Origin of the sequence: Ureibacillus sp. 179-F W5.1 NHS (assembly GCF_045369345.1) — a bacterium.
GTDB lineage: Bacteria > Bacillota > Bacilli > Bacillales_A > Planococcaceae > Ureibacillus > Ureibacillus halotolerans.
The window spans coordinates 1-57,671 of record NZ_JBIQFG010000011.1 but is presented as its reverse complement, the minus strand read 5'-3'; the positions used below and the strand labels follow the sequence as shown (position 1 = coordinate 57,671).

Below are 57,671 nucleotides of genomic sequence, written 5' to 3'. Positions count from 1 at the left end.
GATTCCAGAAATATTTGAAAAATATGGTGAGGCGCATTTTCGAGCGTTGGAAACCGAGTTCCTTCGTAATTTTCGAGATGAAGCATGTATTATATCGACAGGTGGAGGAGTTGCCATAAACGAGGAAAATCGGAAAATCATGCGCCATACAGGGCTCGTCTTTTTTTTAGATGCCACGTTTGAAGATATTTATATTCGAATTAAAAATGATAAAAATCGTCCAATTGTACAACGTTCCACAAAACAAGAGCTGGAACAGTTGTATCAGACGAGAAGAAAGTTTTATCGGGCGGCAGGTCATATTCGAGTCTTGACGGAAGGTCGTACCCTACGTCAAATTGTAGAGTATATTGCTTTTCAAGTGAATCGATTAAAAGGTGAACAATAAATTAGAATGTTTGTTGAATGTTCGTTTTTACATTAAATTTAAAAAAAGATTGCCATTCTATAGCGTTCAATGTTAGGATATAGCCAAGAGTTGTCATATTTGTACATTGAATAATGAAATATGGGCGGATGATTGTGCGGGGAGAGAACGTGAATAGCGTCGCCGAAGGAGCAAGTAGTCACGGACTATGAATCTCTCAGGCAAAAAGACTCGTACAGGACGCATCTCTGGAGAGCGCTGTATATGTTCATTTTTGTTACAGCCACCAAAGGGGAAAGCCAAAGGAGAGTAGACTTGTCTATTACTGAATTTGGTGTAACTTTCAGGTGCAAGGACAGGGGATTCCTCAAATTGATGAGGGATTCGTCTGTCTTTTTTTGTTCAAAAACGTTGAAACTCTAAGGAGGATATGCAATGGGGAATGAATTAAAACGAACACCGTTATTCCATGAATATGCCAAATACGGTGGGAAAACAATTGATTTTGGCGGTTGGGAATTACCTGTACAATTTTCTTCTATAAAGGAAGAGCATGATGCAGTCAGAAATCGCGCGGGCCTTTTCGATGTATCCCATATGGGTGAGATTTTAGTAGAAGGAAAAGATGCGCTCAAGTTTTTACAAAATCTATTAACAAATGATATTTCAAAAATTGCCATTGGTGGCGCCCAGTACAATGCGATGTGTTATGAAACTGGTGGAGTCGTTGACGATCTGCTTGTTTATCGATTGGAAGAAAACCGTTATTTATTATGTGTCAATGCAGCCAATATTGAAAAAGATTTTGAATGGATGCAACAACATGTCCTTGGGGATGTAACGGTCATCAATCAATCTGATGACTACGCTCAAATTGCATTACAAGGTCCACTTGCCGAAGAAGTTCTTCAAACATTAACAGAAGTAGACTTAAAAGAGATTAAATATTTCAAATTCCAACAAGATGTCAATATTTCTGGAAATTTAGTATTAGTTTCTCGTACTGGTTACACAGGAGAGGACGGCTTTGAGATTTACGGTGAACCGACGGCGGTTATTAACCTTTGGAATGCAATTTTAGAAGCTGGAAAAGAAAAGGGTGTTGTTCCCGCTGGTTTAGGTGCCCGAGATACGTTACGTTTTGAGGCGTGCCTACCTTTATATGGTCAAGAACTTTCGAAAGACATTTCTCCTTTAGAAGCGGGAATTGGATTTGCAGTGAAACTTCAAAAGGAATCGGACTTTATCGGCAAAGAAGCGTTAGTTGCTCAAAAAGAAAACGGCTTATCACGAAAAATCATTGGCATTGAAATGATGGACAAAGGAATTCCTCGCCACGGTTATAAAGTGTTTAAAGATGGTGAAGAAATTGGCGAAGTCACAACAGGAACCCAGTCTCCTTTAACGAAACGAAATATCGGTTTAGTATTAATTGACTCAAAATTTGCTCAATTAGATACAGAATTGGAAATTGAAATTCGTAATAAACGATTACAAGCAAAAACGGTAGCAACACCTTTTTATAAACGTTCAAAATAAATCGAAAAGAGGGTTACTAATAAAATGAAACATCGTTATCTTCCTATGACGGAACAAGACAAAAAAGAAATGCTGGAGACGATTGGTGTCGAGAGTGTTGATGAATTATTTTCAGATATCCCTGAAAGCGTTCGTTTTAAAGGGTACTACAATATTAAAGAAGCGAAATCAGAATCTTCCTTATTAAAAGAATTAAAACAACTTGCTGCGAAAAATGAAGATACAGAGTCTAATGTCTCCTTTTTAGGGGCAGGGATTTACAATCACTACAAACCGGTGATTGTTGACCATGTTATTTCTCGTTCAGAGTTTTATACAGCTTATACACCTTATCAACCGGAAATTTCGCAAGGGGAGCTTCAAGCAATCTTTGAATTTCAAACGATGATTGCGGAGTTAACGGGAATGGATTTAGCCAATTCATCGATGTATGACGGGGGAACTTCTTTAGCGGAAGCAGGGATGCTGGCAGCTGGTCATACTCGACGAAAAAAATTACTTGTTTCCGATGCGATTCATCCTGAATACCGAGATGTTGTAGCAACTTATGCCTACGGTCAATCGATTGAAATTGTCACAGTTCCTACAAAAGACGGTGTGACGGATATGGATGCTTTAAAAACATTAATTGACGAAAATACTGCTGCTGTGATGGTTCAATATCCAAATTTCTTTGGTCAAATTGAAGATCTGAAAACAATGGGTGAATTAGTCCATGAAGCAAAAGGATTATTTATCGTTTCCAGTAACCCGCTTGCTTTAGGCGTTTTAACTCCTCCAGGTAAACTTGGTGCAGATATTACGGTAGGAGATGCACAAGTATTCGGTATTCCTGAAAGTTTTGGCGGTCCGTATTGTGGTTACTTTGCAACGACAACGAAGCTGATGCGTAAAGTTCCAGGTCGTCTAGTAGGAGAAACGGTGGATCAGGACGGACGCCGTGGTTATGTATTAACATTACAAGCCCGTGAACAACATATTCGTCGCGAAAAAGCAACGTCTAATATTTGTTCTAACCAAGCGTTACTTGCCCTTGCAGCTTCTGTAGCGATGACTGCCCTTGGTAAAAAGGGTGTGAAAGAAATGGCAAAACAAAATATTGTCAAAACTCGCTATGCGAAAAATGCCTTTGAAGCAGCTGGATTTACGATTCCATTCCAAGGTGCTCATTTTAACGAAATCGTAGTGAAAACAAAGAAACCGGTTTCGGAAATCAATCAATACCTTTTAGAAAAAGGGATTATTGGTGGTTTTGATTTAGGTCGTGTTTATCCAGAGTTGGAAAACCATGTTTTACTTGCTGTCACAGAATTACGTACAAAAGAAGAAATTGACGCATTAGTTGCAGAAATGGGGGCTTACAATGCATAACGAAAATCAATCACTCATTTTTGAATTATCGAAGGAAGGCCGAGTTGGCTATAGTTTACCAGAGTTAGATGTTCCTGAAGTGGATTTAGAAGAATTATTACCAGAAGGCTATGTTCGTGATGAAGCTCCTGAATTACCAGAAGTTTCAGAGCTTGATATAATGCGTCACTATACAGCATTATCTCGCCGTAACCACGGGGTTGATTCCGGATTTTATCCATTAGGTTCTTGTACGATGAAATATAATCCGAAAATAAACGAAAATGTTGCGAGACTTTCAGGTTTTGCGAACATTCACCCACTACAAGACGAATCAACAGTTCAAGGGGCAATGGAATTACTTTATGATCTTCAAACTTCATTAGTAGAAATTACAGGTATGGACGAAGTTACGTTACAACCTGCTGCCGGTGCCCATGGTGAATGGACGGCGCTTATGATGATTCGTGCTTTCCATGAAGCAAACGGAGAAGGACATCGTAATAAAGTCATTGTTCCTGACTCTGCCCACGGTACGAACCCTGCATCTGCAACAGTAGCTGGATTCGAAACGATTACGGTTAAGTCCAATGAAGATGGTTTAGTAGATTTAGAGGATTTACGTCGTGTCGTTGGGGAAGATACAGCAGCTTTAATGTTAACAAACCCAAATACATTAGGGTTGTTTGAAGAAAACATTATTGAAATGGCGGAAATTATCCATGGTGTTGGTGGGAAAGTGTACTATGATGGTGCTAACTTAAACGCTGTTATGAGTAAAGCTCGCCCAGGGGATATGGGCTTTGACTGTGTCCATTTAAACCTTCATAAAACATTTACAGGTCCCCATGGCGGCGGTGGACCAGGATCTGGTCCTGTCGGCGTAAAAGCGGACTTAATTCCGTTCTTACCAAAACCTGTGCTAGTGAAAAAAGAAGATGGAACATTCCATTTCGATTATAATCGACCACAATCTATTGGTCGTGTGAAACCGTATTACGGTAACTTTGGTATAAATGTTCGTGCTTATACGTATATTCGTACAATGGGTCCAGACGGCTTAAAGGCTGTGACTGAATATGCCGTATTAAATGCGAATTATATGATGCGTCGTTTAGAACCATATTTCGATCTACCGTACAACCGTCATTGTAAACATGAATTCGTCTTATCTGGACGTCGCCAAAAGAAACTAGGTGTTCGCACATTAGATATAGCGAAACGTCTCCTTGACTTTGGATACCATCCACCAACAATCTACTTCCCATTAAATGTGGAAGAGGGAATGATGATTGAACCGACGGAAACAGAATCGAAGGAAACGTTAGATGCATTTTGCGATGCGATGATTCAAATTGCGAAGGAAACGGAAGAAAATCCTTCCCTAGTACAAGAAGCACCTCATACAACGGTAATTAGCCGTTTAGATGAAACGCGTGCGGCACGTACTCCAATTCTTCGTTATACAAAAGTAGAAGCTTAAAATCTAATTAGTGTAGATCGAGTCATTTTAATGGCTCTCTACACTTTTTGTCGTGGTGTGCAAGTGACATTCTATAACGTTTGAAAGGGGACAGCTCAATGGCTTGAGCATGTCCCCTTTCATTATTGGTTAAGCTTTTGTTTTAATTTTACCAGTCCAAGTTTTGAAACCGCCTTGAAGCTGATAAAGTTGGTTATATCCTTTTTTCTTTAAAAATAAAGCAGCACGGGCGCTACGTCCGGAGTTTTGGCAGTATAAATATACTGGTAAATCAGGTCGGATTTCTTTATAACGTTGACGTAATTGTGTTGATGGAATATTACGAGCACCTAAAATATGACCTGCTTCAAATTCTTTTGCTTCCCGTACATCGATTAGTTGAGCTTTTCGATAGCCTTGGATAAATTGATCTTGATTTAAGTTTGACACTGCTTTCTTTAAACGCAGTGTATTGACTAGAACATATACGATGATAAGGCCTAGTATGATAGCAATTGTATAAAGTACAGTCACTGCTTTCTTTCTCCTTTCTTTCTACATATTCCATTATAAAAGAGAAAGTAGCGATAGTCCAATGAGTTTGTTAAAATGATAGTTATGTGTGAGGAGATGATAGGTTTGAAATCAAAATGGTATTTTATTAATTCAGGTCCATGCAGTCCTTCTTATAATATGGCATTGGATGAAGCTTTACTAGATTTCCATAGTGAAGGAGAAATTCCTCCTGTCATTAGATTTTATGAATGGAATCCAGCAACTCTATCAATCGGTTATTTCCAAAGTGCGAAGAAGGATGTTGATTTTGATGCTGTAAAGGCGCAAAATCTTGGCTTTGTTCGACGTCCTACTGGTGGACGAGCCGTTTTACATGAAAGTGAACTGACTTATAGTATTATCGTTACTGAACAATACCCCGAAATGCCTGCAGGGGTAACAGAAGCTTACCGGGTACTTAGTGAAGGCTTATTACTAGGCTTCCAAAACTTAGGGTTAGATGCTTACTTTAGTGTTCCTGATACAGAAGAAAAACTGGCTGATTTAAAAAAACCAAAAAGTGCTGTATGCTTTGATGCACCAAGCTGGTATGAACTTGTCGTAGAAGGGAAAAAGGTAGCAGGTAGTGCCCAAACACGTCAAAAAGGTGTCATTTTACAACACGGGGCTATATTATTAGATCTTGATGAAGAAAAATTGTTATCCCTCTTTAAATTTTCTTCACCAGAAATGAAAGAAAAAATGCGTGAAAAACTCCCTCAAAAGGCCGTAGCCATTAATCAATTAACAGATAAACAAATTACGATTCCACAATGTGTAGAAGCGTTTAAAAAAGGTTTTGAGCAAGCACTAGACATTGAATTAGTACCTTACGAATTATCGGACAAACAAAAGCAATATGTGAAAGAACTTGAACAAAAAAAATATTTAAATGATGAGTGGAACTTCAAAAAATAAAAGAGGAACGTATGTTTCTCTTTTCGGAAAAATTTTTTTATAGAGTTTAAACTATTGAATTTAAAGGGTTCAGGCAACTTTTAAAAAAATCAACCCCTTGCAACAATATTTGTTATGAGGTAATCTTTTCTAGTAAATAAATATTAACTACATCTAGTGTTGTTTATATTATTCGCATACAATATGTTGTATGTCTCTATCAATGTAAACAACACTAGATTTTATTAAGGGAGGCTGGCAGATGGTAATGTTAAGTGAAACGCATGCAACCATCCTCGTAGAACAACTAAATGAAGACATCAAGAATTTCCCACAAGTACATCCAATCACACCGGACATGCATATTACGCATAAGGGAGTATCAAGATTGGTTATGATTGACCGTTATTCCTTTAAGGATACGGAAAAGAAAACGTTAAAGCCTGGAGATTTTGTTGTATTAACTATTAAAGAAGATCCAAAGTTTCCTGCGCGCGGATTAGGGTTCATTCGTTCAATCGATGTGGAAGCAAAAAAAGCTGAAATATTAATTGAAGAAGAATACCGCCATGTATTAGACAATCCAATTGAACAAGAAACAGGCATCATTGTGCGTTCCTTAGACGTAATTGAAAAGCCTCTTGAAATTTATTACGAACAAATTGCAAAACGCAATGCGACTGGATTAGCTGCTGTTGAAGAAACAGAAGAAAATAAACAAAAATGGTTTGAAAAGTTTTATGAACAGCTTGCTTCATTAAAATTTATTCCTGCTGGTCGTGTATTGTATGGAGCAGGTTCTCAAACAGATGTTACATTCTTTAACTGTTACGTAATGCCTTTCGTACCAGATAGTCGTGAAGGTATTAGTGATCATCGAAAACAAGTAATGGAAATTATGAGCCGTGGTGGTGGCGTTGGTACAAATGGTTCAACATTACGTCCACGTAACACATTAGCCCGAGGTGTAAACGGTAAATCAAGCGGATCCGTATCGTGGCTTGATGATATTGCTAAGCTTACGCATCTTGTAGAGCAAGGTGGTAGCCGTCGTGGGGCGCAAATGATTATGTTAGCCGATTGGCATCCAGATATTGTGGAATTCATTATTTCAAAAATGCAAAACCCACGTATTCTTCGTTACTTAATTGAAAATACAGAAGATGAGTTAATTGCTTCATTAGCAAAGGAAAAGTTGAAATTCAAACCTTTAACACAACAAGAGGAAGCGATGTACCAAGGTATTGTAAACTATAAAGCAATTCCTGGTCTTGGCGGTTTCAACGAAGCGATTATAAAAGAAGCAGAAAGTAAATTACGTGATGGTGGAACTTATAGCGTTCATAATCCGGAATTTTTAACAGGTGCTAATATTTCGGTTACTTTAACAAAAGAATTCATGGAAGCAGTTGAACATGACGCTGATTATGAATTACGATTCCCAGATGTTGCGAACTACACTCCAGAAGAAATGGCTATTTACAACGAAAAATGGCATGAAGTAGGGGACGTACGTGAATGGGAAGCAATGGGTTACGGAGTTCGTACTTATCGAACAATTAAAGCTCGAGAACTGTGGAACTTAATTAATATTTGTGCTACATATGCTGCGGAACCGGGTATTTTCTTTATCGATAATGCGAACGACATGACGAACGCTCGTGCCTATGGTCAAAAAGTGGTTGCAACAAACCCATGTGGAGAACAACCCCTTGCACCATACTCAGTATGTAATTTAGCTGCTGTCAATTTAGCTCAATTTGCCAATATAGAAACAAAAACAGTTAATTACGATGCACTACGGGAAACCGTTCGTATCGGAGTACGTATGCAAGATAACGTCATTAATGCGACACCTTACTTCTTAGAACCAAACCGTAAACAAGCGTTAGGTGAACGTCGAGTAGGTCTTGGAGTAATGGGTCTTGCCGATTTATTAATTTATTGTGAAAAAGAGTATGGCTCTCCTGAAGGCAATGAATTAGTAGATAAAATCTTTGAAACGATTGCTGTAACAGCTTATGAAACATCTATCGAACTTGGTAAAGAACGTGGTAGCTTCCCATTCTTACAAGGTGAAACAGAAGAAGAAACGAAACGTTTAAGAGAAGCCTTCATTAACACTGGTTATATGAAGAAAATGCCTGAACATGTTCGACAAGGAGTGCTTGAAAATGGTATTCGTAATTCCCACTTATTAACGGTTGCTCCAACAGGATCTACTGGTACGATGGTTGGGGTTGCAACGGGATTAGAACCATACTTCTCCTTCACTTACTACCGTTCTGGTCGTCTTGGTAAGTTCATTGAAGTAAAAGCTGAAATTGTGCAAGATTATTTAAATAATCATCCAGAAGCAGATGAAAACAATTTACCACATTGGTTTATTTCATCGATGGAGTTAACGCCTGAAGCCCATGCGGATGTACAATGTGTTATCCAACGTTGGGTAGATTCATCGATTTCTAAAACAGTAAACGCACCAAAAGGCTACACAGTAGAGCAAGTACAAAAAGTGTACGAACGTCTATACAAAGGTGGAGCAAAAGGTGGAACGGTTTACGTAGATGGTAGCCGTGATTCACAAGTACTTACATTAAAAGCAGAATCATCCCATGATGAGCAATTAGCCTTTGATGAAGTATTGGAAGAGAAAGTCGTTGAAAAACAACCCGTTGTATTAGTGGATACAATTGCCCCTCTTACTACTACAAACGTTACAATCGGTTCCGAAGTAGGGAATACTTGTCCTGTTTGTCGTCAAGGAACAGTAGAAGAATTAGGTGGTTGTAACACATGTACAAGCTGTGGTGCCCAGTTGAAATGTGGACTATAAAAAATAGCGTAAAATAAAATAACCGGAAGCAAAACGTCAAGAGTTTTGTTTCCGGTTTTTTATATCAACAATTATGCTTGAAAATAATCATAAATATTTTTCATTATTAAAACAATCGTCATGACAATGAATAACATTCGAACAAAACTTGTCCCTTTCTTTAAAGCGAATTTCGTTCCGAAGAAGGCGCCGACGATCATCGATAACCCCATGATGATTCCATACGTAAAAACAACCTCTCCTAAAATTAAAAACATAATGAGTGCGGCTATATTACTCATAAAATTTAATACTTTTGCATTTCCAGCCGCTTCTAAAAAATCAAACCCCATAATCAAAAAGACAAAAATAATGAAAGAACCTGTCCCAGGGCCAAAAAATCCATCATAAAATGCTAATAGTACAAGGCTAGAAAAAAAGAGAATACCCCGTTTCCACTTTAACGGTTTTCTTTCTGCTAATTGTCCCCAATTTTTCTTTGCTAACGTGTAAATTAATACGACAATGAGCATAACGATAATTAAAGGTCTTAATAGTTCGGAATCCATTAAATGGACAGTCCAAGCTCCAATCATAGAAAAAATGAAGATGAGGGGTAAAATGGGGCCGATTAGCTTCATATCAATTTTACCAGCTTTAAAAAATGTTAAAGAGCTAGTTAAATTGCCCATCGAGGCAGCTAATTTGTTCGTTGCAATCGCAGCGGATGGGGGAAGACCAACAGATAGAAGGGCAGGTAAAGTAATTAAACCACCACCGCCTACAGTGGCATTAATAAATGCGCCGACAAAACCAAAGAAGGAGAGAACGAATACTTTCACGATATCTAATTCCATTTTACAAAACTCCTCATTATGTATTATGAAAATGGTATCGGATTTGTCGAAAAATGTAAATAGGTCCTTGATTGTTTCACGTTAACTTCTTTCATCATAAAAACCTTGCAAAAGATAACTTTTGCAAGGTTAATTAACAGATGTCTATATTCGATTAATCGTGATGCAATTCCATAGCCAATTCCGGGTTTTTCTCGACTTCATGTAATTTTTTAAATGAAGCAATAGCAACCTCGACCATTTCATCCTTTGGCTCCTTTGTAGTTAATAATTGAAGCCATAATCCAGGGTAACCGAGGTATTTTAATACTGGAATACCTCTTACTGCATTCGTTGCTTGAAGCACTTCAAAGGATATCCCGAGTACAACTGGAATTAATAAAATACGAACTACGACCCGTAACCATAATGGATCGGTAGGGAAGAAAAAGTACACGAACATTCCGATAATGACGGTAAATAAAATAAAACTTGATCCGCACCGGTAATGGAGTCGTGATTGCTTTTGAACATTTTCTACTGTCAACTCTAAACCTGATTCATAACAGTTGATCACTTTATGTTCCGCACCGTGATATTGAAAAACCCGCTTAATGATCGGAGTCATCGATACTATGTATAAATAGCCTAAAAGTAAAATTAGTTTAAAAAGGGTTTCCAAAAAAATTTGAGGAAACTTACCCGATATCCAAGGTGAAAATAATTCTGCAATAAAGACTGGAACTAATGTAAAAACAAATTTACCAAATAAAAAGGAAATGACACCAACAACAGCAACACCTAATATCATTTGCAATTTCGATGTTTCTGGTTCGTTTTCTTCTTCTTCTCCCGGATTAATGTCATATCGATCACTTGAAAATTGTAGATGCTTTGCACCTAAACCGGATGATTCAATAAGAGCAATTACACCTCGAACAAAGGGGATTTTTTTTAACTTTTGGAACAAAGGTTTCTTTGGTTTTTTAGCATAATAATATTCAATACTATCGTCATTACGACGGATTGCTGTTACAGTATGTTCTTTCCCGCCGAACATGACGCCTTCTAAAAGGGCTTGCCCACCATAAACCGGTGCTTCATTACTCAAACTTCTACACCACTCTCTCAATTTTTAAAACTAGTATCATTTATTGTACTAAATTTTTCCCAAAAGCACTATGTTTTACGCATACGAATTTTGTGAATGGGGGAAACTAAGGAGAAAAAAAGAGGTGTTCATATGGTTTATTTGGCAATTTTCACAAGTCTATTTGCTTCATTATTACTTGCTCTAACATTGAAATTATTATCCCTTTTTCATTTCATCAAATGGAGTCCAGTTGGCTATACAACAAGGTTAGATATATTAACGGAAAGTCATTGGACCGTTCAATGGCTTATTTTAATCATTGTCATCTTTTGTATTATTTTAATTTTTTATTTCATCATGCAATTCGTTCAAATGGTTCCACCTTTTTTCTCTTCTCTGATCATTGGTGCAATTTTTGCCCTTATTTGTGAGTGGATTATTTTTGATTTACCTGCAGAACTTTCATCCTTTAAAAAATTATCAATTCCATTTATGGTGACACTTATCATTACGGCCCGATTTGTTTTTGAAACGGCTATGTTTCATTATAAAGCTGAAAATGAACGAAATAAGTTGCCGTATAAAGACACTATGATAAAATAAAAGTGGTAATTTCCGTTAAAAGAGGAGAATGTCGATGAAGGTATTAATCTTAAATGGACCGAATTTAAATCGATTAGGGAAGCGTGAACCGGAGATTTATGGCAGTGAAACATTGGATGATGTTAAGCTGAAATGTCAAAATCTTGCGACGCAATTCAATGCTACAATTGATTTTCGGCAATCGAACCATGAAGGGGAATTAATTGATTGGATTCATGAAGCGGAGGACGGAAATGTGGATGGCATTGTGTTTAATCCGGGAGCTTATACCCATACAAGTATCGCTCTTCGAGATGCAATTGCAGCCGTAAATGTGCCTGTCATTGAAGTGCACATTTCGAATATACATAAACGGGAATCGTTTCGTCATGAGTCAAAACTTGCTGCAGAATGTGTTGGTCAAATTTGTGGTCTAGGAACTTTTGGTTATCAATTAGCACTTAGAAAGTTTCTAGAACAATAAAGGGAGGAAAATGGGATGATAAAATTAGAGAAATTACGTAAAGCATTAGTAGAAAATAATGTGGATGGTTTATTAATTACAAACGACTACAATCGTCGTTATATGACAGGTTTTACCGGCACTTCTGGAGTAGCCATTGTGACAAAAGATGATGCAGTTTTTATAACAGACTTCCGTTATACAGAACAAGCAAAAAATCAAGTCCAGCATTTCCGAATCGTACAACATGAAAGTGTTCTTTATAAAGAAGTAGCTACACAAGTAGAAAAAATGGGTATTAAAACGTTAGGTTTTGAGAAAGATACGATGACTTACGGGATGTTTGAAACTTATAAATCCCTAATAAACGCTGAATTAATACCGCTTTCTGGGTTAATTGAAAAAATTCGCTTGATTAAGACTGAACAAGAGATTAATATTATTAAGGTTGCATGTGAAATTGCTGACAATGCTTTTTCCCATATATTAGAATTCATTAAGCCAGGTGTAACTGAGCTTGAAGTATCGAATGAATTAGAATTTTTCATGCGAAAACAAGGCGCAACTGCATCATCTTTTGACACAATTGTTGCTAGTGGTGTGCGCAGCGCATTACCCCATGGTGTAGCAACAGAGAAGGTCATTGAAAAGGGTGATTTCGTCACACTTGATTTCGGTGCGATTTACAATGGATACGTTTCAGATATCACGCGTACAATTTCAGTTGGTCAACCGTCAGATAAACTAAAGGAAATGTATCAAACGGTTTTAGAATCACAGCTTCTAGCATTAGAAAAAGTTGGACCAGGTATGACTGGTATTCAAGCTGACGCAGTTGCTCGTGACTATTTAACTTCAAAAGGTTATGGCGAGGCGTTTGGTCATTCTACTGGCCACGGAATCGGACTTGAAGTACATGAAGGCCCAGGCCTTTCATCTCGTTCCGAAACCGTTCTAGAGCCAAATATGGTGGTGACAATTGAACCAGGTATTTATTTACCGGGAATTGGCGGCGTTCGTATTGAAGACGATATTTTAATCACAGAAACAGGTAATGAAAAATTAACCCATTCAACCAAAGATTTAATTATTTTATAATGGAGGAATACAACTCATGATTTCAGTTAACGATTTCCGTACTGGTCTTACAATTATGATTGATGGCCAATTATACCGTGTAATGGATTTCCAACACGTTAAACCAGGGAAAGGTGCTGCTTTCGTACGTTCGAAATTACGTAACCTACGTAACGGTAACGTAACAGAAAAAACTTTCCGCGCAGGTGAGAAAGTTGAAAAGGCACAAATCGATAACCGTAAAATGCAATATTTATATGCACAAGGTGATTCCCACGTATTCATGGATATGGAATCATATGAACAAACAGAATTAGCAAGTGTACAAATCGAAGAAGAATTAAAATATCTTCTTGAAAATATGGAAGTTTACATCCAATCATACCAAGGTGAAATGCTAGGTGTTGAATTACCAAACACAGTTGTATTAGAAGTGAAAGAAACTGAACCAGGTATTAAAGGAGACACTGCTTCTGGTGGTTCAAAACCTGCTACCCTTGAAACTGGTTTAGTTGTTCAAGTTCCATTCTTCGTAAATGAAGGGGACAAATTAGTGATTAATACTACTGACGGATCTTACGTATCTCGTGCATAGTAGAAAAGAATAGAAATGAAAGTTAAAAGCCATTCCTTTATGGAAGGCTTTTTCTTTCATTATTGAACATTTTTTAAGTCATCTCTTTCGAAGAGATGACTTTTTTTCATGATAAAAAGGTCTATTTTTTTGAACAAGCTCATATATTGCCTTACACAAGGAGGCGTCGTGATGGAATTACAGGACGTTTTGCGGGTAGCTGGGGTAGGGCTCATTATTGCTTTACTTCATGTTTTCTTTGAGCAAATCGGCAAAAAGGAATTTTCATTCTTTATATTTTTTATCGCATATTTGTATATTACGGCAGAACTAATTCGATTTTTACGGCTTTTCTTTGACGACATACTTACATTCTTCCAATGGCTAAATTTAAATTAGGGTAACATATGAAATTTTTAATTTATGCTGTCATTTTAATTTTACTTTTAATACTAATTAAAGAAACGTTCGAAAAACTACACGCGATAACCGTCATTGTTTTCTTTTTCATCTTACTTTATTTCTTACTGTCGATGCTCGCTATTCCTTTTACAGAGCAGCTCCTTACTTATGTGCAATCAGTGCCATATGTACCTCAGCTTGTGTACTCTGCACTTTTTTACCAGATAGGTTTGTTCTTTCAATCTTTATTTGATGAAAAGGAATATGAAACATTTGGAGAACTTGTCATGTTTTCCATTCGCATCGTATTACTATTTTATTGGACTAGCGAATTTGCAAAAGTATTGTCAGATTTCTCGTCAATTTTAGAAAAGCTTCAGTAAGGGGCTTTAATAATGAATGAAATACTAAATGTTTTTACAGATCCATTGAAACTCGCTGGACAATCCATCATCTTAGTTTTAATTTATACCGTGTTATTTCTTTTGATAGAGGCCTTTGTGCCGAAATTTAAAAAATGGGGCGATACGTTATTCATCATTGTACTCGTATTAACCCTTGGACAAACTGTAATGGATGCTTTTTCTACGATGGGGCAAATCGTCAACGTAGCCTCGGATTTCTTTTTAGCCATTACACCGATATTAACTTCCATTTTAGTTGTATTAAATGCGGTATTTTCATTTATCGCCTGGAGCCCAGTCGTTCTCTTTATTTTTGAAATGCTTATGCTACTTTGTAAAAAAATTTTAATTCCTGCCATAACGGTAGCGCTAATTCTTGATTTTTGTTCTAGATTTATTCAAGATATTTCATTTTCAAAGGCATCAGATTTAATTCGTGGAACCGTCATGACACTCATTACAGCATCGCTTTTAGGAATGGTAACGGTACTTTCCTTTACTGGTGTAGCCTTCTTTACAATTGACCAAGCTATAGCAAGTCCAGTAAAAAAAGTAATCGAACAAACGATACCCATCGTCGGCTCTCTCATTGTAGAAGGGTTTTCGATATTCCATAAATATCAATCAACTGCTACTACAGTGGTAGGATTAGGAGCGATGACGGCTTTTTGGATTGCTGCTTTTTATCCAGCTGGTAAACTACTAATCCATGCTATGACCTTTAAGTTATTAGCTGCTGTTATAGAACCCTTTACCGGAAGTACGATTAGCGGACTGTTAGATGACGTTGGGAAATCTTTATTATTACTTTGTGCTGTAGCAATATTACTTGGAATTGCCTTTGTATTTATTTGGCTCATCTTAATAGTGATTATGCAGCTAGGGGTGGGGAAAAGCTTTTGATCAAACTCATCATCATTATTTTAATAGGGAAATGTTTATTACTTTTAGCTGATGAGAAAGACGTCATTGTCTATGTAAAACTAGCAACATTATTAATTTTTTTAACAACAGTGTTAGATTTTCTTAAACTATAAAGCATACAGTTAGGACTAGCTTCATACAATGTGATGAAACGTTAAACTTTGTTCAGTAAAGTGCCTTCATCTAGAGTAAAGGGAATATGAAGATTATGAATTCATTTTGAACGATGCTGAACAAAGGGAAAGCCTCCGGCAATACGCCGAGGCGTATTTGATAGAAAGGAGGCGCTAAAGAACGTGAGGTGGAAAAGAAATGGTCAAAACAAAAATTAATCTTTATTCCGATTGCAGTTCTAGTGTTCATTGCGTACATTTCTGTAACGTTGAATGATCCAAAGGAGGAGCAATATAACTCATCTGAAGAGGAAAGTAAACTTGAGCAAACCCTAAGTCAGATTAAAGGTGTTGGACAAGTAAAGGTCTACTTTCATTACGATGTCCCTTCATCAAAGGATTCAAACGCTGACAGTCTATTAAATGGGTATCTCAGTTCAAGTGAAAATCAACAGCATGTATCAGGATTGCTCGTTGTATCGGAAGGGGCGTCTAACCCAGCTATTCAAAAGCAACTTTTGGAAACTATTAGTCGAGTAATGCAAATGCCTACTCACAGAATTATGATTGTACCGATGGAGAGTAAAGGAGATGAACAATGAAAGTAAAAAGAAGAACAGTATGGTTATTAACGCTACTAAGTTTAGCGGCCGTCATTTCAGTTTACTATGTATTTGAACCAAATCGTGATGTGGATCTGGCGACAATTTTTTCAGATGACGCATTACAAGAAACTACTCTAACAGGTGTAGATGAAGAAGAAATGACTACAACAACATCTGAAAGTTACTTATTTGAAGAAATGAGAATGGAAAAAAGTAATGAACGAGATCAATTAAGAGAGCAACTAACACAAAAAATTGCATCTGATGAGTATTCAGCAGAAGAGAAAAATGAAGCCTTTAACCAAATGAATGCCCTTATTGAACAAGAGTCATCAGAATCTATGCTAGAGATGTTAATTGAATCCCTTGGTTATTCAGATGCTCTAGTACGAGTAGAAGATGAGAAAGTGGCAGTAACAGTATTATCAGATGAAATTTCGAAACAACAAGCTAACGAAATTATTTTTACAGTTCGATCAGAACTTGAAGATGTAAGCGATGTACAAGTAAACGTTGAATCGAATTACTATTAATTCGAAATTATTATTACAAGAATAATATTTTAGCTAACAGAAATTACGCAGTGCGTTCGTTTTCAAGACGAAAGCACTGTTTTTTACGTTATTTCTTTAAAATTGTATTTATGTATTTCAAATTTAGGAAAAAAACTATAAAATAGTAAAGAAGTGAATAAAACATAAGGGGTGTCTTTACGTGTTTAAAGTACAAGAATTGAGAGAAATTATTAAATTAGTTGACGGATCATCCATAGACGAATTCGTTTATGAACATGATGGGGCTAAACTAAAATTGAAAAAAAATAACGGAGTTGTAACAGAAGTTGTCGCTCCTAAAGTTGAAACTGCTCCAGTAGTACAACAACCAGCGCCAGCTCCAGTAGCTGTAGAACCTGTTGTTGAAACGACTAAGGAAGAAGTAAAAGTGGAGGAAAAAACAGCACCTGTTACTGTTGATCAATCTTCATTACATAAAATTACTTCGCCAATGGTAGGGACATTCTATCAAGCACCTTCACCTGACCAACCACCATACGTAAAAGTAGGAGATAAAGTTGGAGAAGAAACAATTGTATGTATCGTTGAAGCAATGAAATTATTCAACGAAATTGAAGCTGAAATTAAAGGTGAAATTGTTGAAGTACTTGTGAAAGACGGGCAATTAGTAGAATATGGACAACCACTATTCCTAGTGAAACCTGAGTAAGGGGTGCTTCTATAATGAAAAAAGTTTTAATTGCAAACCGTGGTGAAATTGCAGTACGAATTATTCGTGCTTGTAAAGAACTCGGTATTGAAACCGTTGCGGTATATTCAGAAGCTGATGCAAATGCCCTTCATGTGAAATTAGCAGATGAAGCATATTGTATCGGACCAAAACTATCAAAAGACTCTTATTTAAGCTTCCCGGCAGTTTTAGGTGTAGCCCAAAAAACAGGGGTCGATGGCATTCATCCCGGTTACGGTTTTTTAGCTGAAAATGCTGATTTTGCTGAAGCTTGTGAAAATGCAGGTATTAAATTTATCGGTCCTTCTTCTGATTCGATCAAAATCATGGGTATAAAAGACGTTGCCCGTAGTACGATGGAAGAAGCAGGGGTACCGCTTGTACCTGGTACTGGGATCGTTCCAGATATTGAAACAGGTAAAAAATGGGCGAAAGAGATTGGCTACCCGGTTATTATTAAAGCGACTGCTGGCGGCGGCGGTAAAGGGATTCGTGTTGCTCGTACGGAAGAAGACCTTGTAAAAGGGATCGATATTACGCAAAAAGAAGCAGCAGCAGCTTTTGGTAATCCAGGTGTCTATCTTGAAAAATTCATCGAATACTTCCGCCATTGTGAAATTCAAGTGTTAGCAGACTCTTTTGGAAATGTTGTCCATTTAGGTGAACGGGACTGTACAGTTCAACGCCGTATGCAAAAGCTTGTAGAGGAAGCACCTTCACCTGCATTATCAGAAGAACGTCGAGCTGAAATGGGTGCTGCAGCTGTTAAAGCTGCACAAGCTTGTAATTATGAAGGTGCGGGTACAATCGAATTTATTTACGATTATCAAGAAGATAAGTTTTACTTCATGGAAATGAATACGCGTATCCAAGTAGAACATCCGGTAACGGAAATGATCACAGGTGTTGATTTAGTACAACAACAATTAAAAATCGCAGCTGGAGAGCCACTTCCATTTACACAAGAAGATATTAAAATGAATGGTTGGGCAATTGAGTGCCGCATTAATGCGGAAAATGCATATAAAAACTTCATGCCTTCAGCAGGTACGGTTGAAACTTATATTACACCAGGTGGTTATGGGGTTCGTATTGATTCTGCAGTATATGCAGGGTACACAATTCCCCCATATTACGATTCAATGGTTGCCAAATTAATTGTTCATGCGGATTCTCGAGAAGAAGCGATTGCTAAAATGAATCGTGCTTTAAGTGAATTTGAAGTGGCGGGACCTGGAATTCATACAACGATTCCATTCCATCAAGCTTTAATGAACAATGAAGTATTCCAATCAGGAAAATTCAATACGAAATTCCTTGAGGAAAACGATTTATTAAATACAGCAAAAAAAGAAGAAGTACCGAATCAATAAATGATTCCATAAAATGACTATCTCAATTTGAGATAGTCATTTTTTTGTCCCGAGACGAAATAAATGAATACTTCTCCAGTTCGTTTTATACTATCAATATGGAAGGGGGAGTTACAGTTGTTACCAAAATTATCTGTACTCGATTTAGCACCCGTTTTAGAGGGGCAAACGCCAGCTAATTCATTTCAAAATAGTAGAGAATTAATCCTGACTGCTGAGAAGTCTGGTTACAATCGATATTGGGTGGCAGAACATCATAATATGCAAGGGATTGCCAGCTCTGCAACACCCGTTTTAATAGGGTATTTAGCTGCTGCAACAAGTAAGATTCGAGTTGGTTCAGGGGGGATTATGTTACCGAACCATTCACCACTCGTTGTTGCAGAGCAATTCGGAACATTAGAATCCATGTATCCAGGTCGAATCGATTTAGGGTTAGGAAGAGCACCTGGTTCAGATATGCTCACAGCCCGTGCGTTACGACGTGATGATAGAGGAGCTTATGAGTTTGATCGTTTAGTAGATGAATTAAGAGGGTACTTTGAAGATGTTGAACGGCCTGTTATTGCCGTACCTGGAAAAGGAATGTCTATTCCTGTTTGGTTATTAGGCTCCAGTCTTTATAGTGCCCAATTGGCAGGTCGACTTGGTTTACCATATTCCTTTGCAAGTCATTTTGCACCTGATTTGTTAGATGATGCCCTTAATACGTATAGAAGAAACTTTATACCTTCAAACGTATTGGATAAACCTTATTCTATGGTTGCTGTGAATGCTATGGTGGCAAATACCGATGAAGAAGGGGAATATTTAGCTAGTACATTATTCCAACAGTTTTTAGGCATCATTAAAGGGAAAAGGGGTAAAACCCAACCGCCAAGGGAAATGGCAAGCCTTTGGACAGAGGATGAAAAGAAAGTCGTATTCCAACAACTGAAATATACGTTCTTCGGCTCTAAACAAACTGTATATGATCAATTATTAGAATTTTTACGCCATCGTGAAGTAGATGAATTGATGATTAATAGTCCAATTTATGATATTGAAAAGCGTAAAACTTCTTATGAATATTTGGCAAACATTTGGAAAGAACATGAGTAAAATATTATTTAGAAAAAATGTATTCGATAAAGCGCTAAGGAAAAAAATAAGGTATAATATATTCTAAATAGAAATCTTTGTGAATTTTGTCATTATTAATATAAGAAGACAATTTGCGAAGTAAGAGAGGATGAAGAAGATGGCTGAGAAAGTAGCAAAAGCTTTCATACAACCAACTCCTTCTGGTAAAGAAGAACTTGGTCAAATCGAAGTAGCTCCTGAAGTAATTGAGGTAATCGCAGGAATTGCCACAACAGAAATTGACGGTGTTGCTGCTACAAGAGGAAACTTTGCATCAGGTGTTGCAGAACGTTTAGGAAAAAAAGTCCATTCTAAAGGTGTTAAGGCAACGATTTCGGAAGATGGACAAATTGTGATGGATGTATTTTGTTCAGTAAAATATGGCTACTCTATTCCAAAAGTAGCGAAGGAAATCCAAACATCCATTCGTCAAGCAATCTTTAATATGACATCGATTGATACGAGTGAAGTAAATGTTCATATTACGGCCATTCAATTCGAAAACTCAAAAGATGACGAGTAATTAACAAATAGTAGATCTCTTTCTTAAGTTAGAAAGAGATCTTTTTTTTATTCGATTAACAATGCAATTACTGTATAAACATAGGAAATGGAACCAAACTAATCCCGTAAAAATAAAAATAGGAGGTATTTTCAAATGATGAATAATCGTAAACCGAATCCAGATGACCGCTCAGATAATGTAGAGAAATTACAAAAGATGGTTCACAACACGATTGAAAATATTGAAGCAGCAGAAGAAACGATGGGATTTTCAAGTCCTGAAGAGAAAGCGAAGATTCAAGCTAAAAACGAGCGCCGCAAACAAGCTTTAGATGGTTTTAGAGAAGAAATTAAAGACGAAGCAGCTGATCGTCAACAAGGGGAATAATTTTGTCGCTCAATTGCTCTGATGGAAAAAATATTTAAAAGAAAGATGTAATTTTTGAATAGATTTAAAGAAGAGTATGTCTTTTTGGGCATACTCTTTTTTAGAATAAAAAGTACTCGAGTTAAAAGTATACGTCGTAACAGTGGTATTATAGTTATGAATAAAAACATACATAATGTTTTGTAGTTCTTTTGGAGGGAAGACATTGGAAAAATATATTTTATCATTAGATCAAGGAACAACTAGTTCCCGAGCTATTTTATTTAATAAGGAGGGGAAGGTAGAACATATTTCCCAGCGAGAATTCAAACAACATTTTCCACAAAATGGCTGGGTTGAGCATAATGCAAATGAAATATGGAGTTCCATCTTATCTGTCATTGCAACGGTGCTTTCAGAAAAAAATATTCGTCCTGAACAAATTCAAGGCATAGGGATCACAAACCAACGGGAAACAACGGTCGTATGGGATAAAACAACGGGAGAGCCGATTTATCATGCAATCGTTTGGCAATCCCGTCAAACTGCTCCAATTTGCAACGAATTATTAGAGCAAGGTTATGGAAAGTTATTCCAACAAAAAACAGGTCTTATTATTGACCCTTATTTTTCTGGTACGAAAGTGAAATGGATATTGGATCATGTAGAAGGTGCCAGAGAAAAAGCGGAAAAGGGTGAACTGCTTTTTGGAACGATTGATAGTTGGATTATATGGAAACTTACGGAAGGAGAAGTCCATGTAACAGACTATTCGAACGCTTCTAGAACGTTAATGTATAACATTTTTGATCTAAAATGGGATGAACAATTGTTAGAAATACTTAATATTCCTTCCACGATGTTACCGGAAGTACGCCCATCATCTGAAATATACGGGCATGTTTCCAAAAGTCATTTCTTCGGCGTGGAAGTCCCCATTGCAGGGATAGCTGGAGATCAGCAGGCAGCCCTTTTTGGACAAGCTTGTTTTGAGTCGGGAATGGTTAAAAATACATATGGCACTGGGTGTTTTATGTTAATGAATACTGGGGAGAAAACGGTCTGTTCCAATCACGGATTATTAACAACCATCGCATGGGGAATAGATGGGAAAGTGGAATATGCTTTGGAAGGGAGTATTTTTGTTGCTGGTTCAGCGATTCAATGGTTACGTGACGGATTAAGAATGTTTCGTGATTCCAGTGAAAGTGAACGGTATGCAGAGAAAGTTTCCAGTACAGAGGGCGTTTACGTCGTCCCAGCTTTTGTTGGACTAGGAACCCCTTATTGGGATAGTGATGTGAGGGGAGCAGTTTTTGGCCTTACCCGTGGAACGACGAAAGAGCATTTCATTCGTGCAACATTAGAATCCCTTGCTTATCAAACAAAAGATGTATTAGGGGCAATGGAAGCAGACTCGGAAATTTCCCTTAAATCTTTACGGGTTGATGGCGGCGTTGTGAAAAATGATCTTTTAATGCAATTCCAGTCGGATATTTTATCCGTTCCTGTTGAACGACCGGCTATTAATGAAACGACAGCATTAGGTGCAGCTTATTTGGCAGGGCTGGCAGTTGGATTTTGGAAAAGTAAAGAGGAGATTTCAAAGTACTGGAATATCGGCAAAAAATTTGTTCCTGAAATGGAAGCGGAGAAAAAAGAAGCATTGTATGAAGGATGGAAAAAAGCGGTCAAGGCGGCACAAGTCTTTAAATGATGTTAAAAGGAAACACAGCATAATACTCTTCTCTCGAACATTCAAAAATGAAAGAAAATGCTATCCAGTTAAATAAAAATCATGTTACTGTTCGTATTTTTTAAAAGTTCGTTTGAAGCTGTGTTAGAATAGCTAAAATATGTTATTATAGGACTTAATGTTACTAATGAAGGAGATTTATACATGAAACGACATGATGCGCGCGAAAAAGCTGTGCAAGTACTGTTTCAGTTAGACAACACAGATCTAACATTACAGGAAGCGATTGGACACGTACTAAATGACGAAGAATCCGATGCATTTTTCGAACAATTAGTACAAGGTGTTACAGAAAATCAAAAAGAAATCGACGAAAAACTTAGTCGAAATTTAGAAAACTGGTCACTCGGCCGTTTACCTAAAATCGAAAGAACGGTATTGAGATTGGCAGTTTATGAATTACTCTTTATGCAAGATACACCGAGCCGTGTTGTTTTAAACGAAGCGATTGAGCTTTGTAAAACATTTGGCGATGAAAAGTCTAGCAAATTTGTCAATGGTGTTCTATCAAAATTCACACAACAATAGTCCTTTGAAAGGAAGTATCAGAAGATGTCTAGTGCAATCATTAACGGAAAAGAAATTGGCCAAGAAATTCGAAAATCAATTGCCGAGCGAGTTCAATTGTTAAAAGAACAAGGAGTGACACCTGGTTTAGCTGTCATTTTAGTCGGTAATAATCCAGCATCACAAACTTACGTTCGAAATAAACAAAAATCTTGTGAAGCAATTGGAATTTTCTCTGAACTGATCCAACTACCGGAAGATGTGACAGAGGAAGAATTGCTTGTACAAATTCGTTCATTAAATCATCGCAACGATATTCATGGAATTTTAGTACAATTACCATTACCAAAACATATCGACGAAGACAAAGTCATCGCAACGATTTCCCCTGATAAAGATGTGGACGGTTTTTCTCCAGTAAGTGTAGGGAAAATGATGTTAGGCCAAGAGACATATTTACCATGTACGCCATTTGGTGTGATGAAATTACTTGAATATTCAGGGATAGACATCGCTGGTAAACACGCAGTTGTAGTTGGTCGAAGCCATATTGTTGGAAAACCAATGGGACAACTGTTACTTCAAAAAGATGCTACTGTTACATATACTCATTCCAAAACACCGGATTTACCTTCCATTACAAAGCAAGCGGATATTTTAATCGCAGCTGTTGGAAGAGCTAACTTTATTACAAAAGAGCATGTGAAACCTGGTGCTGTTGTCATTGATGTAGGTATTAACCGAGACGATCATAATAAATTAACTGGAGATGTAGATTTCAAAGCAGTTGATGGAATCGCATCCCATATTACACCTGTTCCTGGCGGTGTAGGTCCAATGACGATTACAATGTTACTTTATAACACTGTACAATCAGCAGAGAACACCTTAGTACAGGACAAATAAGGTGAAAACATGTAAACTATAGAAACAGAAGCTGTTTTTCTGCGCGGATATGAACCTATAAGTTTTCCGCATAAGAAAATACATCAATTTGCCCTTTTAAGCGACAAATTGTGTTTTTCTAAAAGAGAAACAGCTTTTCTTTTGGAATGAAATGATTTTGATAGTTTCATACAAATACTAATTTTAAGTTGGAGGAGCCGTACATATGACAACGTCTTCTTATTTAACTGTGAAAGCCCTAACAAAATATATAAAACGTAAATTCGATGCAGATCCTCATTTACGTGAAGTGTATGTAAAAGGTGAGCTCTCCAATGTAAAAATACATAGTTCTGGCCATATATACTTTACTTTAAAAGATGATGCAGCAAGAATTACAGCTGCTATGTTTCGTACACAAGCAAGTAAATTGAAATTTAAGCCTGAAGAGGGGATGCAGGTTTATATTCGAGGGGAAGTCAATGTGTACGAATCATCGGGAATTTACCAATTGTATGTGCAAACGATGGAACCCGATGGTGTAGGTGGCTTATTTGTTGCTTTTAATCAATTAAAAGAAAGATTGCAAAAGGAAGGATTTTTTAATCCGAATTTTAAACAACCGATTCCTAAATTTCCGAATACCGTTGGCGTGTTAACTGCAACAACGGGAGCAGCCATTAGAGATATATGTACAACGATTAACAGACGCTATCCTTTAGCGGAAATCGTTATTTACCCAACCGTTGTTCAAGGTGAAAATGCTGCGCCCAATATTGTGAAAAATATTCAGTTGGCGAACAATCAACAGTTATGTGACGTCTTAATCGTAGGTCGAGGTGGCGGTTCTATAGAGGATTTATGGGCATTCAATGAAGAAATCGTTGCCCAAGCTATTTTTGAAAGTAGAATTCCCATTATTAGTGCGGTAGGACATGAAACGGATACGACAATTGCAGATTTTGTTGCGGACCTTCGTGCACCGACACCAACTGCAGCAGCAGAGTTAGCTGTTCCTAACCAACATGAGTTAATTCAACGAATAATATCTAATAAATCCAGATTGCAACAAATGACATCAGCATTAGTCCAGTTTGAGCGGAGCCGCTTAAAGAAACTGCAAAATGCTTATCCATTGGCAACACCAGAAAGGCTATATCGTCCCTTTATAGAAAAAATTGTACAGTTGGATATGCAACTAGGTAGAGCCTCTCAAATGTATTTGATGAAAAAGTATAATGCATTACAAAAACTTGATTCGACGATAAAATCCCATTCGCCTAAAAATGAAATACAGTATAATTATAAACAAATTAATCATATGACCGATTTATTAACCCGCTCCGTTTTGTCTCTGTTACAAAAAAAGAAAGATCAATATGGTGCAAATGTAAGAACTTTAGAGGCGTTAAACCCATTATCAATTATGACAAGAGGGTATAGTGTTACTTATAAAGAGCAACAAGTCGTTAAATCTGTCACGCAATTATCAAAAGATGAAGAAATTGACATTCATTTCCATGATGGAAAAGTTCAAGCAAAAATTATTGAAATTCATGAAGGAGGGGAAAAATAATGAAAAAAGAACAGTCCTTTGCACAAGCTATGTCCGAATTAGAAGAAATTGTACGTAAGCTGGAACAAGGTGACGTCCCTTTAGAAGAAGCGATTGATTTATATAAAAATGGAATGGAATTATCCCATTTTTGTCATGAAAAGTTACAAAATGCGGAAAAACAATTAATATCGATAGTAAACGACCAAGGTGAGAAACAACCTTTTGAACCAACAAACGGAGAGGAATAGCTATGACAAATCGTATAAAGGAATTTATTGCTGATAATTTACCTAAAATTGAGAATGAGTTATACTCATTAGTTCAATGTATTAAAGCGCCAGAACAATTAAAAGAATCTATGCTCTATTCGTTAAAAGCTGGCGGGAAAAGAATTCGCCCCCTTTTTGTTTTAGCAGTATGTGATTTGTTTCAAAATAAACAACAAGAAGCATTAACTGTCGGTGCAGCTGTGGAAATGATTCATACATATTCACTTATCCACGATGATTTACCAAGTATGGATAATGATGATATGCGAAGAGGTAAACCGACAAATCATATTGTTTTCGGTGAAGCATTAGCAACATTAGCTGGCGATGCGCTAAACACATTAAGCTTTGGTATTTTAGCGAGAATGGAAAACGTTCCATCCAATCAACGGGTTGAGCTAATTAATTTATTAAGTATCGCTTCAGGTGCTGAAGGTATGGTTGGTGGACAAGTATTAGACATCGATGGGGAATCTCGTCAATTAAATTTACCTGAGCTTGAACATGTCCATATAAATAAAACAGGAGCAATTTTACGTTTTAGTATAGAGTCAGGTGCTGTTTTATCAAATGCAAGTGAAGAAGAACGGGCGGCATTAGTAGAATATGCCCACCATATCGGCTTAGCATTCCAAATCCAAGATGACATTTTAGATATTGTCGCCACTTCTGAAGAACTTGGAAAAACTGCTGGGAAAGATGAAAAAAGTAATAAAAGCACGTATCCAGCATTACTTACTCTCGAAGGAGCAAAGCAAAAGTTAGAAGAACACTATCATTTTGCCATAGAAGCGCTAGAAAGAGTGGAGAAGGACACTTCTTTATTAAAGGAGTTTGCCCAATATATTGTTCATCGAAATAATTAAAAAATAGCAAATTCTTTTGATTAAAAGTTTTCACTGGTATAATAGTAAAAACGTTTTCTTTGATTAATAATTATGAAAAGGTGTGTGTGAGATGGATTTAACCAAAATTACTAGTCCATCCTTTTTGAAAAATATGAATAGAAAAGAGTTAGAGTCACTAGCAAGTGATATTCGCTCTTTTCTTATTGAAAAATGTTCGATTACAGGGGGACATATTGGCCCAAACCTAGGTGTTGTTGAGTTAACGATCGCATTGCATAAGGCTTTTAATAGTCCGAAGGATAAATTTTTATGGGATGTAGGGCACCAAGCTTATGTTCATAAAATATTAACAGGTCGCGCAGATCAATTTGATACTTTACGACAATTTAAAGGTCTAAGCGGCTTTCCAAAGCGCAGTGAAAGTGAACACGACGAATGGGAAACTGGCCATAGTTCCACGTCTCTTTCTGCTGCGATGGGTATGGCTATTGCTCGTGATATTAAAAAAGAAAAAAATTATGTTATTCCAATTATTGGAGACGGTGCATTAACAGGTGGAATGGCTTTAGAAGCTCTAAACCATATTGGCCATGAAAAAAAGAACATGATTGTCATTTTAAATGATAATGAAATGTCTATCGCTCCAAACGTTGGTGCATTACACAATATTTTAGGTCGACTGCGTACAGCAAAAGAGTATTCAAAGGCAAAAGAGGAATTGGAAGTACTATTGAAAAAAATTCCTGTGTTAGGTGGAAAAGTTGCGAGTACTGCTGAACGAGTAAAGGACAGTTTAAAATATTTAGTTGTTTCAGGTGTATTCTTTGAAGAAATGGGCTTTAAATATTTAGGTCCAATTGACGGACACGATTTTGAAGCTTTAGAAAAATCGCTTGAGTATGCGAAAAAAGTAAAAGGTCCTGTCATTGTTCACGTCATTACGAAAAAAGGAAAAGGGTATAAACCAGCTGAAGAAGATACTGTAGGGACATGGCATGGTACAGGTCCTTATAAGATGGAAACTGGTGACTTTGTTAAATCTTCTGCAAAAGGTCCAAGTTGGAGCAGCTTAGTTTCGGAATCAGTTCGTAAGCTAATGGAAGATGATGAACGGATTGTGGCTATTACACCCGCGATGCCGGTTGGTTCAAAAATGGAAGGAATTCAACGTTCATTCCCTGATCGTTTCTTTGATGTTGGGATTGCTGAACAACATGCAACAACGATGGCAGCAGGTATTGCTACTCAAGCAATGAAACCGTATTTAGCTATTTATTCTACTTTCCTACAACGGGCGTATGATCAAGTATTACATGATATTGCAAGACCAAACTTAAACGTATTCATTGGAATTGATCGTGCTGGTTTAGTTGGTGCGGATGGCGAAACCCACCAAGGTGTATTCGATATCGCGTTCTTAAGACATTTACCGAATATGGTTCTTATGATGCCAAAGGATGAAAATGAAGGTCAACATATGGTAAAAACGGCGATTGAATATAATGATGGACCGATTGCGCTACGTTATCCTCGTGGTAACGGTTATGGTGTACCGATGGATAAAGAAATGAAAACAATCCCTATCGGTAGCTGGGAAATACTAAAAGAAGGTAAGGATGTTGCGATTTTAACCTTTGGTACGACAATTCCAATGGCGATGGATGCTGCTAAAGAATTAGAACAAGCAGGAATTGATGTAAAAGTTGTGAATGCTCGTTTCATTAAACCTTTAGATGTTGATATGCTACATGAATTATTAGCGAAAAAGGTTCCAATCTTAACGATTGAAGAAGCTGTTCTTCAAGGTGGATTTGGTAGTGCGGTTCTTGAGTTTGCTAGTGAAAATAAATACTTAGATGTGGAAATCGACCGAATGGGTATTCCAGATCAATTTATTGAACAAGGTAGCGTTGATTTGTTATTGGAAGAAATTCATCTTACAAAAGAAGAAGCCGTTGAACGCCTTCGAAAATTGGCGAATAGTAACAAAAAAGTAGGAACGAAATTAGTATGACGAAACAAATCAAAGAGCGGGTGGACATATTACTTGTTGAAAGAGGATTATGTGAAACTCGTGAAAAAGCAAAACGCTCTATTATGGCGGGATTAGTTTATTCCAATGAAACCCGTATCGATAAAGCTGGTGAAAAGATTTCTATCGATGCACCTCTCCAAGTAAAAGGGTCTCAACTGAAATATGTCAGTCGTGGAGGTCTAAAACTGGAAAAGGCATTAGAAGTGTTTGATATGTCCGTTGAAGGAAAATTGATGTTGGACATTGGTTCATCAACAGGTGGTTTTACGGACTGTGCTTTACAAAATGGGGCGAAACATTGTTATGCCCTCGATGTCGGATCGAATCAGCTTGCTTGGAAAATTCGTTCCGATGAACGGGTTACGGTAATGGAGAAAACAAATTTTCGATATTCTAAACCGGAAGACTTCACAGAAGGGTTGCCGGAATTTGCAACGATTGATGTTTCTTTTATTTCCCTTTCTTTAATATTACCGGTTTTAAAAACAATTTTATTGCCAGGTGGAGATGTGATGGCGCTAGTAAAGCCACAATTTGAAGCTGGGCGTGAAAATGTAGGGAAAAAAGGCATAGTCCGTGATCCGAAAATTCATTTACAAGTATTAGAAGATACGGCTAAAATGGCAACGGATATCGGATTTGTTGTAAAAAATGCTTCTTATTCACCGATAACAGGCGGTGAAGGAAATATTGAATTTTTATTCCATTTAGTAAATCCAAAAGCGAATGAAGAAGTAGAACCTTTTACTAACTTCAAAGAGATTGTAGAAGCAGCACATAGTGAATTAAAATAACTATTGGATAATTGGTATACATGAAAATTTATGATACCCAAAATAAGTGGGTGACTCTTCATATAAGGGTCATCCACTTTTTCTTGAGGTTTTATAGGTGGAATGTTAGTATAAATATACATATATATTCATAAGAGGTGAACAGGATGAATAAAGGCCAACGTCATATGCGAATCCGTGAAATTGTAACAAATAATGAAATTGAAACGCAAGATGAATTAGTAGATCGTTTAAAACAAAATGGATATAACGTTACACAAGCAACTGTTTCGAGGGATATAAAAGAACTACATTTAGTAAAAGTTCCCCTCCAAGATGGCCGTTATAAATACAGTCTTCCTGCCGATCAACGATTTAATCCATTGCAAAAACTACAAAGAGCTTTAGCAGATTCCTTCGTAAGCATTGATGGTGTATCCCATTTTTTAATGTTAAAATCTTTACCAGGGAATGGGAATGCGATTGCGGTTTTAATCGACCATTTAGAATGGAAAGAGATTTTAGGAACCCTTTCAGGAGATGATACGATTCTTATTATTTGTCGTAGAGAAGAAGATCGTGAAATTGTAAAAGAACGTATTTTAGATTTACTTTAATTTAAATGAATCTCATAAATTTTACTAATTTAGTAAAAGGGTATTTTAAGAGGTGAAGGATTTTTGTTAAAAGAGCTTAGTATACGTAACTTTGCTATTATAGATGACTTAACAGTTGATTTTTCTGATGGTCTAACCGTTTTAACTGGTGAAACAGGTGCGGGAAAATCGATTATTATTGATGCCGTTCATCTCCTTGCTGGTGGACGAGCTTCTTCAGAATTTATTCGACATGGTGCCACAAAAGCAGAATTAACAGGACTGTTCATGATGACAAATGAACATCATCCAATTTACGAAAAACTTGAAGAAGTTGGACTTGAAAGTGAAGAAGGAACGATTATACTTCGCCGGGATATTAATGAAAATGGTAAAAGTGTATGCCGGGTCAATGGTAAACTCGTTCCGTTATCCGTTTTACGAGATATTGGCTCAACATTAATTGACATTCATGGTCAACATGAAAGTCAAGAGCTGATGGATGAAAAGCAGCATATTCATTTACTGGATCATTTTGCCCATCAAGAAATAGCAGAATTGAAAGAACGGTACACTCAAAAGTATCAAGCGTATCGTGACTTCAAACGAGAAATAGCAGCTATTAATATTGATGAACAAAGAACAGCCCAACGAATAGATTTATATCAATTTCAAATGAATGAACTGGAAGAAGCTAATCTGAAATTAGGGGAAGAAGAGGAACTATTAGAAGAACGGAAACGGTTATCTAATTTCCATAAAATTTTTGAACGGGCTAATATTGCCTATGAGGCGATTTCTGGGGAATTAAAAGGATTAGATAATATTGGTGATGCGATGAATGCGTTGGATGATATCGTAGAGTTGGATGAGCAATTTAAAGATTCATCTGAGGCTGTTACAACTTCCTTTTATGCATTACAAGATGCGGCACATCAAATTAAAAATATTATAGATGAATTGGAATTCGATCCAAATCGATTGAACGAAGTAGAACATCGATTAGCTCAATATCAAACGATGAAAAGAAAATATGGGACAACCGTTGAAGAAATATTAAATTATTATGAAAAAATTACCGATGAGTTAGTTCAATTACAAAATCGAGATGAAACGATTAAAAATAACGAAATAAAATTAGCTAAAATGGAAGAGGAATTGGAGCAATTAGCAAAGCAACTTACGAGCAAAAGAAAGCATTGTGCTTCAAAACTTAGTGAAGCCATCATGGGTCAATTGCGAGATTTACATATGGAAAAAGCTAAGTTTATTGTTAATTTTGATTCCTTACATAGTTTTGATGTGAATGGGAAAGACTATGTATCATTCTACATATCAACAAATGTAGGGGAACCGCCAAAATCATTACCAAAAATTGCATCTGGCGGTGAATTATCTCGAATTATGCTCGCTTTAAAAACGATTTTTTCTTCTTCAAATGGTATTACTTCAATTATTTTTGATGAAGTTGATACAGGAGTAAGTGGAAGAGTAGCTCAAGCAATTGCAGAGAAAATTGCTGCCATTTCCATCTCTTCACAAGTGCTTTGTATTTCCCATTTACCACAAGTAGCTGCTATGGCCGACCAACATTATTTAATCCGCAAACAAGTGGAGAAAAATAGAACTTATACGACGGTTTCCAATATCGATATGCAAAATCGTATAGAAGAAATAAGTCGTATGATGGGCGGATCTGAAATTACAGATTTAACTTTACAACATGCTTCCGAGCTTCTGCAGTTAGCAAAAGTGCGCAAAAAAGAGATGCAACATTTGTTTTCGTAGTAAATTTAGTTTTCCATCGTTTGAAAAAAATATTTGTCCAATTTAAAAAAGTAAAAGGAGTAGCTAAATGGCTACTCCTTTATCCACATTTTTTAATTGTTTAGACGACAAATATTTACCTCTCATTAATGATGTACAAGTGACACATAGTAAATGTACAAATCTTAAAGGAGGTGGACTATGAAATGCCATTTGCGTAATCTGTTGTCTTTGGTCCTATTCATGGTATTTATTTTTTCGCCAAATGCAGAAGCCTTTGCGAAGAAATTAATACCAATGGGTGAATCAATTGGGATACAGTTACAATTGCCATTTGTATACGTTGCCCACGATGTTTTATTACCAAATGGACATTGGTTAAAGAAGGGTGACGTCATTACAGAAGTAAACGGTTCATCTGTAACATCTGTCGAAAAAATAAAAGATCAAATTTCCTCGAATGAACTTACATTATCCGTAAAACAGAAAGCCCAAGAAAAACGAGAGCTTTCATTAACAAGTGAACAAGCAAATAATATTTTACCGTTTTTGAAAGATGAAACAGATGGCATAGGTACATTAACCTTTATAGATCCAGAGTCGAAACAATATGGTGCTTTGGGTCACCAAATAATCGATGGTGTTTTAAATGAACCCCCAGACTTTACGGACGGTTCCATCTTTTTAGCCTCCATAGAACAGATCAAGAAAAGCAGTCCGGGAAATCCTGGTTACAAAATTTCCGTTATTGATCATAACAACATTCGTTTAGGAAATGTTAAATCCAACGACTTATATGGCATTTTCGGTAGCTGGGAAAGCGACTTAAAAGAAAGTTTACGCAAACCAATTGATATTATGAACGAAGAAGAAATTGAGCTCGGTAAGGCAGAACTTTATACGGCTATTGAAGGGTCGGAAGTGGAAGCCTTTGAAATAGACATAACCAAAATCGAAGATAATTTTTTACAGTTTGTCGTAACCGATAAAGAATTATTAGAAAAAACAGGTGGTATCCTTCAAGGGATGAGTGGCAGCCCGATTATACAAAAAGGACAATTTGTAGGTGCGGTAACGCATATGTTTGTCGAACAACCATCTAAAGGGGCAGCAATTACGGTTACAGAAATGTTAAAGAAAAAACCGAAATAAGCAAAAAGACTACACTTTTCATGAAAAGTGTAGTCTTTTTTTGTTATTTATAACAAAATCATGACGTGAAATGTTTTTTGTTATAGTTTAATTAAGAGGAATTCAAAAATAATGTCGAGAAAACATGAAACCTTCGGACTAGTTTATCATTTTTTTATAAATTAAAGGAATTTTCTAACTGATGTCGAAATTACAATTGTCAAGTATAGTAAAACTGTGGCATAAAATGAGACGGAATACTAATTAAGTAGAATACTTGTATTATTGAATCTAAGGAGGAATTTTTTTGGCGAAAGTAAAAGTGGCAATTGCCGACGATAACCGCGATTTAGTCAGAACGATGGAGCAATTTTTTGAAAATCATCCTGATATTGAAGTAGTAGCAACTGCAGCAAACGGTAAGCTTTGTATTAAAATGTTAGAAGAATTTCAACCTGATGTATTACTGCTTGATATAATCATGCCACACTTAGATGGACTTGGCGTACTTGAGGCTATGTATAGCGACGATCGTCTTGCGAAAACACAAGTGATTATGTTAACAGCCTTTGGACAAGAAGATGTAATGAAGCAAGCAGTTACATATGGTGCTTCCTACTTTATGTTAAAACCATTTGAGTTCGATCAGCTTGTACAAAAAATATTACACTGTGCGGGTCAAAAAACAGAGAGTGTAAAAAGACAAAGTATTCTTCAACCGGATGGACAAGCTAAAGTAAATCAACGGCAACTTGACACAACGATTACTGCAATTATAAAGGAAATTGGTGTTCCTGCTCATATTAAAGGCTATTCATATTTAAGGGAAGCAATCCAAATGGTTTATTATGACATTGAATTGTTAGGTTCTGTGACAAAAATTTTATATCCAGAGATAGCAAAAAAATTCGGTACAACTCCTTCTCGTGTAGAAAGAGCAATTCGTCATGCCATTGAAGTGGCGTGGAACCGTGGAAATTACGAATCGATTTCCCAAATGTTTGGTTATACAGTCCACCATTTAAAATCAAAACCAACTAACTCAGAATTCATTGCCATGATTGCCGATAAAATTCGTATTGAATTAGTGGCAAGTTAAGGTTGGTGTGACGGTATTTGTACCGCAAGGCATAGCGCAGAATGACCGGTGAATCTATTTTATATAATGATTATATTACGTAACTAAAAACGCCTTTTTAAACGGTTATTAACGACTGTTTAAGGAGGCGTTTTTATTTATGTCTATTAGTCCATTTTTAGTTGAAATTGACCGTTATATGTTGGATTGTTCCGCAAAAGGACTTTCGACAAAAACACTAAAGTCGTATGAACAAACGTTAAAGTTATTCGCACGTTTTTTAGAGGAGACTTTCGAAATCAAGGAAGTAAAAGACGTTAATATAGAACATGTTCGCGCTTATATCCGTTCAATTGAGGAACGCGGAAAGTTTCAAATTAGTTCCAATGACAAACCAAACAATTATCCGGAGCGTCGAAGTGATTATGGAAAGCCCGTTAGTAAAACGACAATCGCAAATTATGTTCGCAATATTAAAGCGTTTTATTCGCATTTATATAACGAGCGAATTATTCGAAACAATCCATTAAAAGAACTGAAAAACGTTAAACCGGAACGAAAAGCGAAAGTTATGCTAGACGATAACGAATTGAAACAATTTTTCCGTTCATTCGACGTAACAAAAATGGATCAGTATCGTGATTGGATTATTGCTCGATTAATATTCGATACGGGCGCAAGAATTGGAGAACTATTAGAAGTTGTTTCGTCGGATATTGACTTAAGAGGGAATGCGTTGTTATTACGTAAAACTAAATCGGGGAAACAACGTTTTGTTTACTATTCGCAGAAAACAAGGAATCATCTTAAATCGTGGCTTGCTTATAAGGACAGATATACAGATAGTCCTTACGTTTTTCCTACTAATCGAGGTACAAAGTTACGTATAGAAGGCGTAGAACGTTCGTTTAGATTGCGAAGTCGTGATGTTGGTTTAGAAGTTACACCTCATTTACTACGCAATAACTTTGCTAAGCGTTATTTAATTAATGGAGGAGATTTATCAACGTTATCACGTTTGCTAGGACATGCCAGTGTTGAAGTGACGTCTTCAATTTATTTAGACTTTTCAGACCGTGAAATTATGAAGAAATACAGACAACACAGTCCTTTAGAGAATTTAGATATTTAGCAACAAGAAAAAGCCGAGGCGCACTAACGCTTCGACTTTAGACGACTACACTAACCGCTACCCAACGAAAGTGTAAAACTCATAACTTAATACGAGTATTATATGCGTTTATTATATCGTCAAAAAAGCGATATGGCAAACGTCTAGTTTCCTATTGTCTTTTTTAGGAACGTACTCCGTCGAGGTTGCCCACTAATTCGACGTAAATCAAAACTGGTCAGCGCCGTCCGTCGCAACGCAAACTACGGAATATATCGCTAGTCAAGCCGTTTTCTTGTTTACGGTAAGCGACGAATTGGCGAGCGCTGCCACTAAAGGCGCGGTGGATTATCGGCGAGTTACGGCTCGGGTAATCGCACTTATGCGGATCGTAAACGACTAACCGCACGTAATGGACGATAATATTGCGAGAGTGCGAGAAACGAAAGTTTCCTACAAAACAAGACGAACAGAAACCTCAGACGTCACTATGACGCTAGTATTCGTGTAGTTTACCTACTGACTATTACTCTATTACGAGTTTTAGATAGTAAGGTAACTACTATGCGCCCATTTCCTAGAGCGAGCAGCTATTCTGCTAGTAGGTGGGAGCGGTTGTCTAGTTTTATTAATTAAATTAAGTTGGGAGAAATATTATACTTTTGATGTAACTTAATGTAAAATTTAGTTAAATATAAACATTGAGGTGACTTATGGTAGTTGTAAAAATTCAAAATGTAGAGATAACTATAAATGAGATGTATGAAATGGAAGATGGATTATTAATAATTACTGATTCATATGTATCAAAAAATAATTTCTTGGAATTTTTGGAGGTTTATAGAAAATTTAATAAGCCAGGATCTTATTTTGAAACGCAAATTTCTGAGAAAATCTTCAATGGGCGTTTTGGTCAACTACTATATAGTAAAAATTCGAACCAAAATGGCTATGATGTACGGCTAAATTTTGTAGATTGTAAATTTGATGAGCAAAATGAAAATGAAACACCAAATTTTACAGACAAGGTTATAATGAATAATTTAAGATACCGAAATTTATCTAAAACAATATTACGACAAGAAATAATAATAAATAAGTTACTTGATTTATTGCTAGAAAAAGAGTTAATAACTGGTGCTGAAAAAGAAAAAATAACAAATATTGAAGAAGAAGAAATCAACTATTTATCATTAAGAAAATCAGCAGAGATAGAGGCTATACCTCTTAATGAATATTTAGAAAAAGAAAGAGAAACAATTTCCCATATAAAGAACTCTTAACTAATAAAAGTAATAGATTTTATAATAAAACCGTCTATCCAACTTGTGGAGGACGGTCATTTTTATCTATCCAAGAATATTAACAATAATGCCAATTGCAGCGCCAATGCCAATGCCAATTACAAAATGCATTTAATATCAGTCCTTTTTTTACGTTTAAGTAAGTATAACCATTGCAAATGAAATTTATTTTATGAAAGTACTGCTAATAATAAATAGTTGTTTAGGGAAAATTGGAAAAAAAGTATAATAAATAGAGAGTTAAAATAATTTATTGAGGTGAAAATTGTCTATGAATAAAGATAAGGTTAGAATCGTAATTTTAAAAGAAACAGAAAAGGGGGAGCTATTCAAAAATATAAATGAAAACAATTTTAAAGAATTGGATTTAGGATTTGATTGGAATGTTTTCAATGAAGAAGTTAATTTTTTAGTAAGAGAAAATTATCTAACTAAGCCATTTTATGCAGATAATACTATTTATATATATAATTCAAAACTTACTGAAAAAGGTGAAGAGTATTTAGAAGGTAGTAAATGGTATAAAAAATTATATCAAACTGTTAAAGAAATAAAAGAATGGATTAGTATTTAGCTTTTCTTAATTAGATTATAAAAATAATAATTAATATGGGTGATTTTATGAAAAGTACATTATTTGAACTTAATAATAATCAGTTAAGTTGTAAAAAGTTAGATAGGGCACAAGTAGCTAAATATGAATACCAAATTCTATTAGAAATCCCTATATTGAATGCCTATTCAATAGAATATGCTACTGTTACAGTAAATAACTCTACTACGGGTGTAACTATAGATGACATTGAAGATAATACGATTAAAATCGATTCTGAATATCAAATAGATGATGATTCACAAATTTATGTTGAAATATACTATCAAGGCATTCGAGATTACGGGGCTTTATTTCCTTGGATAAGTAACATGAAATTCAGAGAAAGATTGGGTCAATTTTATGAGGAGATGACAAAAACATTTGAAAATCAAATATGGCTAGCATTTTCGTTAAGTGTTGCAGCAGTAATAGAAGGTATGCTACACGCGAAATTAGATTTTCCTACTGAAAATAATACATTAGAGAAATTATTAAAGAGGGCTAAAACTACAGATATTATCACAATCAAAGAATTTGAAATACTAAGTAAAGCTAGACAGAATAGAAATTTAGTACATAGTAATAAATATGAATCAGATTACGTAACTAAAAAAGATTGTTTAGACATGAGAGTTACTATTGATAGACTTGTAAAGAAATTCTGCGAATAATTTAAAACTAATAAATGTGAGGTCATTGTTTTGAGAAAACATATTATTTACCCCGAAGAAAATGAAAATTTAGATAGATACTTTAATGCACAACATTATAATAATTGTCCCCATTGTAATGTAGTAAATAAACCAGAAATTATAGCAATTATTTCTAATAACATTGAAAAAAAATTCGAAATCCTTTACGTAATTTATCAATGCTCTTGGGAATTTTGTAAAAAAATATTTTTGGTAGAATATAATGGAGAAAGAATTATAAGAGGAACAGTTCCAAAATTTGAATTAAAAGAGATTTTTCCTAAGCATAAGATTAATAGTTATGAAGATGATGTAATAAAAGAGGTTTCACATAATTTTATTGAAATCTATAATCAAGCTATTCAAGCAGAAGAATTAGGTTTAAATCATATATGCGGAATGGGATATAGAAAAGCATTGGAGTTTTTAATTAAAGATTTTGCGAAGCTTAAGAATAAAGATAATCAAGATACTATAAATTCTATTGAAAACCTATTATTGGGTCAGTGTATTAATAAGTATATCGAAGAACCGAGAATTAAAGCTGCTGCAAAAAGGGCAGCGTGGATAGGAAATGATGAAACGCATTATATTAGAAAATGGCAAGATAAAGACATTAGAGATTTAAAGAAACTAATTGAAATCACATGTTATTACATAATAATGGACTATTCTATAAAAAAATATGAACTAGAAATGCAATGAAAATCGGATAACAAAGTAATTGATTCTTTTAAATGGGCAGTCAAACCGGAGTACAACGACGGAAATAGTTGCGGATTCGGTAGACGGTTGTTTACTGAATCCCCCGGGGGAGTAACGTCCTTTTTTAAGGTTTACCGTTCATAAACGGAGGTATATACAGAACCGCCAATAGCGATATGAACACAAAAATAAGCGGAAATTTTCGCCACTTTGCTATGGGCGTCTCCGCTATATCGCAAGTGTATGTTCGGGAGATTCGGATTATGCGGAAAAAAGACGAATTATATCGTAGATGATCCGTTTTACATACTTCCATTTTGCGGAAGGCAAACGCAAATAGAACGTACTGAGAACGCTCAGATTCCATTCTAAGGCGTTTTTGTATGCGGTAAGGAATTTCCATTATTGACACAAAAAACGTGTTTAGAACTTATTCTGCGGGGTTTAAAATCGGGCGGAAGCATTTTAAGACGTCTGCAAGCCTTTCTAAGACGTTTTAATCTTTAGATAGGTATTAATACTACCGTTAGCTTAAATGTGCTTAAAACGACTTCTGCGAGGTCATGCGTTGATTTTATCGAAGTTTGCTCTATTTTGGTAATTTAGAAATTGTTCGGCAGTGACGGCATGGATACCGAGGGGACCTCCGACTTTAAAAATTTTGTCGGAAATGATTGCGGACCCGACGCGCGCTCGTAATCGGAACCGCCCCCGGGGGAGTGAATCGTTCGTACTGACGTCCTCTGCGTCCGTGTACATCTCCTATGTCGTCATTAATGCGCAGTAATAGCGGAAGGATATAAACGTAAATAGACGTAACACTTAGTTACGCCTTTCTTTTCTTTACGACTATTATAAGTATTTATCGACGGTTGTGTCGTTTACTTCGAGGTAATGTTTCGTAATTGTTTCTAACGATTTATGACCACTCTGTTTTGCGATAGTAGCAAGGTCTGCTCCGTTTTCGTGCATAGACGTTATTTGTGTCTTTCTGAGGGAATACGGCGCAAATCCTAGCCAATTATGAATCGCCTTACGATAGGCGGTATCGCTTATAGGCGTATCTTTATAGACGTGTCCGTGACGATCCGTACGGCACACAAAGTAGTCATTTCCGGATAATCCGTACTCTCTCAAGTATTTACGAATTGCATTAACGCAATCGAGTGTAAGTCGCTTCGTTTTCCATTCGCTTTGCTTTTGCATATAAACACTTATAGAGTGGTTATCTAAATCGATGTGCTTTATTTGTATCGCAATCATTTCCGAAGGACGACACGCAGTAATAAGGTTCAAATAACTAATTGCACGCGCTCGAGTGTCTAACTTATTGATTACGTCTAAAACTTCGTCTTTACGTTTGGCAGATTGACCACGCATTAGTTTTTGTTCTGCGTGTTCTTTTCCGTTATAAACGCTACGTAACTGTGTAATACGTTTTCTTTGCTCGTTTGATTGAACGAGGTTAAAACGGTTTTCTAAGTAGTACGTAATTCCTGCTGCTCTGCGGTTGAAAGTTGATAGTTTAAGTCCTTGTTCAATCGTTTGATATAAGTATTTCTCTAATGAATCAAATGTAATTGCGCGGTTAGATTGCTCGCAATAGGTTTTGAATCTTTTAAAATCGCCCTCGTACATTTCCAATTTCTTATCAACTTGCGATTGAATAACCTCATTTACTTTCTTGTCCTCTAAGAACGTTTCTACCTTTACAATTTCTCCCATAATTAACGCCTTCTTTCCGTTCAAATATTCTATAAATATTATACCGTTTCTAGGTTATGAAAAGCAATCTTTTCGTAACTTGAAAGATAGAATATTTACGGTTTTTACTCGAAATTTTTCCGCAGAATGGGAAGGTGATCCGTTTTTGTATTCGGAGGTAATTGCGGAAGGGGGGACGTTCGTACTTACGCGTAAGATTATCGCACAGATTGCGGAGGTCATTCGGAATAGAAAACCGCCTTTAAATGTCCTCAGAACCGTCCTCAGACGAATCGAAACATGTATTTACTACCTACTACCCGTCTCGATTACTCTCAGACGCAGTCGTTCGTAGAAAATCGTCAATTCGCAGAAAACTAAACAAAAATAGCCGTTTGTTTTGCGGGAATATAATTCGTATAGCTGCGGATTAGAACCGATATAACTGGACATATGGCGTCAACGCTCGTGTATATAAATATGCAGACGCCTACAAATACGTAATAATATCGCATGTATCAAGGTTTATATAACCGTAGAGGAGCCGTATTTACCTTTATTTATTCGCAAAAGTCCGAAAAGTACAGTGACGTTAGAGTTTTCGAGTCGTGTGCGTGACGGGGAATGGCGCCCGACATTAATTCGCAATAAAAACCGGTAATATATCCGATACTTTAAGCGAAATCACTACGATATTAGCGCAAATAATTTGCATAAATATACGTATTATAGTATAATTATACCTATGAGTTAATAGGTAATATCTACGTTATATGACGTATTTTTAACGCAAATAGCGATTACCTAAAACGCAGTATTAGCAAGGGTTCGTGTCTTTTGTTAGTATTAAATTCGTGTAGTATTACGCATTGGGTTCGGCAAATAAACTAGTTAGATTCGATGAATAGGACTTTATAACCAAGTGGATAAGTAGGTTTTAATCGTATTGTCTCCTAAATTACTAATATTGCGGTTTAAATCCTAGTTAAAAGCTAGGTAATACCGTTAATCGCGCTAATATAATTTCGAATGTTCGAACGCATTGTGTCTGAATATCTACGCAATATAAACGGATTATGTCTTTATATAAGTACGTATTAACTGTGGTATTAACGTGTCGGGCGTTATTATCGGTAATAACGTTTATATAGTTATACTATTTTGCGTTGTAAATTTCGTATTTAATATTATTTATTAGACTAATTGGCGGACTCATTTATGAGTTCGCTTATGAGCGTTAGCGAATAATTTATCTTTTAAAATATAAACTCACTCCGTTCGTCGATTTCGCTACGCTCAATCGCAAGTATAGAACGAGATTTAGGAAGAAAATTTCCTAAAATAAAAAATGAACCTTAGAGCCACAAGGCTTCTGAGCATTTTCCCTTAAAAGAAAGAGAGTAAGATTTTAAGTGGATTAATGCGTTATAAAACCGTTCGGGTTGCAAAAAATTTAACGGACTAAAGTGTCCCGTTTCTCGAGTTAAATGTTACATTTTATTTACAATTTCAATTAAGTTGGCGAAAAACACCCCGTTTCATGGGTTATATTATGAGAGATATTTTATTTTCTTTTAATTAATATACTATAAAAATTTATAGGACTTTTGTACCTTTTTTAATGTGAGTTGACTAGTAAAAGCCCATTTCACTGGCTATATAATGAAGGAATTATTTTTTTTGGAAATCTATTAAACATTATTTAATTGACAAAAGAAGGAGCGAATGAAGATGGAAAGAGAGACAAACATCACAGTAATTGATTCACTAATGGGAACTGGAAAAACAAGTTATGCAATTCAGTATATGAATGAGGCAAGTGAATCAGAGAGTTTCATTTATATTACTCCGTTACTTTCAGAAATTGACCGTATTCAAGGAGCAGTAGAAAATCGTGACTTTGAGGCCCCGTCTGTTAAAGGAAATTCTGGGCGTAAAATGGATGACTTAAAACGTTTATTAACGATGGGAGCAGACATTGCGACTACGCACAGCCTATTTCAAGCAGCAGACGGTGAGGTAATTGAACTACTAAAAGATGGGGGCTATACGTTAATTCTTGACGAAACAATGGACGTTGTTGAGCCCGTAAGTGTAAAGAAAGCGGATATAGAGAAATTAATTCGCAGTGGAGATATTAGAATTGAAGACGGTCACAGAGTTATTTGGACCGGAGACGCAAATGATGACTCTCGATACGCAGATATTCGTATTATGGCACAAGCAGGCAACCTCTATTGTCATAGAGATACATTCTTTGCGTGGGCATTTCCACCGAACGTTTTCAGTGCAATAGATAATGTAATTGTTCTGACTTATCTATTTAAAGGTAGTATCTTGCGATATTACTTTGATATGTTCGGATTTGAGTACAAATTTAAGGCGGTTAATTGTAATGAGGATAGACGCTATGAATTAGTAGAGTACGATGCCTCAAAAGAGGATCGCTTGAGATTATTCTCTTTGATGTCAATATATGAAGGGAGAAAGAATGATATAGGTAACCGTGGGAATACATTTAGTAGCACTTGGTTACGGAACGCAGATTTAGAAAAACTTAAAGAAATAAGAAACAATCTTTATGGTTTTTTTCAAAATGATTGTGGAGCAAAAAAGAGTGAGGTTTATTACTCTACTCTTAATGAGTTAGAAAAAACTATTGCTCCTAAAGGTTATAAACAAACTTCAAGTGGAACTCAAGTTGTTATTCCGTTAAATTGTCGGGCTACTAACGATTTTGCGGATAGAAAGTATATTGCCTATCTATATAACCGTTATCTTAATCCGAATGTAAAAGGATTCTTTCAAGATAGAGGAGTAACGGTAGATGAAGATTTATACGCAGTGGGTGATTTATTACAGTGGATTTTCCGTAGTCAAATAAGAAATGGTGAACCAATCAAGATGTACATTCCTAACAGTAGAATGAGGGGATTACTAATCGATTGGGCAAAAGGAAGAATTTAGAAAAATACAAGTATTTAAGAAGGCTTTGCGTATTTAACACGTAAAAGCCTTTTTGAATGCGATAAAAACACTTTATAGGAGGAATGAAGAATGAAATTAAACAGACGACAACTGAAAGTGATTCGTTCGGTGTATCGATTATCACTTGAAGAAATGGCACAATTGCTTGGTTATACGACGGGCTACGTACATCAAGTCGAAAACGGTACGAATCCGATTACGAAAGAGTATAACGACCGAGTAGTGGAGGCATTCGAACTTACAACGGGGAAACTTCGAGGAATCGTTCGAACTTATCGTACTTATAACATTAGTAAGTTAAGGAGAGGGAAGTAATGAATCAAATGGATCAACTACGTATTAAACTCGACGTATTAATGGCTGCGGTATTAGCAGAGAAAATGGGCGCTACGGTACCTATCGAAACTATTCACAGATTCGTAGAAGAAACTGACGAACGTTTATACGCATTAAAAACTACTACTAACTGATTAAAAGGAGAGATTAAATTGGAGAGAATGAGCGGATTAAGACGACCCGGGATAACTTACGATTTAGACCGAGTAAGAATAAAAGTTGACTTTCTATACTCGTTATTAAAGGCGACCGAGTTAGGCTACTTCTTTAATCGAGAGATTTTAGACTTAGTTGCAGATATTACCAAAGAATTAGACGCATTAGAGAAAGAATGCAGATAAACGAAAAGAGGAGATTGATAGAATGAGCAAAAAATCGATTGAAACTAAAGTATGTAGGAACTGCGAACAAGAAAAGGAAATTAGCGAGTTTTACGTAAGGTCCAATGGAACGGTGCCTTATATTTGCGCGAGTTGCGAAAGAGTTGCAGTAGTTGAACGCGAAAAGGCAAGAAAAGGTACATTTCGTTATAAATGCACTGTCGCGCTTAAAACCGCAAGGGTATCTCGAAAAAGGGCAGAGGAAGAACTAGGCGAACCTATAACCGACACTCTTTCGTTATATGACGTCTTATTCACACTTGGAGCGGACGATTGTGTTTATTGTGGTCGTCACTGTAAGCAAAGTGAGAAAACTCTCGAGCATATCATTCCATTATTACAAGGCGGTACAAATACATTCGATAATATCGCAATGGCTTGTACATCGTGTAACTCGTCTAAAAGGGATAAACCCGTAACAGAGTTCGCACAAAACCACGGTATTCGCGCTAAAAATCGAGTATTAGAAAGAATGGTATTCGGTTCGGGAAAGGAACCCGAAGAAGTTTTCGGTGTATTATCTGCGGTATCAAAACGATATGAAGAAGTGAAAGGGAGTGATAAAACTGCGTAATTATTACGACTTAGTAAACGACGGAGTAATCGATTTCGAAGACTCACTTCCTCCGTCTCAAACAAGACGTAAGTATACGGAAGGCGGTACGGTAACAGTTTATAAGATTTCTAAAATGACGGAAGAAGAACGCAGCCATTACGGATTGCCGACACCAACCAACGAACGAACTAATTGACGCAAGTATTAAGTGATCCATTGCGTTCGAGGGCGTAAAGAGTATCGGAAGGGATTCGGGTATTCAATGCGTGTCTCGAACATTGGGGAGAAATAATTAACGGAAACGGAGAGAGTGAAGTATGAAGCAAGGCAAGCAACCGCAAATTACTCGCATTAAAACGAGTGAAGAACGGGCGGTTGAACAGTTGAGGCAACGAGTAGAACAACGAAAAACTGCTGAACAACGGAAATTAGAACGTCAACAACGACGTACAGAAAAACGAATTCCTCATAAAGACGAACGGAAACGACACTTTAAGCAAACGGGCGTCAATAAGAATGGGATTCCACGATTCGGAGAACGTCTGCCAAAGTATAAACGCAGAAAAGACGCCGACGAGTAATAGATTAACAGTTTTGCGACGCAAGAAAACGAAAAAATAACTAAGAAAAGGATGATTTTATTTATGACGATTGCAGAAAAGTATAAACGTGAGATTGAGGGAGCAGTAAGTAGTTTTAAGAAAGAGGTAGCCAAAATTGAGAAGTCGGCTAATCCTTACTACCAATTAGACGAAGTGCGTGACTATGAAATCGGAAAACTCCGTGAAACGTTGGACGGTCAAATAAAAGCGATTAAAGAACGATTCTACGCAGAAATTGACGCAGAAATAAAGTCGGCGACATTTGCTGCTAAGACTTCAAAGTTTAATCCAACGTCGGAAGAAAAGGCATATGCGGAGAACGTTATACAAGATTTAATTCTAGGAGTAAGATTCGGATACACTGAGTCCGAAAAATTAGAGGCGTTAGGAAAGTTCGAAAAGGAACTAGACTTAATGAGTGAAGGAGCGCTTTCCGTTGTAAAATCGCAGTTGCCAAGTGTAGCGGATCAATTAGCGGGACACGAACCAAGCGAGAAAAAGTTGCGTTATATTAGTCACATTTTAAAAGAATTGCGCACGCCGGCACAACAATATCTAGTTGACCTTGAAGAACAAAAAGCGAGCGGTTATGACTTACCTTACCGTATTTTGCGAATGACGCATAGAGCGTATAAAGGAGAGCGAGAAATTTTTTCGGTGAGCAAGTATGAATAAGAGTATGTACAGTCGAAAACCGACTCGTATAGCAGTAAAAAAGCCGACTACTATTACTCACAGTGTAAAGAGTACAAAAGAATTGATAGAGTTTCTTGCTAATGCCGAGAAAAATGGAGTATATGTCTATTCGATTGTACCGGAAGATGAACTAGGACACTATAAAGTAATAGTATTCGAGTAACTGCGGAGTGATCCGTTTTAAGCGTAGGTTTCTAACGAGACTTACGCTTTTTTTCTTATATAATAGAAAATCGATTTACATACATGTTAAACTAGTGTAAAATAATCGATAAATAAGGAACGTTATTAACCGTGAAGGCAACCGTTAGAATGAACGGTGAACTTACGTAATAGGCTATATATAATAGAAGAAACGTCATACAAACGCACAACTAACTCAGAATTCATTGCCATGATTGCCGATAAAATTCGTATTGAATTAGTGGCTAGCTAAACATTCGTGGCTTATTGTTACTTTTATGAAGAGAAGAGAAAACACTTCTAATTTCAAGGAAATCCCTTGGGTTAGGAGTGTTTTTTTATTATGCCATCTTAGGCTTCCAACTTAGCTTATTGGAAGGAACTAGAATAGGATATGTACAAACAATAGTAAAACTTCCCTTTGACAGGAGAATCTGTATATAGATGATATAGATTTACTTTCTATTATGTTGTCAATCACGAAACTAATAGAAATATTGACTAACAACTATACAGTAAATGTTGTTCCGAGCACATATAGCAATATAAAGAGTACGAATGATTCGTATAAGGAGGAAGCGAAATGAGTGGTGATAAATCAAAAAATTTAAAGTTACATCTTTTCAATCAAAACAGCGGAGTGACTATGAATGAGCTTAACGAAAACTTTGAAGTTTTAGATCAACGGGAGGCAGTGATTAATTTAGGCTTAGGAGTTATTCCCGAGAATTTTCCTAAGCTGCCGGGAGAAGTAGGTGATGAAGGGTTTTTACAACGAGCGATTGACTATGCGGAAGCAAATGAACAAAACGTAACTTTATCTCCTCGAAAATATATTCTACACGATACACTCTATTATAATTGGGCTCGTATTAATGGGAATGGTGCTACGTTAAGCTTAACGACAGCTGATAAACCGATTCTCATGCATCGTGTGTTACGAGATAAAACGTCTGGAATTACTGCTAGAGGACTTTTAGAAAATCTTATTTTTGAAGGTAATGTAGAAAATCCGAACAATCACGGATTATATTGCATCTCATATTGGTCAATCTATCAAAATTTAGAATTTATAAACATCGGTGGACGTGCGATCTATATGTCCCATAAACATGAAGATGGGACGATATTAGCTACTGGTACGCTAATCGAAAACAAATTTCTAAATATCATCGTTCGAAGCTCCGGCGATACGGCGATTTTCTTAGGAGAAGCCGATAATAACAAAATTACCGATGGGGTATTAAATAACATTATTGTAGCTACAGATGCTTGGGCAGCAATCGACATTGGAAGTGCTGCTGGTTGGCATATTAATGGGGTTCATACTTATGGTATTCAAACATGGTCCCTTAATATAGAAAATGGCTTTAATACAACGATTGATAATATTTACATTGAACAATTTAGAGAGGTCGGTATTAACTTAGGTCGTCTACAACGTAATGTCATACTAAGTAATGTTAACATTGATGGCACCTATTCGAATGATGGCTCATCGTTCATTCGTATCGATAAAAGTTCATGGGTTGATGTAGGGGATACTTCTTTAAGTATTACAAATTTAAATATGTTTCATGAAGGACAAAACAAAAACGCTTATGCTTTTGGAATGATCAATCCGGTCAACATTTCCGCTACAAATGTTCAGACGAGTGGTTTAAATAAAGGAAACATTATTTTACCTGAACTAGACGATGACAATATTCAAATCTCCTCGAGCTTTTCGATGAAGGGAGACTTATCAGAAGAAGGCGATTTGTTATTGTACAATGACCGACAATTGAAAATTTGCGATTATCAAAATTTTGGCCATCAAGAAAAACATTCATTGACCTTTAAACTTCCTCCTACTTGGGATTATGGGAAAATTATCGCTCGTATTGTGATTGACTCCAGTTGGTACGATAACGGCTATAAAGTAGCCAGTTGGGAAGGAACGGTCTATATTAGTCGAAAAAGTGCTCGAGATACTATTGCGGTTTACGTGCGGAATATTTATGCTCCAGAAGGATTTAAAGTTAATCCCGTTGTTACCGTAACGAAAATAGATCAGTCGAATGCGACAATGAACGTTGCTTTTACTCAAAGAGATAAAGCCGGTACAGGTGTTGTGGCCGTTGATTATATCGTTTGTAAAGTGTAATCGTTTGGCATATGGAAGGACTATAGGGACGCATGTAATTGCGTCTCTTTTTGACCTGAAAAGAAAGAGCCTACTTCAATATAAAACAAATCAAATCCATTTAACTTAAACGAATATTCCATTTTAATTATAAAGGAGGCTGAACATGAAAGAATTTTCCTTTAATTCTATTGTTTCTCTGTTTGGGACGTTTGTTACCTACTGGTTAGGCGGTTGGGATCAGGCATTAAAATTTCTAGTAGCCTTTATGGTCATTGATTATGTCACAGGGGTATTAGTAGGGATTAAAAAGAAAAAATTAAATAGTGAGATTATGTTTTGGGGAGGCATACGTAAAGCGGTTATTCTCATTGTAATTGCTATCGCCGTTATGTTAGATACGCTAGTAGGCAATGAACAACCATTAATAAGAACCTTAGCCATTATGTACTATGTCGGTCGTGAAGGATTATCAACGATCGAAAACATCGGTGCATTAGGCGTTAAAATTCCAAGCTTTGTATCAGAACCTGTTTCCAAGTTGTCTAAGATTGACGAAGACGAAAAGGAAATCGAAAAGAAGGAGAAAAGTAAAAAAAATTAGTGCTTTCTAAATAGATGGATGTAATGTGAAAATTATCCTATAACCCTCTAAACAAAACGGAATTTTTTGTTTATACTGGAAAAAGGGGTGATTTTCAGGTGATAATTTATACGAATGATTTTTTAGAATTAACGGAACAAAACGGAAATGTCCTTTTACAAACAATTAAAAGGGGATTTCCGTTAAAAGAAATCGATATGATTTTACGGCAATATCCTCGTATTCGTTTAACCAATTTTGCTGTATTGAAAAGTACTTTAGCTACAGAGACAGAGCAGCCTGTAGAAATTGGGAAATGGTTACCGAATATTGAGATTGAAATATCAAAAGATCACATGTCCGCATCAATCTATGTCAACGAAACAGTCGAGGAATTAAAAAATAATAAAGAAAAAATTGCATCAGATATTCGTTCTTTGTTAAATGAACATAATATATGCCACGGCATTATTGAATTAGAAATCGATCAATTAAAACCAGGTAAATTATATGTTATAGCAGAGGGTACACCGCCTACAAAAGGGGAAGATGCCATCGTTACGTATATCGAAATCCCTGAAAGAAAGCCAATCATACGAGAAGATGGTAAAGCAGATTATTTTGAAATGAATTTTGTTTTAGAAATCCAACAGGGGGATTGGGTAGGGGAGAAAATTCCAGCCCGGCCAGGAATCGATGGTGTAACGATATTTGGTGAAACGATTCCAGCACCTTCTGGTCATGATGTTCCTTTAAAATATGATCCAAAATCAGTTTATGAACTAGAAAAAGACGGGAAAATTACTTTATATGCGAATAAAACGGGTGTAATTGAAATCCAACAAGGTGTTATAGCTGTTAATGATCATCTGCCGATAGATGGTGATGTCGGGATCGAAACGGGAAATATTACCTTTGATGGTTCAGTTACAATTAAAGGAACTGTCGGATCAGGTTATTCGATAATAGCAACCGGTGATATTTCGATTGAAGGACGAGAAGGGATTACCGGTGCAAAATTAATTAAATCCGAAAATGGGGACGTCTATATAAAGGGCGGTATTTTTGGACTTGATGAAACGGTAATCGAAGCAGGAGGTAATATTTTTGTCAAGCATGTAAATAATGCGAAATTACTTGCGAAAAAGGAAATTGTAATCGGTTACTATTCGATTGGTTCGAATTTAGCCGCCAATTCGATTTTATTAGATGAAAATAAAGGCAAGATTATTGGAGGGGAAGCTGTTGCTAAAAATAAGATTGTGACAGCGATATCTGGAAATAGATTGGAACGACGTACAGAATTAATTATAAAAAATTTAAATAGACAAACGCTTTTGGAAATTATTCAAGAAAAAGCCTCTCTGTTAAAAAAGACACAAGAAGAAATTATTGATTTTACAGCTAAAATTGACAGAATTATTGCAAATAAAGATAAATTGAATGTTCAGCAACTCCAAAGTTTAGAAGATTTAAAGGGCGAATTAGAAAAGAAAAAGCAGTTGTCAATTGAAATTGATCAAGAAATCAAGCGATTAATGAATGAGGCAAAGGATGCGGGGAAAGAAGAAATCGTTGTAACAAAATCTGCCTATCCGGGAACCGTTATACAAATCGGTAAAAAATCTTCCTTACTAAATCATATAACACAAGGGAAATTCCGTATAGAGTCTGGAGAGCTGAATGTTTAATGACAAATTCTATTCCGATTTTTGCTCATCGCGGGGCATCTGGCTATGCATTGGAAAATACGTTTAAAGCCTTCGAAAAGGCGAGAAAACTTGGGGCAGACGGGGTTGAAATTGATATCCAATTAACAAAAGATGATGAACTAATCGTCTATCATGATTTGGATTTATTTCGTCTAACCGGGAAACGGAAAAAAATTAATGACTGTTCCTATAAAGAACTTTTGAATTACCCAATAGGTAAACATTTTTTTCGAAAATATTCAAAGGAACGAATTCCAACCTTTCAACAAGTAGTAGAATGGGCGGATTTATACAAACTCCCTTTAAATGTAGAGTTAAAGGAATCCTTTTTACAAAATAGCGAACCGCTTATTAAAGCTTTACAACGAGTTGTTTTGCCCAAGGGAAGTCACTTCTCTTCCTTTCACGATGAATTATTGCGCATTGTTAAAATGCAAAGACCTGATTTTCAAACAGCGTTAATCGTGACAAAAAAATTTGATTGGAATACATTGGAGTCGTTATCACATATCGATGTGATTCATGCTAATAAAAAATATTATAAGCCGAGTACTTTTGTAGCGATTGAAAGGGCGAAAAAGGGAATCCGTTTTTATTCAGTGAATGGTAAAGAGCCGTTTCTTAGAAATCCACATCCCTCTATCATTGGTTGGATTACGGATTATCCAGATCGGGTAGCAAAAGCCGAAAAAAATAAAAGAAAACAGACGTTCAATTGAAGGGGACAATGTCCTTAATTTGAACGTCTGCTTTTTATTTTGGTCCTTTTTGATATTTCGGTGCAATTCTTCCATTTTTACGGTCTTTATTTAATAAATAGCCTGCAAAGAAACCAAGACCGAGGATTAAGAATACGATTCCGACAACGAACTGTAACCAAAACCATGGAAATGGTGAAATTAACTTACCAAACAATGTATCCCTCAAAAATTTGATCCCTGCTCCAGCCATTAAGGCAGGTATTAATAATACGATAAACGCTAGTAATCTTGCCATTCGTTTTACACCTCACACTTACTTTTATTTTACAATGGTCCCATTGAAAGTCAAGAAAGCATAGAAAATATATGAAGTAGAATAATAATTCAAATAATTAGAAAATTCTTAATTAATCCGTTTTTAACATTTATTGTTGCGAATTCCCATAATAAAAAGTATGTTTAAATTAGGTTGAAGAATCATTATGAATATAATGATTTTTTTAGCTGAATCATTATCTATTCAAGAAAGAAAACGCTTACTTTTTGGAGGGGTTATTGTGGAGATTTTTAAATATCTAGAAAAATACGATTATGAACAAGTAGTTTTTTGCCAAGACAAAACATCAGGTTTAAAAGCAATTATTGCTATCCATGATACAACTCTTGGACCTGCATTAGGCGGTGCAAGAATGTGGTCATACGCAACGGAAGAACAAGCAATTGAAGATGCACTTCGCCTTGCCCGTGGCATGACTTATAAAAATGCTGCTGCAGGACTTAATCTTGGTGGGGGAAAAACAGTTATTATCGGTGATCCTTTTAAAGATAAAAATGAAGAGATGTTCCGTGCTTTAGGACGTTTTATTCAAGGACTTAACGGTCGTTATATTACTGCTGAAGATGTTGGTACTAGTGTGACAGATATGGACTTGATTCACGAAGAAACAGATTATGTTACTGGTATATCCCCATCCTTTGGTTCTTCAGGAAATCCTTCTCCTGTAACAGCTTATGGTGTTTATTTAGGAATGAAGGCAGCTGCAAAAGAAGCTTTCGGCTCTGATAGCCTTCAAGATCGAACAATTGCTGTTCAAGGTCTTGGTAACGTGGCGTATACGTTATGTGAGTATTTATATAACGAAGGGGCAAAGTTAGTCGTTACGGATATTAATAAAAACGCAGTTGATCGCGTTGTAAATGATTTCAATGCAGTAGCGGTAGATCCAGGAGATATTTATAGTCAAGATGTAGATATTTTTGCTCCATGTGCCCTAGGTGCTATTATTAATGATGAAACAATTCCACAATTAAAAGCAAAAGTTATTGCTGGATCAGCTAACAATCAATTAAAAGATTCTTCCCATGGTGATATGATTCATGAAATGGGGATTGTTTATGCGCCTGATTATGTAATCAATGCAGGTGGCGTGATCAATGTAGCTGACGAATTATATGGATATAATAGAGAGCGTGCAATGAAGCGTGTGGAAGCAATTTATGATAGTATTACTAAGATATTTGAAATATCAAAACGTGATAATATTCCAACTTATTTAGCTGCAAATCGTTTAGCAGAAGAACGAATTGAACGCATTTCAAAATCTCGTTCTCAATTTCTTAAAAACGGGAAAAATATATTAAACGGTAGATAAAGCTTCTTAAGTGGAAAGGGGAGTAAAGACTTTCTTTGCTTCCCCAATTGTTAGGAGGAAAACTACATGGCTCGTGAATATGATTTAGTAATTCTAGGTGGAGGTACCGGTGGTTATGTTGCTGCTATTAGAGCATCACAACTAGGTTTAAAGACGGCTATCGTCGAAAAAGAAAAACTTGGTGGTACTTGTTTGCATAAGGGGTGTATTCCAAGTAAAGCTTTTCTTCGAAGCGCGGAAGTATATAGACAGTCTGTTAATGCAGAACAATACGGTATTGAAATTCAAGAAGTGAAAATTAATTTTGATGGCGTACAAAAACGAAAACAATCGATTATCGATCAACTTCATAATGGTGTGAAGAGTTTAATGAAAAAAGGGAAAATTGATGTTTATTATGGAACGGGAAGAATTTTAGGTCCTTCAATTTTTTCTCCGATGCCAGGCACTATTTCGGTCGAAATGGCTAATTCAGAAAATGAAATGTTGCTTCCCAAAAACATCATTATTGCAACTGGTTCAAAACCACGTAATTTAGATGGGATAAATGTTGACGGTCAAGTGATTTTATCATCAGACCATGCGTTAGAATTACAATCTCTCCCAAAATCAATGATGATTGTTGGGGCTGGGGTGATTGGAATCGAATGGGCTTCCATGTTAGCAGACTTTGGAGTCGACGTAACTGTTTTGGAATATGGGGATCGAATTCTTCCAACTGAAGATGTCGATATCTCCAAGGAAATGGAGAAACAGTTAGCCAAAAGGGGAATTAAGTTTTATAAAAATACAGAAATTATTGCAGACTCCATTGAACAAACAAATGGGGTTACATTATCGGCTAATGTGAACGGTAACGCCCAATCCTTTTCAGCCGAGAAAATGTTGCTCGCAGTAGGGCGTGTTGGAAATGTGAACGGCATTGGCTTAGAAAATACGGAAATTGAGTATGACTCGAATTTTATTAAAGTCAACGATGTGTATCAAACGAAAGAGAAACATATTTACGCCATTGGGGATGTAATTGGTGGAATGCAATTAGCTCATGTCGCTTCCCACGAAGGGATAGCCGCAGTGGAGCATATTGTAAATGGCACATCTCATCCACTAAATTATACGAACATCGCTCGTTGTATATATAGTTATCCTGAAGCAGCAAGTGTTGGTTTAACAGAGCAACAAGCAATAGAAAAAGGGTATGATGTGAAAGTTGGACAATTTCCATTTAAAGCAATTGGTAAAGCTTTAGTTTATGGACAATCAGAAGGTTTTGTTAAAATGATAGCGGATAAGGCGACAAATGACCTATTAGGCGTTCATATGATTGGTCCACATGTTACAGACCTTATTTCTGAAGCTGCACTCGGTATGTTATTAGATGCAACGCCATGGGAAATAGGAGAAACAATTCACCCGCACCCATCATTAAGTGAAGCTATGGGGGAAGTAGCATTAGCTGTAGATGGCAAAGCCATACATTTTTAAAGTTTAGTTTAATAGATTTGAAAAATTGTTTAAAGTATACTAAAGTAGGTTTTTGCGGGAAAAAAATCCAAATTATATTAGTAGGTTTCGCTTTTTAGAGCATTTCCACTTTATATTTTGAAAGGGGATGTTTGGATGGTCGAAGAAAAAATCAATCATAAACAATTAGGACTTTCCGATGAAGATGTATTAAAAATGTATGAAACGATGTTAATGGCAAGAAGGCTGGATGAAAGAATGTGGTTATTAAATCGTTCTGGTAAAATTCCATTCGTAATTTCTTGCCAAGGTCAAGAAGCTGCACAAGTCGGTGCCGCTTTTGCCCTTGATCATACAAAGGATTATATCGCTCCATATTATCGTGATATGGGTATAGTCCTTCACTTTGGAATGACGCCAAAGGAATTAATGTTATCTGCTTTTGCAAAAGCGGAGGACCCAAATTCAGGTGGACGTCAAATGCCTGGACATTTCGGACAAAAGAAAAATCGTATTTTAACTGGGTCTTCACCTGTAGCGACTCAAGTTCCTCATGCAGTTGGTGTAGCACTTGCTGGTAAAATTAGACAAGAGGATTTTATTTCCTTCGTTACCCTCGGAGAAGGTTCTACAAACCAAGGAGATTTCCACGAAGGTGCTAACTTTGCAGGAGTTCATAAATTACCAGTTATTATTATGGTTGAAAATAATAAATATGCCATTTCTGTACCAGTTGAACGACAATTAGGTTGTGCTCAAGTATCTGATCGCGCGATTGGCTATGGTATGCCAGGATATACAGTAGATGGTCAAAATCCTTTAGAAGTTTACCGTGTTGTAAAAGAGGCGGCAGACAGAGCGAGAAGAGGGGAAGGACCAACGCTTATTGAGACGGTGACTTATCGTTTAACTGCTCACTCTTCGGATGATGATGACCGACAATATCGTACGGCTGAAGATTTAGCAGAAGGTCGAGCAAATGACCCGATTTTACTTTTTGAAAATTATTTAAAAGAAGCAGCTGTCATTACGGAAGAAGGACTACAAGAAATGAATAAAAAGGTAATGGCTATCGTAAATGAAGCAACCGATTATGCTGAAAATGCACCGTATGCAACTCCAGAGCATGCATTGAAATTTGTGTATGAGGAAGGGGATGGCGAATAATGGCTGTTATGTCATATATTGAGGCTATTCATTTGGCCATGAAAGAAGAACTAGAACGGGATGAAAATGTCTTCATTTTAGGTGAAGATGTAGGGCGTAAAGGAGGCGTTTTTAAAGCAACTGCTGACCTTTACAATCAATTTGGTGAATATCGAGTACTTGATACACCGCTTGCTGAAAGTGCAATAGCGGGAGTGGCGATTGGAGCGGCAATGGTTGGTATGAGACCTATTGCGGAAATGCAATTCGCTGATTTTATCATGCCTGCGGTCAATCAAATTGTCTCTGAAGCAGCCAAAATTCGTTATCGTTCGAATAACGATTGGGACTGTCCATTAGTTATTCGTGCTCCTTTTGGAGGAGGTATTCACGGTGCCCTTTATCATTCCCAATCTGTTGAAGCTCTATTTGCTAACACACCAGGATTGAAAATTGTCATTCCATCTACACCATATGATGCAAAAGGATTGTTAAAAGCAGCAGTTCGAGACAATGATCCAGTTTTATTTTTTGAGCATAAGCGAGCTTACCGACTATTAAAAGGGGAAGTACCTACGGATGACTACGTACTTCCAATTGGTAAAGCGGATGTAAAACGTCAAGGGGATGACATTACGGTTATTACGTACGGCTTAGCTGTAAACTTTGCCCTTCAAGCAGCAGAAAGACTTGCGGATGATGGTATCGAAGCCCATGTATTAGATTTAAGAACGATTTACCCTCTAGATAAAGAAGCTATTATTGAAGCTGCAAGTAAAACCGGGAAAGTGTTATTAATCACTGAAGATAATAAAGAAGGTAGCGTCATGAGTGAAGTGGCAGCAATTATCGCGGAAAATTGTTTATTCGATTTAGACGCTCCAATACAAAGACTAGCTGGCCCAGACGTACCTGCAATGCCATATGCACCACCGATGGAAAAATACTTTATGATTAATCCGGATAAAATAGAAAAAGCAATGCGTGAATTAGCTGCTTTCTAAAGGGAGGATGTTCGTTATGTCGATTCAACAGATTTTAATGCCGCAACTTGGAGAAAGTGTTACGGAAGGGACTATTGAAAAATGGCTCGTCCAACCAGGGGATCAAGTAAACAAATATGATCCTTTAGCAGAAGTTGTGACAGATAAAGTAAACGCTGAAATACCTTCATCCTTTACAGGAACGATTAAAGAGCTAATAGCAAAAGAAGGGGAAACATTACCAGTAGGTGCCCTTGTCTGTACGATTGAAATAGAGGCTGTGGAAAATGGATCAACACCTGTTGAACAGTCAAAGGGTGCGGAGAACAACAGTGAAAAACCAAAAACTGAAGAATCAAAAATTGTTACAGAAACGAATTCAAAAGATTCTTCTCAAAAAGGTCGTTATTCTCCAGCTGTTTTGAGACTTGCCAATGAACATGATATCGATTTACAGCATGTAGAAGGTACAGGACTTGGCGGACGTATTACAAGAAAAGATATTTTAAAAATTATTGAAACGGGTAATATCCCGCAGAAAACAGACACTGTAGCACAAGAACCAGTACTACAAAGGGAAAACGAACAAGCTCCGAAAAAGGAAAATACGATTGCTAGCGCAGTTGGTGACATTGAAATTCCGGTTACACCTGTTCGTCGTGCAATTGCTAATAATATGGTAAGAAGCAAACAAGAAGTGCCTCATGCTTGGATGATGATGGAAGTTGATGTTACGAATCTTGTAAATTATCGTAATAAAATTAAAAATGAGTTTAAAGCAAAAGAAGGCTTTAATATTACGTATTTCGCCTTCTTTGTAAAAGCAGTTGCGAAAGCTTTAAAAGAGTTCCCGATGATGAATTCTGTTTGGGCTGGAGATAAAATTATTCAGAAGAAGGATATTAATATTTCCATAGCGGTTGCTACTGAAGATGCTTTATTCGTACCGGTAATTAAAAATGCCGATGATAAATCCATTAAAGGGATTGCGAAAGATATTCATGAATTATCAACTCTCGTACGGTCAGGGAAATTACGACAAGAGCATATGCAAGGTGGAACATTTACGGTCAATAATACCGGTTCATTTGGCTCAGTCCAATCGATGGGGATTATCAATTACCCTCAGGCAGCTATTTTACAAGTAGAATCAATCGTAAAAAGACCTGTTATTATGAACGATAATATGTTTGCTGCTCGGGACATGGTTAATTTATGCTTATCCCTTGATCACCGAGTATTAGATGGTCTAATTTGCGGTAAGTTTTTAAATCGTGTGAAATCAATTCTTGAAAATGTAAATGAAGAAACGATGTCTATTTATTAATATTTTATTAAAATAAAATTTTTTAAAAAATAACAATCTGCTCGCTTTTTAAAGGGAGGGATAAAGACTCATTAATAATATGGGTTTCTATCCGCCACTATTCCTTTTTAAGTGTTGCAGATTTTTTTATTTCAGGCTCTAAAATATTTGTTGGGGTACAGATAAAATTCAGAAAAAATGGCTCTAAAATATTTGTTGGGGTACAGATAAAATTCAGAAAAAATAAACACGCAATCTCCTAATTTTGTTAGACT

61 protein-coding genes and 1 riboswitch (1 of these 62 running past the window's edge) are annotated in these 57,671 nt (G+C 36.4%); of the genes, 56 read left to right on the top strand and 5 right to left on the bottom strand.

Going from position 1 to position 57,671, the window contains the following annotated elements; genetic code table 11:
- From ACH0B5_RS07460 to gcvPB, 4 genes are all read left to right on the top strand, one after another.
- Positions 1 to 388: the 3' portion of a shikimate kinase gene (locus tag ACH0B5_RS07460; protein ID WP_122971872.1), read on the top strand. The gene continues 128 nt to the left of window position 1, outside the view; 388 of the gene's 516 nt are visible here — the last part of the coding sequence; the start codon falls outside the window, past its left edge; its stop codon occupies positions 386 to 388.
- A gap of 128 nt (positions 389 to 516) precedes the next feature.
- Positions 517 to 610: riboswitch (glycine riboswitch) on the top strand.
- A gap of 192 nt (positions 611 to 802) precedes the next feature.
- Entirely contained in the window at positions 803 to 1,906 is a 1,104-nt protein-coding gene (gene gcvT, locus ACH0B5_RS07455) for a glycine cleavage system aminomethyltransferase GcvT (RefSeq protein ID WP_406927651.1), read from the top strand.
- Positions 1,907 to 1,930: 24 nt separating this feature from the next.
- The gene (gcvPA, locus tag ACH0B5_RS07450; RefSeq protein WP_406927650.1) at positions 1,931 to 3,277 is read left to right on the top strand and encodes an aminomethyl-transferring glycine dehydrogenase subunit GcvPA; all 1,347 of its coding nucleotides are present in this window, start codon (positions 1,931 to 1,933) and stop codon (positions 3,275 to 3,277) included.
- Positions 3,270 to 4,739, top strand: a complete 1,470-nt coding sequence (gcvPB, locus tag ACH0B5_RS07445; RefSeq protein WP_122971868.1) for an aminomethyl-transferring glycine dehydrogenase subunit GcvPB — start codon at positions 3,270 to 3,272, stop codon at positions 4,737 to 4,739. Before gcvPA ends, gcvPB begins: the two co-directional genes overlap by 8 nt.
- Before the next feature lie 129 nt (positions 4,740 to 4,868).
- Here the strand turns inward: gcvPB and ACH0B5_RS07440 are convergent, their stop codons facing one another.
- A complete protein-coding gene (locus ACH0B5_RS07440; RefSeq protein WP_122971867.1) occupies positions 4,869 to 5,252 on the bottom strand; it encodes a rhodanese-like domain-containing protein in 384 nt (127 codons plus the stop codon).
- Between the two features lie 96 nt (positions 5,253 to 5,348).
- Here ACH0B5_RS07440 and ACH0B5_RS07435 point away from each other — a divergent pair, with 96 nt between their 5' ends.
- A complete protein-coding gene (locus ACH0B5_RS07435; RefSeq protein WP_483887696.1) occupies positions 5,349 to 6,191 on the top strand; it encodes a lipoate--protein ligase family protein in 843 nt (280 codons plus the stop codon).
- A 241-nt stretch (positions 6,192 to 6,432) separates the two neighbouring features.
- Entirely contained in the window at positions 6,433 to 9,006 is a 2,574-nt protein-coding gene (locus ACH0B5_RS07430) for a vitamin B12-dependent ribonucleotide reductase (RefSeq protein WP_122971865.1), read from the top strand.
- 71 nt (positions 9,007 to 9,077) lie between these two features.
- Here the strand turns inward: ACH0B5_RS07430 and ACH0B5_RS07425 are convergent, their stop codons facing one another.
- Complete coding sequence (locus ACH0B5_RS07425; protein WP_122971864.1) at positions 9,078 to 9,842, bottom strand: TSUP family transporter; 765 nt, start codon at positions 9,840 to 9,842, stop codon at positions 9,078 to 9,080.
- 154 nt (positions 9,843 to 9,996) lie between these two features.
- The gene (locus tag ACH0B5_RS07420; RefSeq protein WP_122971863.1) at positions 9,997 to 10,932 is read right to left on the bottom strand and encodes a DUF1385 domain-containing protein; all 936 of its coding nucleotides are present in this window, start codon (positions 10,930 to 10,932) and stop codon (positions 9,997 to 9,999) included.
- A gap of 132 nt (positions 10,933 to 11,064) precedes the next feature.
- Here ACH0B5_RS07420 and ACH0B5_RS07415 point away from each other — a divergent pair, with 132 nt between their 5' ends.
- The 32 genes from ACH0B5_RS07415 to ACH0B5_RS07260 all read left to right on the top strand — a co-directional run bounded on the left by ACH0B5_RS07415 (position 11,065) and on the right by ACH0B5_RS07260 (position 38,279).
- Positions 11,065 to 11,517, top strand: a complete 453-nt coding sequence (locus tag ACH0B5_RS07415) for a hypothetical protein (RefSeq protein WP_122971862.1) — start codon at positions 11,065 to 11,067, stop codon at positions 11,515 to 11,517.
- 34 nt (positions 11,518 to 11,551) lie between these two features.
- Positions 11,552 to 11,980: a type II 3-dehydroquinate dehydratase gene (aroQ, locus tag ACH0B5_RS07410; protein WP_122971861.1), complete on the top strand. Its 429-nt coding sequence runs from the start codon at positions 11,552 to 11,554 to the stop codon at positions 11,978 to 11,980.
- A 15-nt stretch (positions 11,981 to 11,995) separates the two neighbouring features.
- On the top strand, positions 11,996 to 13,057 hold the full coding sequence (locus ACH0B5_RS07405; RefSeq protein ID WP_406927649.1) for a M24 family metallopeptidase: 1,062 nt from the start codon (positions 11,996 to 11,998) through the stop codon (positions 13,055 to 13,057).
- A gap of 16 nt (positions 13,058 to 13,073) precedes the next feature.
- Positions 13,074 to 13,631 (top strand): elongation factor P, encoded by a 558-nt coding sequence (efp, locus tag ACH0B5_RS07400; protein ID WP_122971859.1) that lies wholly within the window; start codon positions 13,074 to 13,076, stop codon positions 13,629 to 13,631.
- Positions 13,632 to 13,802: 171 nt separating this feature from the next.
- Positions 13,803 to 14,009 (top strand): stage III sporulation protein AC, encoded by a 207-nt coding sequence (locus tag ACH0B5_RS07395; RefSeq protein WP_122971858.1) that lies wholly within the window; start codon positions 13,803 to 13,805, stop codon positions 14,007 to 14,009.
- Between the two features lie 8 nt (positions 14,010 to 14,017).
- Entirely contained in the window at positions 14,018 to 14,395 is a 378-nt protein-coding gene (locus tag ACH0B5_RS07390; protein ID WP_122971857.1) for a hypothetical protein, read from the top strand.
- 12 nt (positions 14,396 to 14,407) lie between these two features.
- Entirely contained in the window at positions 14,408 to 15,319 is a 912-nt protein-coding gene (locus ACH0B5_RS07385) for a stage III sporulation protein AE (protein ID WP_122971856.1), read from the top strand.
- Complete coding sequence (locus ACH0B5_RS07380; RefSeq protein WP_158599690.1) at positions 15,316 to 15,453, top strand: hypothetical protein; 138 nt, start codon at positions 15,316 to 15,318, stop codon at positions 15,451 to 15,453. Before ACH0B5_RS07385 ends, ACH0B5_RS07380 begins: the two co-directional genes overlap by 4 nt.
- Before the next feature lie 188 nt (positions 15,454 to 15,641).
- Positions 15,642 to 16,055, top strand: coding sequence for a hypothetical protein (locus ACH0B5_RS07375; RefSeq protein ID WP_122971855.1), 414 nt, complete (start codon positions 15,642 to 15,644; stop codon positions 16,053 to 16,055).
- Positions 16,052 to 16,591 (top strand): SpoIIIAH-like family protein, encoded by a 540-nt coding sequence (locus ACH0B5_RS07370; protein WP_122971854.1) that lies wholly within the window; start codon positions 16,052 to 16,054, stop codon positions 16,589 to 16,591. Before ACH0B5_RS07375 ends, ACH0B5_RS07370 begins: the two co-directional genes overlap by 4 nt.
- A gap of 181 nt (positions 16,592 to 16,772) precedes the next feature.
- Entirely contained in the window at positions 16,773 to 17,282 is a 510-nt protein-coding gene (accB, locus tag ACH0B5_RS07365) for an acetyl-CoA carboxylase biotin carboxyl carrier protein (RefSeq protein ID WP_122971853.1), read from the top strand.
- A 14-nt stretch (positions 17,283 to 17,296) separates the two neighbouring features.
- Positions 17,297 to 18,676 carry an acetyl-CoA carboxylase biotin carboxylase subunit gene (gene accC / locus ACH0B5_RS07360; protein WP_122971852.1) on the top strand — a complete coding sequence of 460 codons (1,380 nt, stop codon included), beginning with the start codon at positions 17,297 to 17,299 and terminating at the stop codon, positions 18,674 to 18,676.
- 117 nt (positions 18,677 to 18,793) lie between these two features.
- Positions 18,794 to 19,777 (top strand): LLM class flavin-dependent oxidoreductase, encoded by a 984-nt coding sequence (locus ACH0B5_RS07355; RefSeq protein ID WP_406927648.1) that lies wholly within the window; start codon positions 18,794 to 18,796, stop codon positions 19,775 to 19,777.
- A gap of 139 nt (positions 19,778 to 19,916) precedes the next feature.
- A complete protein-coding gene (locus tag ACH0B5_RS07350) occupies positions 19,917 to 20,321 on the top strand; it encodes an Asp23/Gls24 family envelope stress response protein (RefSeq protein ID WP_122971850.1) in 405 nt (134 codons plus the stop codon).
- Between the two features lie 138 nt (positions 20,322 to 20,459).
- Positions 20,460 to 20,690: a small acid-soluble spore protein Tlp gene (gene tlp, locus ACH0B5_RS07345; RefSeq protein ID WP_122971903.1), complete on the top strand. Its 231-nt coding sequence runs from the start codon at positions 20,460 to 20,462 to the stop codon at positions 20,688 to 20,690.
- Between the two features lie 205 nt (positions 20,691 to 20,895).
- Positions 20,896 to 22,386: a glycerol kinase GlpK gene (gene glpK / locus ACH0B5_RS07340; protein WP_406927647.1), complete on the top strand. Its 1,491-nt coding sequence runs from the start codon at positions 20,896 to 20,898 to the stop codon at positions 22,384 to 22,386.
- 183 nt (positions 22,387 to 22,569) lie between these two features.
- Positions 22,570 to 22,953: a transcription antitermination factor NusB gene (gene nusB / locus ACH0B5_RS07335; protein ID WP_122971848.1), complete on the top strand. Its 384-nt coding sequence runs from the start codon at positions 22,570 to 22,572 to the stop codon at positions 22,951 to 22,953.
- A 24-nt stretch (positions 22,954 to 22,977) separates the two neighbouring features.
- On the top strand, positions 22,978 to 23,838 hold the full coding sequence (folD, locus tag ACH0B5_RS07330; protein WP_122971847.1) for a bifunctional methylenetetrahydrofolate dehydrogenase/methenyltetrahydrofolate cyclohydrolase FolD: 861 nt from the start codon (positions 22,978 to 22,980) through the stop codon (positions 23,836 to 23,838).
- A gap of 205 nt (positions 23,839 to 24,043) precedes the next feature.
- On the top strand, positions 24,044 to 25,393 hold the full coding sequence (xseA, locus tag ACH0B5_RS07325) for an exodeoxyribonuclease VII large subunit (RefSeq protein WP_122971846.1): 1,350 nt from the start codon (positions 24,044 to 24,046) through the stop codon (positions 25,391 to 25,393).
- Positions 25,390 to 25,623, top strand: coding sequence for an exodeoxyribonuclease VII small subunit (gene xseB / locus ACH0B5_RS07320; protein ID WP_277749716.1), 234 nt, complete (start codon positions 25,390 to 25,392; stop codon positions 25,621 to 25,623). Before xseA ends, xseB begins: the two co-directional genes overlap by 4 nt.
- Before the next feature lie 2 nt (positions 25,624 to 25,625).
- Positions 25,626 to 26,510 (top strand): polyprenyl synthetase family protein, encoded by an 885-nt coding sequence (locus ACH0B5_RS07315; protein ID WP_406927646.1) that lies wholly within the window; start codon positions 25,626 to 25,628, stop codon positions 26,508 to 26,510.
- A 91-nt stretch (positions 26,511 to 26,601) separates the two neighbouring features.
- A complete protein-coding gene (gene dxs, locus ACH0B5_RS07310; protein ID WP_406927645.1) occupies positions 26,602 to 28,506 on the top strand; it encodes a 1-deoxy-D-xylulose-5-phosphate synthase in 1,905 nt (634 codons plus the stop codon).
- Positions 28,503 to 29,321, top strand: a complete 819-nt coding sequence (locus tag ACH0B5_RS07305) for a TlyA family RNA methyltransferase (protein ID WP_122971842.1) — start codon at positions 28,503 to 28,505, stop codon at positions 29,319 to 29,321. The genes dxs and ACH0B5_RS07305 overlap by 4 nt, the downstream gene beginning before the upstream one ends.
- A 146-nt stretch (positions 29,322 to 29,467) precedes the next feature.
- The gene (gene ahrC / locus ACH0B5_RS07300) at positions 29,468 to 29,917 is read left to right on the top strand and encodes a transcriptional regulator AhrC/ArgR (RefSeq protein WP_122971841.1); all 450 of its coding nucleotides are present in this window, start codon (positions 29,468 to 29,470) and stop codon (positions 29,915 to 29,917) included.
- Positions 29,918 to 29,980: 63 nt separating this feature from the next.
- Positions 29,981 to 31,684, top strand: coding sequence for a DNA repair protein RecN (recN, locus tag ACH0B5_RS07295; RefSeq protein WP_122971840.1), 1,704 nt, complete (start codon positions 29,981 to 29,983; stop codon positions 31,682 to 31,684).
- 180 nt (positions 31,685 to 31,864) lie between these two features.
- A complete protein-coding gene (locus ACH0B5_RS07290) occupies positions 31,865 to 32,815 on the top strand; it encodes a SpoIVB peptidase S55 domain-containing protein (RefSeq protein ID WP_122971839.1) in 951 nt (316 codons plus the stop codon).
- A gap of 286 nt (positions 32,816 to 33,101) precedes the next feature.
- Positions 33,102 to 33,893 carry a sporulation transcription factor Spo0A gene (spo0A, locus tag ACH0B5_RS07285; protein ID WP_122971838.1) on the top strand — a complete coding sequence of 264 codons (792 nt, stop codon included), beginning with the start codon at positions 33,102 to 33,104 and terminating at the stop codon, positions 33,891 to 33,893.
- 139 nt (positions 33,894 to 34,032) lie between these two features.
- On the top strand, positions 34,033 to 35,004 hold the full coding sequence (locus tag ACH0B5_RS07280) for a tyrosine-type recombinase/integrase (protein WP_406927644.1): 972 nt from the start codon (positions 34,033 to 34,035) through the stop codon (positions 35,002 to 35,004).
- Positions 35,005 to 35,696: 692 nt separating this feature from the next.
- Entirely contained in the window at positions 35,697 to 36,266 is a 570-nt protein-coding gene (locus ACH0B5_RS07275; protein ID WP_406927643.1) for a hypothetical protein, read from the top strand.
- A gap of 292 nt (positions 36,267 to 36,558) precedes the next feature.
- Positions 36,559 to 36,861 carry a YjcQ family protein gene (locus tag ACH0B5_RS07270; RefSeq protein ID WP_406927642.1) on the top strand — a complete coding sequence of 101 codons (303 nt, stop codon included), beginning with the start codon at positions 36,559 to 36,561 and terminating at the stop codon, positions 36,859 to 36,861.
- Between the two features lie 47 nt (positions 36,862 to 36,908).
- The gene (locus tag ACH0B5_RS07265; RefSeq protein ID WP_406927641.1) at positions 36,909 to 37,553 is read left to right on the top strand and encodes a hypothetical protein; all 645 of its coding nucleotides are present in this window, start codon (positions 36,909 to 36,911) and stop codon (positions 37,551 to 37,553) included.
- A 30-nt stretch (positions 37,554 to 37,583) separates the two neighbouring features.
- The gene (locus ACH0B5_RS07260) at positions 37,584 to 38,279 is read left to right on the top strand and encodes a hypothetical protein (RefSeq protein ID WP_406927640.1); all 696 of its coding nucleotides are present in this window, start codon (positions 37,584 to 37,586) and stop codon (positions 38,277 to 38,279) included.
- 852 nt (positions 38,280 to 39,131) lie between these two features.
- On the opposite strand, the gene ACH0B5_RS07255 is transcribed toward ACH0B5_RS07260, so the two are convergent.
- Positions 39,132 to 40,004 carry a tyrosine-type recombinase/integrase gene (locus tag ACH0B5_RS07255; protein ID WP_406927639.1) on the bottom strand — a complete coding sequence of 291 codons (873 nt, stop codon included), beginning with the start codon at positions 40,002 to 40,004 and terminating at the stop codon, positions 39,132 to 39,134.
- 1,710 nt (positions 40,005 to 41,714) lie between these two features.
- Here ACH0B5_RS07255 and ACH0B5_RS07250 point away from each other — a divergent pair.
- The 13 genes from ACH0B5_RS07250 (at position 41,715) to ACH0B5_RS07190 (ending at position 50,863) form a co-directional block, all read left to right on the top strand.
- Entirely contained in the window at positions 41,715 to 42,950 is a 1,236-nt protein-coding gene (locus ACH0B5_RS07250; RefSeq protein WP_406927638.1) for a hypothetical protein, read from the top strand.
- Between the two features lie 90 nt (positions 42,951 to 43,040).
- The gene (locus tag ACH0B5_RS07245; protein WP_406927637.1) at positions 43,041 to 43,286 is read left to right on the top strand and encodes a helix-turn-helix domain-containing protein; all 246 of its coding nucleotides are present in this window, start codon (positions 43,041 to 43,043) and stop codon (positions 43,284 to 43,286) included.
- A complete protein-coding gene (locus tag ACH0B5_RS07240; RefSeq protein ID WP_406927636.1) occupies positions 43,286 to 43,441 on the top strand; it encodes a hypothetical protein in 156 nt (51 codons plus the stop codon). Before ACH0B5_RS07245 ends, ACH0B5_RS07240 begins: the two co-directional genes overlap by 1 nt.
- A gap of 18 nt (positions 43,442 to 43,459) precedes the next feature.
- Positions 43,460 to 43,648, top strand: coding sequence for a hypothetical protein (locus ACH0B5_RS07235; protein WP_406927635.1), 189 nt, complete (start codon positions 43,460 to 43,462; stop codon positions 43,646 to 43,648).
- A 22-nt stretch (positions 43,649 to 43,670) separates the two neighbouring features.
- Positions 43,671 to 44,261, top strand: coding sequence for an HNH endonuclease (locus ACH0B5_RS07230; protein ID WP_406927634.1), 591 nt, complete (start codon positions 43,671 to 43,673; stop codon positions 44,259 to 44,261).
- Positions 44,245 to 44,439, top strand: coding sequence for a hypothetical protein (locus ACH0B5_RS07225; protein ID WP_406927633.1), 195 nt, complete (start codon positions 44,245 to 44,247; stop codon positions 44,437 to 44,439). The genes ACH0B5_RS07230 and ACH0B5_RS07225 overlap by 17 nt, the downstream gene beginning before the upstream one ends.
- Before the next feature lie 121 nt (positions 44,440 to 44,560).
- The gene (locus ACH0B5_RS07220) at positions 44,561 to 44,824 is read left to right on the top strand and encodes a hypothetical protein (RefSeq protein ID WP_406927632.1); all 264 of its coding nucleotides are present in this window, start codon (positions 44,561 to 44,563) and stop codon (positions 44,822 to 44,824) included.
- A gap of 63 nt (positions 44,825 to 44,887) precedes the next feature.
- Positions 44,888 to 45,520: a hypothetical protein gene (locus ACH0B5_RS07215; RefSeq protein ID WP_406927631.1), complete on the top strand. Its 633-nt coding sequence runs from the start codon at positions 44,888 to 44,890 to the stop codon at positions 45,518 to 45,520.
- Positions 45,513 to 45,704, top strand: coding sequence for a hypothetical protein (locus ACH0B5_RS07210; protein ID WP_406927630.1), 192 nt, complete (start codon positions 45,513 to 45,515; stop codon positions 45,702 to 45,704). Before ACH0B5_RS07215 ends, ACH0B5_RS07210 begins: the two co-directional genes overlap by 8 nt.
- 603 nt (positions 45,705 to 46,307) lie before the next feature.
- Positions 46,308 to 47,870 carry a hypothetical protein gene (locus ACH0B5_RS07205; RefSeq protein ID WP_122973293.1) on the top strand — a complete coding sequence of 521 codons (1,563 nt, stop codon included), beginning with the start codon at positions 46,308 to 46,310 and terminating at the stop codon, positions 47,868 to 47,870.
- A gap of 145 nt (positions 47,871 to 48,015) precedes the next feature.
- A complete protein-coding gene (locus tag ACH0B5_RS07200) occupies positions 48,016 to 48,453 on the top strand; it encodes a phage holin family protein (RefSeq protein WP_122973294.1) in 438 nt (145 codons plus the stop codon).
- A gap of 98 nt (positions 48,454 to 48,551) precedes the next feature.
- On the top strand, positions 48,552 to 50,123 hold the full coding sequence (locus ACH0B5_RS07195) for a flagellar assembly protein A (RefSeq protein WP_122973295.1): 1,572 nt from the start codon (positions 48,552 to 48,554) through the stop codon (positions 50,121 to 50,123).
- Entirely contained in the window at positions 50,123 to 50,863 is a 741-nt protein-coding gene (locus ACH0B5_RS07190; RefSeq protein WP_122973296.1) for a glycerophosphodiester phosphodiesterase, read from the top strand. Before ACH0B5_RS07195 ends, ACH0B5_RS07190 begins: the two co-directional genes overlap by 1 nt.
- A gap of 34 nt (positions 50,864 to 50,897) precedes the next feature.
- Here ACH0B5_RS07190 and ACH0B5_RS07185 read toward each other — a convergent pair whose 3' ends face one another.
- The gene (locus tag ACH0B5_RS07185; RefSeq protein WP_122973297.1) at positions 50,898 to 51,140 is read right to left on the bottom strand and encodes a DUF2627 domain-containing protein; all 243 of its coding nucleotides are present in this window, start codon (positions 51,138 to 51,140) and stop codon (positions 50,898 to 50,900) included.
- Between the two features lie 262 nt (positions 51,141 to 51,402).
- Between ACH0B5_RS07185 and ACH0B5_RS07180 the strand changes: the two genes are divergently transcribed.
- From ACH0B5_RS07180 to ACH0B5_RS07160, 5 genes are all read left to right on the top strand, one after another.
- Complete coding sequence (locus ACH0B5_RS07180; protein ID WP_122973308.1) at positions 51,403 to 52,497, top strand: Leu/Phe/Val dehydrogenase; 1,095 nt, start codon at positions 51,403 to 51,405, stop codon at positions 52,495 to 52,497.
- Between the two features lie 66 nt (positions 52,498 to 52,563).
- Positions 52,564 to 53,982 carry a dihydrolipoyl dehydrogenase gene (gene lpdA / locus ACH0B5_RS07175; RefSeq protein ID WP_122973298.1) on the top strand — a complete coding sequence of 473 codons (1,419 nt, stop codon included), beginning with the start codon at positions 52,564 to 52,566 and terminating at the stop codon, positions 53,980 to 53,982.
- Positions 53,983 to 54,117: 135 nt separating this feature from the next.
- Positions 54,118 to 55,128: a thiamine pyrophosphate-dependent dehydrogenase E1 component subunit alpha gene (locus ACH0B5_RS07170; protein ID WP_122973299.1), complete on the top strand. Its 1,011-nt coding sequence runs from the start codon at positions 54,118 to 54,120 to the stop codon at positions 55,126 to 55,128.
- Positions 55,128 to 56,111, top strand: coding sequence for an alpha-ketoacid dehydrogenase subunit beta (locus tag ACH0B5_RS07165; RefSeq protein ID WP_122973300.1), 984 nt, complete (start codon positions 55,128 to 55,130; stop codon positions 56,109 to 56,111). The genes ACH0B5_RS07170 and ACH0B5_RS07165 overlap by 1 nt, the downstream gene beginning before the upstream one ends.
- A 16-nt stretch (positions 56,112 to 56,127) precedes the next feature.
- Positions 56,128 to 57,417: a dihydrolipoamide acetyltransferase family protein gene (locus tag ACH0B5_RS07160; RefSeq protein ID WP_406927629.1), complete on the top strand. Its 1,290-nt coding sequence runs from the start codon at positions 56,128 to 56,130 to the stop codon at positions 57,415 to 57,417.
- The last annotated feature ends 254 nt before the right edge of the window (positions 57,418 to 57,671 follow it).

Excerpts from the sequence above, each read along its gene's own strand:
- gcvT (WP_406927651.1), top strand. The coding sequence starts at position 803 with ATGGGGAATGAATTAAAACGAACACCGTTATTCCATGAATATGCCAAA.
- gcvPA (WP_406927650.1), top strand. The coding sequence starts at position 1,931 with ATGAAACATCGTTATCTTCCTATGACGGAACAAGACAAAAAAGAAATG.
- gcvPB (WP_122971868.1), top strand. The coding sequence starts at position 3,270 with ATGCATAACGAAAATCAATCACTCATTTTTGAATTATCGAAGGAAGGC.
- ACH0B5_RS07435 (WP_483887696.1), top strand. The coding sequence starts at position 5,349 with ATGATAGGTTTGAAATCAAAATGGTATTTTATTAATTCAGGTCCATGC.
- ACH0B5_RS07430 (WP_122971865.1), top strand. The coding sequence starts at position 6,433 with ATGGTAATGTTAAGTGAAACGCATGCAACCATCCTCGTAGAACAACTA.
- ACH0B5_RS07425 (WP_122971864.1), bottom strand. The coding sequence starts at position 9,842 with ATGGAATTAGATATCGTGAAAGTATTCGTTCTCTCCTTCTTTGGTTTT.
- ACH0B5_RS07415 (WP_122971862.1), top strand. The coding sequence starts at position 11,065 with ATGGTTTATTTGGCAATTTTCACAAGTCTATTTGCTTCATTATTACTT.
- aroQ (WP_122971861.1), top strand. The coding sequence starts at position 11,552 with ATGAAGGTATTAATCTTAAATGGACCGAATTTAAATCGATTAGGGAAG.
- ACH0B5_RS07405 (WP_406927649.1), top strand. The coding sequence starts at position 11,996 with ATGATAAAATTAGAGAAATTACGTAAAGCATTAGTAGAAAATAATGTG.
- efp (WP_122971859.1), top strand. The coding sequence starts at position 13,074 with ATGATTTCAGTTAACGATTTCCGTACTGGTCTTACAATTATGATTGAT.
- ACH0B5_RS07395 (WP_122971858.1), top strand. The coding sequence starts at position 13,803 with ATGGAATTACAGGACGTTTTGCGGGTAGCTGGGGTAGGGCTCATTATT.
- ACH0B5_RS07390 (WP_122971857.1), top strand. The coding sequence starts at position 14,018 with ATGAAATTTTTAATTTATGCTGTCATTTTAATTTTACTTTTAATACTA.
- ACH0B5_RS07385 (WP_122971856.1), top strand. The coding sequence starts at position 14,408 with ATGAATGAAATACTAAATGTTTTTACAGATCCATTGAAACTCGCTGGA.
- ACH0B5_RS07370 (WP_122971854.1), top strand. The coding sequence starts at position 16,052 with ATGAAAGTAAAAAGAAGAACAGTATGGTTATTAACGCTACTAAGTTTA.
- accC (WP_122971852.1), top strand. The coding sequence starts at position 17,297 with ATGAAAAAAGTTTTAATTGCAAACCGTGGTGAAATTGCAGTACGAATT.
- ACH0B5_RS07350 (WP_122971850.1), top strand. The coding sequence starts at position 19,917 with ATGGCTGAGAAAGTAGCAAAAGCTTTCATACAACCAACTCCTTCTGGT.
- tlp (WP_122971903.1), top strand. The coding sequence starts at position 20,460 with ATGAATAATCGTAAACCGAATCCAGATGACCGCTCAGATAATGTAGAG.
- nusB (WP_122971848.1), top strand. The coding sequence starts at position 22,570 with ATGAAACGACATGATGCGCGCGAAAAAGCTGTGCAAGTACTGTTTCAG.
- folD (WP_122971847.1), top strand. The coding sequence starts at position 22,978 with ATGTCTAGTGCAATCATTAACGGAAAAGAAATTGGCCAAGAAATTCGA.
- xseA (WP_122971846.1), top strand. The coding sequence starts at position 24,044 with ATGACAACGTCTTCTTATTTAACTGTGAAAGCCCTAACAAAATATATA.
- ACH0B5_RS07315 (WP_406927646.1), top strand. The coding sequence starts at position 25,626 with ATGACAAATCGTATAAAGGAATTTATTGCTGATAATTTACCTAAAATT.
- dxs (WP_406927645.1), top strand. The coding sequence starts at position 26,602 with ATGGATTTAACCAAAATTACTAGTCCATCCTTTTTGAAAAATATGAAT.
- ACH0B5_RS07305 (WP_122971842.1), top strand. The coding sequence starts at position 28,503 with ATGACGAAACAAATCAAAGAGCGGGTGGACATATTACTTGTTGAAAGA.
- ahrC (WP_122971841.1), top strand. The coding sequence starts at position 29,468 with ATGAATAAAGGCCAACGTCATATGCGAATCCGTGAAATTGTAACAAAT.
- ACH0B5_RS07290 (WP_122971839.1), top strand. The coding sequence starts at position 31,865 with ATGAAATGCCATTTGCGTAATCTGTTGTCTTTGGTCCTATTCATGGTA.
- ACH0B5_RS07280 (WP_406927644.1), top strand. The coding sequence starts at position 34,033 with ATGTCTATTAGTCCATTTTTAGTTGAAATTGACCGTTATATGTTGGAT.
- ACH0B5_RS07275 (WP_406927643.1), top strand. The coding sequence starts at position 35,697 with ATGGTAGTTGTAAAAATTCAAAATGTAGAGATAACTATAAATGAGATG.
- ACH0B5_RS07270 (WP_406927642.1), top strand. The coding sequence starts at position 36,559 with ATGAATAAAGATAAGGTTAGAATCGTAATTTTAAAAGAAACAGAAAAG.
- ACH0B5_RS07265 (WP_406927641.1), top strand. The coding sequence starts at position 36,909 with ATGAAAAGTACATTATTTGAACTTAATAATAATCAGTTAAGTTGTAAA.
- ACH0B5_RS07255 (WP_406927639.1), bottom strand. The coding sequence starts at position 40,004 with ATGGGAGAAATTGTAAAGGTAGAAACGTTCTTAGAGGACAAGAAAGTA.
- ACH0B5_RS07250 (WP_406927638.1), top strand. The coding sequence starts at position 41,715 with ATGGAAAGAGAGACAAACATCACAGTAATTGATTCACTAATGGGAACT.
- ACH0B5_RS07245 (WP_406927637.1), top strand. The coding sequence starts at position 43,041 with ATGAAATTAAACAGACGACAACTGAAAGTGATTCGTTCGGTGTATCGA.
- ACH0B5_RS07240 (WP_406927636.1), top strand. The coding sequence starts at position 43,286 with ATGAATCAAATGGATCAACTACGTATTAAACTCGACGTATTAATGGCT.
- ACH0B5_RS07230 (WP_406927634.1), top strand. The coding sequence starts at position 43,671 with ATGAGCAAAAAATCGATTGAAACTAAAGTATGTAGGAACTGCGAACAA.
- ACH0B5_RS07220 (WP_406927632.1), top strand. The coding sequence starts at position 44,561 with ATGAAGCAAGGCAAGCAACCGCAAATTACTCGCATTAAAACGAGTGAA.
- ACH0B5_RS07215 (WP_406927631.1), top strand. The coding sequence starts at position 44,888 with ATGACGATTGCAGAAAAGTATAAACGTGAGATTGAGGGAGCAGTAAGT.
- ACH0B5_RS07210 (WP_406927630.1), top strand. The coding sequence starts at position 45,513 with ATGAATAAGAGTATGTACAGTCGAAAACCGACTCGTATAGCAGTAAAA.
- ACH0B5_RS07205 (WP_122973293.1), top strand. The coding sequence starts at position 46,308 with ATGAGTGGTGATAAATCAAAAAATTTAAAGTTACATCTTTTCAATCAA.
- ACH0B5_RS07200 (WP_122973294.1), top strand. The coding sequence starts at position 48,016 with ATGAAAGAATTTTCCTTTAATTCTATTGTTTCTCTGTTTGGGACGTTT.
- ACH0B5_RS07190 (WP_122973296.1), top strand. The coding sequence starts at position 50,123 with ATGACAAATTCTATTCCGATTTTTGCTCATCGCGGGGCATCTGGCTAT.
- ACH0B5_RS07185 (WP_122973297.1), bottom strand. The coding sequence starts at position 51,140 with ATGGCAAGATTACTAGCGTTTATCGTATTATTAATACCTGCCTTAATG.
- lpdA (WP_122973298.1), top strand. The coding sequence starts at position 52,564 with ATGGCTCGTGAATATGATTTAGTAATTCTAGGTGGAGGTACCGGTGGT.
- ACH0B5_RS07170 (WP_122973299.1), top strand. The coding sequence starts at position 54,118 with ATGGTCGAAGAAAAAATCAATCATAAACAATTAGGACTTTCCGATGAA.
- ACH0B5_RS07165 (WP_122973300.1), top strand. The coding sequence starts at position 55,128 with ATGGCTGTTATGTCATATATTGAGGCTATTCATTTGGCCATGAAAGAA.
- ACH0B5_RS07160 (WP_406927629.1), top strand. The coding sequence starts at position 56,128 with ATGTCGATTCAACAGATTTTAATGCCGCAACTTGGAGAAAGTGTTACG.